Genomic DNA, 57,671 nt, shown 5'->3' on the forward strand with positions numbered 1-57,671 from the left:
GATGTGTTAGAGTAACAGGCTGGTGTAGTTGGGTCATAGACTCTTACAAAGATTTCCTGGTTTCCGGAAACAATATTGCAATAAGACGAAGGGTTAGGAATCGGGCTTCCTGATGTTGCTGTTTCAAAAAAATCAACTTGAACAGTTGGGTCACTTGTGATTTCAGTTATTTTAGTAGTTAAATCAAAATTACAATTGAGGGCATCATTATCCAGGCTGTCATCACAAACCACATAATCTGTTGGGGTATTAATTGATGGAGGATAGGTTATATTTACAACCACTGAACCAGACTCAGATTGCGTAGTTGTTCCTGCTGCAGTTGTAATGGTTACGCTAACCAAATTAAAGGTAGCCTGAAGCAGTAATGGAGGCGATATGAAAGTATTTGTTCCAGATGGGCCTAAAGGAATCTGGGCAGGATTGCCATTAAACGTATAATTGGCAGTTGCATTTGGAGTACCTGTAAAAGTAATGGTTGCTGAATCTCCGCTGCAAACTGCAACTGGACCCGAAATCGAAACATTAGGCAACGCCACAATAATTAACTGAAAACTGGTTACAGTAAAATTTGTTGGGTGGGCATTATCGGATAAAACGGCATAAATCCGTTGTGGACTTATCGTATTTTGAAAAGCAGTAATATTCGTTATCGGATTCGTTCCCGCGTTTGCATCGGCAAGCGTAGGATAGTAGGTAACCGTAAAATCGGATACCGGATTTGAACCATAAACAAACGCAGTCTGTGGCGTGAAATTAAATATTGAAACACCTGAATTGGGTGTAGTTTCATATTGAACCATATCTGGCGGTGTCCCAGGAATAGGTGGAACAATACATAAACTAAGGTCAATATGCAACGTAAATTGTGTCGTTTCGATACAGCCTGTAGCAAAATTTTCAACGCTTGCATATATTATCTCACCATCAGTTCCATTGTAATTACCGGCATTGCCAATAGCGCCAAATTGCTGCTGTGCATTTGCCAGAGTATGATGATAGGTTACCGGATTTGATACTCCATTTTGTATAACAGGAGTGTTTTGCATTAAATTGAAAGGAGCACTACATTGTGTCAAATCGTTTGGTGTTCCCAAGGCAAGCGATGGACGGTATTGAACAGTCATCGAATCGGTTTGTTGGCATCCACCCGGATAAGTTATCGTAACCCCATAAACGCCAGCCTGTGTAATAGTGTAGGTAAATGAATTGGTCCCAACCGGATTGCCATCCAATGTCCAGGCATAAGTTGCACCGGTTATTGGAGCAGAACCCGCTTCAACAACCAAACTGGCTGAACTACAAACAGAATTAAGACCTGTAAAATCTGTAAAGCCTCCAAATTCAGAGCCTGTACCTGCAATATTTGGGGTTCCAATATCAAAACTTCCTCCACCCAAAAATACGGCAGAATCAAATTGATTGTCATTTCGGTCGGCAATCACAAGTTTGATATGGTATACGTTATTTGGGATTACGTTAGAACTTGCCGTCATCAAAACAGTTTCTCCGTTAAAATTTGTTGCCGAGCCCGGAGCAGCAGCACCGCCATTGAAATTCCCAAAATACCCGGCATGGGATGAACCACAATTAACACCTCCACCTGAATAATAAGCGCCATCCCTAATGGTCACAACCGAAATCGGAACAGTAGTAGTTGGAATTAAGGCCAAATTTGTTGTTGGGGTTCCGGCTGTTAGATTGGTTAAGAAAAAGGCAAAAGCATCAGAATAATCACACTGATAAACACCATACTCTTCAGATGCAAAGAGAAAATCAAAACTCATCGTCGTGGTTAGCGGCGTAAAATCAAACTCCAAAATGGTAGCATCGTTATAATCCAGTAAATTAGGATCAATACCCAATCCATCCATATAATCAAAAAGATCCTGGTCACCAGGCCATTGAACATCTGCCGCATCACCAAGCTCATAATCGTTCGGTCCCGGAGTACCGGTTACATCACCGGTTGTCAGGATAACACCTGAAGATAATGGAAAGGCAGGATTTGAATTTGTAAAATAACCAATTCCGTTGTAAGAGCCATTAGTACCAGTGTTTCCGGTACTCCACGTAATGTTGCTGATGGTTCCCACACAGGAAGCACTACCGGTTGTAGGGGCGAATAAAACGTCCTGAACCAGTTGCGGAACAGTATAAGTTGTGGTACTAACAGTGATTGGTTGTGAAAAGGAATTAAACCCTGTTAAAAAAATGATTATTAAAAGTAAAATCCGTTTCATTAATATGGTGTTGTATCATACGTAAAACGTAACAATATGTTAATTATTATTTAATTGTCCCAAATATAGTTATTCACAGAAAATAACTTTGTTAAATTTGCAGAAAAATACACTTAACTAATGAAAATCAATATAAAAGAAACCCAAAATCCAACCATAATTAAATTCGAATTCCCGGAATTTATCACTCAAAATCAAAGTTTTGAATTCAAAAATATCGACGAAGCCAAAAATTCACCTTTGGCTCAACAATTATTTTACCTTCCATTCGTAAAAACGGTCTACATCTCAGGAAATTTTGTGGCTGTCGAAAGATTCAGCATCGTAGAATGGTCCGATGTACAGGAAGATGTTGCAGAACAGATTGAAAATTTCGTCAATAATGGTGGCGTTATCGTGTTGGCAAATGAAAATCCAATCAAAAAACAACCGGTGACTGTTTATGGCGAAACCACGCCAAATCCGGCTTCGCTCAAATTTGTGGTGAATAAGGCATTGACCAAAGTCGCAGCCGAATTCAAAAACATCGATGAGGCAAAACCATCGCCTTTGGCACAGGAATTATTCAAATTCCATTATGTAAAGGAAATCTTTATCGCCGAAAATTATGTTTCGGTTACCAAATACGACAGCATTTCTTGGGATGAAATCACAATGGAACTCCGCACATTCATCAAACAATTTATCGAAAATGGCGGAACTGTTATCGACGAAACCCAAATCGCGGCAACCGAAAAACAGGAAAAACAGCAAATCAAGAATTTTGACAATCTCGATACAACTTCAAAGCAAATCATCAACATCCTTGAGGAATACGTAAAACCAGCGGTTGCTGCCGATGGTGGAAACATCCTTTTTGATTCCTATGACGAAACCGACAAACGTGTAAAAGTGGTGCTTCAGGGTGCCTGCAACGGCTGTCCTTCCTCAACTTTCACACTAAAAAGCGGTATCGAAAACATGCTCAAGGACATGCTCAACGACAAGGACATTGTGGTTGAAGCCTTAAACGGATAATTCACAAAGCGTTTCTTCGGAGACGCTTTTTTTATGTAATTTTAGGAGCTAATCCGGCTTTCGCGAGTCGCTTTTTCTTGTTCTCGATACTTTTGTTTCGTCACTTCGAGTGTTCACGCCTTCGGCGGGAATGTATCGGGAAGCGAAACAAAAACTCGAACTGACGAAAAGAGCTCCAACAATCGCTCAATCCGGGCTAAAAAATCTGCAATGAACGAACTACACCTCGAAACCAGTCCCTATCTTCTACAACACGCCAACAATCCTGTGCATTGGAAAGCCTGGAATGCTCATTCTTTAGAACTTGCAAAAAAAGAAAACAAACTTATCATTGTCAGCATTGGATATTCCGCCTGTCATTGGTGCCACGTAATGGAACACGAAAGTTTTGAGGACGATGAAGTGGCTGCAACCATGAATGCCCATTTTGTTTCGATAAAAATCGACCGCGAAGAACGCCCCGACATTGATGCGGTGTATATGAAAGCTGTCCAAATCATGACCGGTCATGGCGGTTGGCCAATGAACGTGGTGACTCTGCCCGACGGAAGGCCCATTTGGGGCGGAACTTATTTCAGGAAAAATGAATGGATCAATTCTCTCGAAAGACTTCAGGAAATTTATACCGAACAACCACAAACCATTTTGGATTACGCCCAAAAACTGCATGACGGTTTAGCCTCGATAAGCGTCATTTCAAAATCGGAAACTGAAACGGATTTTAATTTTGCAGTACTTTCCGATTTGGTGGCAAAATGGGAGCGGAGCTTCGATTGGGATTTTGGCGGAATGGCACGTGCACCCAAATTCATGATGCCAACAAACTATGAATTTTTATTGCGCTACGCGCATCAAACCAAAAACCAAACGGTGATGGATTTTGTAAACCTCACGCTAACCAAAATGGCTTATGGAGGTTTATTCGATACACTTGATGGCGGCTTTTCGCGCTATTCCGTCGATATAAAATGGCATGTGCCGCATTTCGAAAAAATGCTTTACGACAACGGTCAATTGGTTTCGCTTTATGCAAACGCCTATAAATTGACAAAAAACAAACGCTACAAGGAAGTCATTGAAAAAACCCTGGATTTCGTAGAGAAAGAATGGTTGACCAAAGAAGGAAGTTTTTATTCAGCGCTTGATGCCGATAGTTTGAATGCTGCAAACCATCTTGAGGAAGGCGCATTTTATGTTTGGACAAAATCGGAATTGGAAAGCCTGCTTCAGGAGGATTTCGAATTGTTTTCGGTTGTTTTCAATATCAATGAATTTGGATTTTGGGAACATCAGAATTATGTATTAATCCAAAATCAATCGCTTGACGAAATAGCAAAACAGCAAAAAATCCCTTTGGAAATTTTGGAACAAAAGAAAAAACATTGGGAACAAATCCTTTATCACGAAAGGGAAAAACGCAGCAAACCAAGACTGGATGATAAATGCCTGACGTCGTGGAATGCCATTATGCTCAAAGGTTTTGTTGAAGCATACAAAGCGTTGGGTAACCAAAAATATTTAGAAATCGCTTTGCAAAATGCTGATTTTATTATCAAAAAAGTTTGGACTCCGGAAGGGAATCTAAACCACAGTTACAAGCAAGGAACTCGAGGCGAACCCGAACAGAGCGTGGCTAAAGCTACCATCAATGGTTTTCTTGAAGATTATGCACATGTAATCCAGGCTTTCATTTCGTTATACGAAATCAGCTTTGATGAAAAATGGTTGCAAAATGCAAAGCAGCTAACCGATTATGCTTTTGAAAATTTTTATGATGAAAAAGCGCAATTCTTCTCCTTCACTTCGCATAAGGACGAAGCCTTAATTACAAGCCATTTTGAAGTAGAGGACAATGTGATTCCGGCTTCAAACTCCGTGATGGCCGATGCGTTGTTCAAGCTGGGCATTTATTTCGAGAATGGCTATTATGAAAAAATCTGTCAACAAATGGTTCACAATATTATCCCAACAGTAACGTATCCTTCGGCATTTTCAAATTGGCTGAACGTACTTTTAAATTTTTCGGAACAGAACAAGGAATTGGCTGTTTGTGGCAATAAGGCATTGGAACATCTTCAAAAAATAAATCAAAATTATATGCCCAACATTATTTTAGCAGGAAGCACCACGGTTTCTGCGCTTCCGTTTTTGCAAAACCGCTTTTCGGAAAACGAAACACTGTTTTATTTATGCCAAAATAGAAGCTGCCAACAACCAACGGCCAGCTTTGAAGAAATCACCACGCAGATAGGGCTTTAGTCGGATAAAAATCGTAATATTGTTATTATTAATTAACTAAAAACTACAAACATGGGAATAGGAGGATTTTTTAAGAATTTATTTGGCGGAGCCAAGGGAACAACAAGCGGATTGGCTGATAAGGCAGAAGATTTTGCAGACAGCGCAATCGACAAGGCCAAAGACGCAGCAGCACCACTGGTAGATAAAGTTGAGGATTTCATTGATTCAACAAAGGAAAAAATAGAGGAGAAATTTCCGCAGGCGAAAGAAGCCATTGATAATTTTGCCGACACTATAAAAGAAAAAGCAGGTGAGTTTGCTGATAAAGCGGAGAATTTTGCCCATGAAACTGTTGATACTGTTAAGGAAAAAGTAAGTGCGTTTGCAGGTGATGCTTCCGAAGATGCAGAGGAAGTTAGGACAAAAGCAGAAGATGCCGTAAAAGCAGCGGATGAAAATGCGGATTAATTTTTAAAATTATTATTTTTGCATAACCAATTTATCCCGATTCGTCGGGATTTTTTTATCAAACCATGGAAAAGAAAGAGCTGCATTACATACATTCGTTTGCCGAATATGTAGATCAATTTATCAAGATGCTGATTGAATATTCGCCTAAGCTGATTACGGCTTTGGTAATTCTCTTCATAGGGTTGTATGTAATCCGTCTGATCAACCGTTTGGTAAGAAAGATTATGGAAAAACGGGAATTGGACCCAACCTTATCCCGATTTTTAGCAGACAGCCTGCTTTGGGCATTGCGGTTTTTGCTTTTTGTGACGTTTATTTCCAAACTCGGAATTGAAACTTCTTCGTTTGTGGCAATACTTGGTGCCATGGGTTTGGCAGTTGGTTTGTCGTTGCAGGGTTCCTTATCCAATTTGGCTGGAGGCGTTTTGATCATTTTATTCAAACCTTTTAAGGTTGGAGACGCCATTGAAGCACAGGGAGTTTCGGGAACGGTTAGCGAAATCCAGATATTTGTAACCAAATTAATTACCGGAAACAATCAGACTATTTTTGTGCCCAATGGCATTTTGTCCAATGGTGTGATTACCAATTTCTCCATTGGGAAAAACAGGAGAGCCAACCTGTTGTTCAATATTTCTTATGAAACCAATATTAAAACCGCAAAGGCAATTGTAATGCAGGTTTTGGAAAACCATCCTAAGGTATTGAAAACGCCTGCGCCGGCAGTTGTGGTGAACCTTTTAACCGATTCTGCAATTCAGCTTGCGATTCAACCTTGGGCAAAAAATTCAGATTTTGGGCAGATGTGTTCCGATGTTTTGGAGCAATGCAAGGAAGCTTTTGACGAAGCCGGAATTGTGATTCAGCCTTTTGTAAAGGAAAGTTCGAAGCAATAAGTTATTTGGCAATCAAGAAATCCTTCAGGTAAAAAGGCTCAAAATAGGCGACGTCCTCAAAGTCATTTTTAACGAATTTATCATAACTCAACGCACTCATTTCGTTTGCAGAAGGAAATACTATTTCGGAAAGAAAAGTAAAGTTGTCCTTGGTTAAAACCGTTTTGCATTTTTCCTGGCAGTCACCAATGAAATAAACGGGTTCGGTCATTTCGGCATAACTTTCCTCTGTTAGGATTTCTGCCTGGACTTCCATTATCCTGTGGAGTTTATGGTCAAAAACTGCACTGTAGACTTCCATTCGCCTCGCATCTATCATAGGAACGATTAAGCCTTTTTGTATGGAAACCTTGTTGGCCAAAACCTGCAACGTATCCACAGCTATAAGCGGAATTCCCAAGGCATAACACAATCCTTTAGCGGTTGAAACCCCAATGCGCAGGCCAGTGTAGGAACCCGGACCTTTGCTTACTGCGATTGCGCTTAATTCATTCGTATTTACATTGGTCTCTTTTAGGATTTCCTCAATAAATACGTGGAGTTTTTCGGCATGCGAATAACCCTGTTCTGCAATTTCCCTGCACAAAACGGTTTCTCCATTTTTCGCTAAGGAAACAGAGCAGTTTTTGGTTGCGGTTTCTATATTTAGAATGTAAGTCAAAGCGTTTATTTTTTCTCTTTTTCTTTGTTTTCAGAGTCTTTCTTAACAGTGACTTTGTCTCCCGAATTCAGGTCTTTGGTAACCGTTGTGTAGGGTCCAATAATTACAACATCGCCTTTCTGCAAACCGGAAGTAATCTCGATATTGGTGTCATCCTGTATTCCTGTTTTTACAATCCTGATTTTGGCTTTGTTTCCATCTTTTACAAAAACACACTCGAATTTTTTGTCATTTTTGGCAACGACTTTTTTGTCTTCGGGTTCGTCTTTTACTTCGTATTTTTTCACCGCTGCAGTGTCCGCTTTTACAACAACCGAACTAATTGGCACGCCAATTACTTTTTCCTTTCTTTTGGTAATGATATCAACTGTAGCAGTCATTCCTGGTCGGAATGGGGAATAAGTCACAGGTTTTCCTTCCAATAAATCCTGATAGGATTCTTTCAGGATTCTCACTTTTACCTTAAAATTCGTTACCTGATCGGCTGTTGTTGCAGTGCTCGCCGAATTGGAAATGCTGGTTACAATTCCCTTGAATTCCTTTTTCAGGTAAGCGTCAACCTGTATTTTGGTGCTGTCGCCAATGCTGATTTTTACGATGTCATTTTCATTTACATCCACTTCAACTTCCATATTGTTTAGGTTGGCAACTCGCAATAACTCAGTTCCGGTCATTTGCTGTGTTCCCAAAACACGTTCGCCCAATTCAACGCCAAGTGAAGAAATGGTTCCGTCTGCCGGAGCATAAATGGTTGTCCTTCCCAAGTTGTCTTTGGCTTCGGCGACAGTAGCATTGGCACTTTGTACGTTATAATAAGCCGACTCTTTATTGGCTTTGGCACTTTCAAACGCGGATACAGCTTTCTCCCAATCCGATTTTGAAATAATGCCTTTTTCATACAAGGTCTTGCTTCGGTCATAGCTCGCTTTTGCTTCCTTAAAAGAAGCATCAGCCTGGCTCAATCCGGCTTTGGAACCTGATAAATTGGATATGGTCCTGTTATAACCCGAAGTATACAAATCGGGATTTATCTTCACCAGTAAATCACCTTTTTTAACAACCTGGCCTTCCTTTACCGGAAGTGCAATGATTTCTCCCGAAACTTCAGAAGAGATTTTTACTTCAATTTCAGGTTGGATTTTTCCCGTTGCCGAAACCGTTTCTACGATAGTGATTTCGTCAGCTTTGGCAGTTTCAACTTCTTTCGAATCATCATTACCGCCAATAACCCCTTTTGATTTTAAGGTAATAAGCAATACGATTAATGCGATGACTACTCCAACAAGTATGTAAATTTTCTTTTTTGACATGGTTTATTGTTTTTGAATGATTGGGATTCCAAAATAAAGTTCGACTACTTTTGATTTAAAGATATAGTCATATTTAGCACGGATCAAATCCGATTGTGCGGTTACATATACGGTTTGTGACTGATTGAAATCAAAGGCATTCATCAGCCCAACTTCGAATTTTTCCTTGGCATAGTTAAAAGAACCTTCACGTGCTTCAACAGTGGCAAGTGCAGCTTCATAGGTTTTTAAAGCACCTTTGGCATCGGAGATGGCTTTGTATACATTGAGTTCCAAATCCAATTTTGCCTGGTCAAAGGCATTTTTGGTTTTCTCATAATTGACTTTGCTTCTTTCGACATTGCCTTTGGCAGAGAAACCATTAAAAATAGGAACCCTTAATTCCAAGCCAAAATTGTGTCCTTTGTTGGCGCTGAATTGATCAAAAACCGGAGCAGCCTTACTAAATACAGGCAGGTAATTTGGCTGGACAACATTTTGCCCGGTTCCTTCTACCTGTCCAATTATCGTTGTTGGATTTACCGGATCAAGTACAAATCCGGTGACCTGATCGGAATAACTTGCCCTTGTACTAAAACTGTAAAAACCAGTCAGACTTGGCATCAGGCCTCCTTTTGCAATTTTCACATTGCGCTCTGCGATGTCCAAATTGGCTTGTGCGATTTTAATTTCAACCCTGATTTCTTTTGCTTTTTCAACAATCGCTTCTGGGGTTTGGGCCATAACCGGACTTGGCGTTGGCTCAATATTTACATCGGCAACATCAAAATTCCTGAAATCGTCTAATTTTAATAATTGCGCCAAACTCAGCCTCGAAATCAAAAGCGCATTTTCCGCTGTGATTATTCGTTGATTGTCCGTTGCGATTGTCGCTTTCATGTCAAGCAGATCACCTCTTGGAATCGAACCGGCATTAACCAATTCCTGTGTTCGGTTTAATTGTTTTTCATCAAAAGCCAATTGTGCCTGTTGCACTTTTAGGTTTTCCTTATTGAAAAGAATGTCTAAATAAGCATTAGCCACATACAGTGAAATGTCTTCCTGCATTTTGGTAAGCTGGTATTGTGCGGCCAACTGCGCAATCTTGGCTTTCCGCCATTGGTTTTGATTTTGCAAACCGTTATAAATAGCGATGCTTGAATTGATGCTAGCAGAAGTATACTGTATGGTTTGATTTTCTAAAAGACCTGTTGTGATATTTTGGTTCAAACCAATATTCCAGGAGTGCGAAGCTCCGGCATTTAAGGTTGGAAGAAAACTACCAAGCGCAAGTTTTTTGTCGATATCCGTTGCTTTGGCATCCAGCTCCGATTGTTTTACCGATATGTTATTTTTCATAGCATATTCGATACATTCCTGAAGTGTCCAGTTTTTTACCTGAGCATTAGCGGAATAACTTAAAACCAAAATAAAAAGAATGGCTATTTTTTGTAAGCGGTATGTCATGGTTAAAATTGGATTGATGGCAATTTTATAAAAAACAAATATATGGTTTTTGTCTTTTATTTCCTTATTTAAAGAGTTACAAACTTAGACTTGTCTTTTTTGATATTGTTACAGCGTTATTACATTATTTACTTTTATTTTTGCAAAAAATTATTTGCAATGACGTCTTCAATAAAAGCCACTTTTTCAGTACTGTTCCTTTCGCTATTATTCAATGGCTGTTCCACAACCCAAAAGATAGAAGCCCTAAAGCCATTGCCTTCAGATGATGCGCCGATGGTTTATAATACCAAAACCTCTTTTGTAAGCATGCCGCTTGAAATCTCGCTGAAGGAAATAGAAAACCAATTGAACAAAACGCTGAACGGTGAAATCTACAACGATTCGAATCTTGAAGACGACAAAACCGAAATGAAAATCATTAAGACCGCGCCAATACGACTGGTGGAAAAGAATGGTAAAATACAAACGATACTGCCTTTGAAGATTTGGTCGCGATTCAAATACGGAACAGAATTCATGGGGTTGAATGATACCCGTGAAATTAACCTGAACGGAACCATTACACTGCTGAGCGATGTGAAATTATCGAATTGGAAATTGTCGACAACCTCTAAGATTGATGATTTTGAATGGTCGGAAAGCCCAACGATTTTAGTTGCCGGAAAATATGTGCCAATTACCTATATCATCAATCCGACGCTTTCGATTTTCAAATCGAAGATTGCCAAGAAAATTGACGAAGCCATCGAAAACTCCTGCGATTTTAAACCCTATGTCCTGGATGTTTTGGAAAAAATGAGTACGCCGTTTATAACCAGTGAGCAATACCAGGCTTGGTTTAAACTAATTCCGATTGAGGTTTATGTGACCGATGCGGTTTTGGGCAAAAAGGAAATCAAAATGGATTTGGGGCTGAAATGCAACATGCAGACGATGGTGGGCTCAAAACCAAAAACCGCTTTTGATAAAAAGGATATCCAGTTTAAGGCTGTAGCCAAAGTGCCTGAAAAACTCACCGCAAACATAGCCGCAATTTCCACTTATGAAAGCGCTTCCAAAATCATAACGAGCAATTTCCAGGGAAAGGAATTTGCATCCGGAAGCAGGAAAATTGTAGTGCAAAATGTAGCCATGTGGCAGAAAGAAGGCAAAATCATCATTGCACTGGACATGACCGGAAGCATCAACGGAACGATTTACCTTTCGGGAATTCCGAATTATAACGCAGTAACCAAGGAAATCTATTTTGACCAAATGGATTATGTTTTAAACACCAAAGGATTGCTGACGCGAACAGCCAACTGGTTACTACAGGGAGTTATCCTTAAAAAAATCCAGGAAAACTGCCGTTATTCCATCAGGGAAAACCTTGAAGAAGGAAAGAAAAGTTTGCTGCCTTACCTAAACAATTATTCTCCTATGAAAGGTGTTTTCGTAAATGGTACAACAAGTGATTTCGAGTTTGAAAAAGTGGAAGTAACCAACAAAGCCATCATTGCATTTATTACCACAACCGGTAAAATGAATGTAAAGATTGACGGAATGGATTAATCTAAATTATTGCCATTCAATAGGGAATATCCCATTTGCCGACATCCTTAAGTGCTCGGTGTATTTATTTGATATGGGGTCTTTCCTGTAAATGAAAAGCGTTTTTGAAAAAGCCTTTTTGACCAAACTATCGCCTTTTTGAATATCTGCCTTAAAGGAACTGAAATTCCCGAAGCCAAATTCAATTGTATCATTCCCGACCCGGACATGTTTGTTTATGTTTTCTTCGACATGGGTTATTGCAAAAGCATAATTAGTCCTGTTTTCCTTTCGCATACCATAATAACTGAAAGCGAGCATTGTTAAAAAGAATAACGGAAAGAAAAGCAATGCCTTTTTGAGAGGAAGCTGATTAAATGCCTGTCGGTACCACTTCATTTTTATTTCTTTTTGAAATACATCCTGTAAATAGCAAAACCAATCAACCCAACAATGACGTAGGGGACAGCCATCAAAAGAACGATGCCGTCATTTACGGCTTCAACTTTTGTTTTATTGCCTTCGCTTTCCAAAGAAGCACGGCACATCGCGCATTGCGCATAACTCGAAATTCCTAAAAGTAGAAAACAAGTGGTAAGGAATAATTTTGATGCCAGCTTAGTTTGCATAATAAGGTGAAATCATTAAATAAACCACAACACCGGTTACGGCAACATACAGCCAAAGCGGGAATGTGATTTTTGCTATTTTTCGGTGACGGTCAAACCGCATGGCTAAAGCTCTTACATAAGTTATCAATACCAAAGGGATAATTGCTACAGACAAAAAAATGTGCGTCAGCAAAATAAACAGATACACCGATCGCATTGGTCCGGCATTGGCTTTTTCAGTAGCATCCAAAATTTTATTCCCATCGATATCACCATAAACTGTTGAATCTGCAGTCATGTGATACGCTACATACATTACCAGGAAAATTATAGAACAGGCAATTGCGGTAGTCATCAACCGCTCGTGTATTTTTTGGTTCCCGTTTTTGATTGCCATTACACCCATTACCAGCAAAAGAGCGGTAATCCCATTTATCGAAGCATAAATTGGAGGCAAAAACGAAAGAGGTTCTACTTCAATTCCGAAATCCTTTAGTTTAACAGAGAATAAGACAGCCACTACAACTGGTATTACAATTGAAACTAAAATGATTGGTAATTTAAATCTTTGTTCTAAAGTTGGGTTTTCTGAGTTATTCATTTAAAAGTTTTTTTATGTCTTCCTTAATCGCTTTTACACCTTTTTTCTCCAATCCGTCATAGTATAGAATTGGATTTCCAAAATCGTCATTCCTGCATCGGATGTTGCCGTTTTTGTCAATCAGCGCAAACAACCCCGAATGTTCAAAACCGCCTTTTACATTTTTATTTTCACCCGCGTACAGATTGAATCCTTTGTTGGCAATGCCAAAAATATAATCCTTGTCTCCGGTCAGTAAATGCCAGTTGGATGATTTTACGCCAATTTCTTCAGCGTGTTCTTTCAATACCTTTGAAGTATCGTGTTCCGGATTGATGGAAATTGAAGCAATTCCAAAATTGGGATTCCCAAAGAAATCATTTTGGATTTCTACCATATTCCGGTTCATGATTGGGCAGATGGAAGGGCAGGTTGAAAAGAAAAATTCTACCAGATATACTTTGCCTTTATAGGTTTGGTTATTGATTTTTTCGCCGTTTTGGTCGGTCAGTTCAAATTTTGGAGCCGGGCCAATTTTGACCAAGCCAGTTTTGTCGGCATTTTTGTGATTTGAAACCGCATCCAATCGGTCGCCCTGAACAACCGTTCCTCCTTTTATTCTTTCAACGATTCTTGGGATAAAGATAATCCCGAAAATAAGTACTACGAAAGACAGTCCTATATATGAAAACTTTTTCATGGCAATAAATTATATTTCTCTTGACGCATTGTGGTTTTTCTTAAGCGCTGCGCGGTATTCGTAAATGATGATTTTCATGTCATCCATCATTTTGTTATAAAGGTCAGAAGCAAAAATGGTATTGTATCCTTCCTTGTATTCGGGAGTTCCTTTTTGATCCTGTCCTTTTCGGCCTCTCAGGTTTCTTTTTTTATCTACAATAAAAACATTTGGCGTTGCCAGGCTATTGTCTAATTGGCCAACCAGCTGAAGCTTTCCGTAAAATGTTTTAATCTCTTCCGGTGAAGCGAAAACAAAATGCCAGCCTTTGTAGGTTCCTAATTTCTTAATGTCTACTTTCAACAATTCCTGTACCTGGTTTTGGGTTCCGTCGGGAAGTACCATCACGACCTGGAAATCCTTAAAATCCTTGTACTTCGCATAAATGATTTCATACAGGTTAAAGAAGTTTCCTTTGTGTTTGGCAACATCGCTTCCGATGAATCCAAGTATGGTTATTTTGTTGGTTAAGGCAACTGGTTTGCTGTCCAATGTTTTCCAGGTAGTAACGTCCGGAATTTCTTTGGTGATTGTTGGCAGGGAAATAAAACTATTTACTCCTGACGCAAAGAAAAGATAGGCAACTATAGGCAGGATGAACAATACAAAAAGGACAATGTTTTTTTTCATTTCGAATGCGGAAAACGGATGTGCAAAAATAAAAAAATCCCGTCTGTTTCAATAGAATAGACGGGACTTTTTTTGAATTAATATAGTATTAAAAATTCCATTTAATAGTAGAATTTTTAAAAACCTCAAAGATATAATCAGCTTCAACCAAAAGGATGAATAATAAATATAGTGCAAGGAAAATTACGGTGGCAACAACTGCCCAACGCAAACTGCTTCTTTCACCTTCCATGTGCATGAAAGCCCAAACAATATAATATGCTTTGTAAAGTGTTAAGATGATGAAAACCCAATTCAGCAGGTTCATGCTGATAAAGTTATGCATGTACAGGAAGTCTGGTCTTGTGATACCTAAATACACCTCAACTGTAGTTACTACAGATAAAAGCGCAAATACCATCCAGATTCTTTTTGTATTTGATACGTGTTCGTGTGCGTGATCGTGTGCCATGATATAAATTTTCTAAAAAATTAAACTAAGTAGAAGAATGTAAATACAAATACCCAAACCAAATCGACAAAGTGCCAATAAAGTCCAACTTTTTCTACCATTTCATAAGTTCTTCTTTTTTCATAAGTTCCTAAAACTACGTTTAAGAAGATGATGAAGTTGATGATAACTCCAGAGAATACGTGGAATCCGTGGAATCCTGTAATGAAGAAGAAGAAATCGGCAAACAATTTACTTCCGTACTCATTGTGGTGCAGGTTAGCTCCTTCAACAACAATAGCACCATTGGATACCATTATTTCTGATTCTGCCCTTGTTAAGATTTCCCTATGTTTGTTTTTATTAAGACCTGGTTGTAGTTTTTTATTCTCACGGTCTTCTTTAGTATCCCTGTAGATTTTTTCAGTCCTAACCAATAATTCAGGATGTGCCTTGAATCCGGCTTGTACTTCAGCAACTGAATAGGTTGGCAGTGAACCTTCGCTCATAAACCATCTTCCATTGCTTCTTTTTAATTCTTCTCTTTCTTCCGGAAGCGTTACAGCAAAATCGGTTAATTTTACTCTTTCTCCTTCTGCATTTACGAATTGAATGATACTTCCACCTTTAGTTTCCATGGCTCCGTGCTCTCCTTTGATGAAGTTTTTCCACTCCCAAGCCTGAGAACCAACGAAGATCAAACCTCCAACAATCGTCAACAGCATATAAATAGCTACTTTCTTTTGTTTCATTTGATGACCCGCATCAACAGCTAATACCATCGTTACAGAAGAGAAAATCAGGATAAAGGTCATTAATGCCACATAATACATTGGTGCATCTACACCATGCATAAACGGAAAGTGCGTAAACACTTCGTCGGCAATAGGCCAGTTATCAATAAATTTAAATCTTGAAAAACCGTATGCAGCAAGGAATCCAGTGAAAGTCAAGGCATCTGATACGATGAAAAACCACATCATTAATTTGCCATAACTAGCGCCCATAGGCTCATTTCCGCCGCCCCAAACGTTTTCGGTATTATTTCCAGAAGTATCTTTAGCTCCCATAAATGTTATTAGTTAAAAAGTTCCCAAATTTAGATTTTTTTTCTTATTTAAAGAAATATAAAAATAAAAACAAACAAATCCATAAGAAATCAAGAAAGTGCCAGTACATTGCACCTAGTTCAATTCCAAGCAATTGTGTTGAATTGTATTTTTGTTTAAAATGATTATAAATTATGATTAAAAGCGAAATTATTCCTCCAGCAAGGTGTGCCAAGTGAAGCGAAGCAATTACGTATAAAAAAGTAGTGGTAATATTACTCTCCGCTCCGGTGAAATAATAACCGCCATCCATCAGTTGATGGAATCCCTTAAACTGGCAAAAAACGAAACCGATTCCCAAAGCCAAAGTCAGCAAAAGCAAACCTGTAGTCGCCTGCCTGTTGTCTTTTTGCATTGCTTTTTTAGCCAAATGAAAAGTCACGCTGCACAAAATAATGGCTATGGTACTAAAGTAAAAGGCTGTCGGGAATTCGAAATCCTTCATCCAGTCTTCCCTTGATTTGCTTACCACAAAAGCACTCACGATTCCGGCGAACATCATCGTCATGCTTCCCATGGCAAACAACAAGAGCAGTTTGTACGATCTTGCGGTTCTTTCCTTATGTTCCTGTGCGGTCATTGTCATACTCAGTCTATCTTAAAAATTTATCAATAATGTATACTAATTGCAGCAAAGATATGTAAGAAACGCTTACCAGCATTAATGTTCGGGCAGCTTTTGCAGTTCTTGACTGATATAACTTCACGGCATAAAAAATCATCCAAATCCCCAACAAGAATACCAATACTCCTGCAATTGGTGATAGGTATAATCTTCCGGTGTAACCCAAACAAGGAAGCAATGAAGCTACCAACAGCCAAACCGAATACAATATAGTCTGTAATGCAGTCGAAGTATCTTTTTTTCCTGTTGGAAGCATAAAGAATCCTGCTTTTTCATAATCTTCATACAGGAACCAGCCAATCGCCCAAAAATGCGGAAACTGCCAAAAGAACTGTATCAAAAAAAGCGTTCCGGCCTCAATGCCAAAATCGTTGGTTGCGGCAACCCAGCCCAACATAAAAGGAATCGCGCCCGGAAAGGCTCCCACAAAAACCGAAAGTGGTGTGTATTGTTTTAACGGCGTATAAACGCTGGTGTATAAAAATATCGAAATCGCACCAAACATAGCCGACTTCGGATTGATGAGGTACAACAATATCAAGCCAATAATGGTTAGTAAACTTGCAATAAAAAGCGCATGGTTTGGAGACATTCTCCCCGAAGCCACCGGACGGTTTTTCGTTCGGTCCATTTTGGCATCAAAATCCTTTTCGATAACCTGGTTAAACGCATTCGAAGCACCAACCATGCAATATCCGCCAATGGCAAGCATTAGTAAAGTTGTGATTTTTAAATCGTGGAAATCCAATACGCCAAGCAAATAACCGGCAATGGATGAAAACACTACGCTAACCGCCAAACCTGCCTTGGTGATTTCTTTGAAATCAAGGGCAATCTTTTTTATGGAAAATGAACTGGCTGTTGCGCTCAAGGGTAATTTTTTAGTGTTTCCTGAAAACTGGCGCAAAGGTACTTTATAGAAAACGATTTGACAAAAAACTAAGCAGAAAAGTTGAAGTGTTTTTTGAGTTTTTGGCAGCGGACGTTTTTGCCTTTCTTTCGCGCATCTTCCCGCTTTCTGCGTTACAAGGTAACTCGCTCCTGTCGGGGCTGGATGAGACGTTTTTTTTTGTTCAAACTTTGTCATTCCCGCGAAGGCGGGAATCCATTTAAATCCGTTGTGGATTCCCGCTTTCGCGGGAAAGACAGTAAAATAAAAAAGCGCTCAGATGAGCGCTTTTTTATTCTTTTATCGAATCGGCTGATTCAAAATCAAGTCGATGTATAAGTTAATCTTGTCTTTCAGTTCTTTTCTTGGCGCGATAAAATCAAGGAAACCATGGTCCAATACAAACTCTGCAGTCTGGAAACCTTCCGGCAGATCCTTTCCGGTTGTATCACGAACCACACGTGGACCTGCAAAACCAATCAAAGCACCAGGCTCAGAAATGTTCACATCACCAAGCATCGCATATGAAGCCGTGGTTCCACCTGTAGTAGGATCGGTACATAAAGAAATGTATGGGATTTTGGCTTCGGCCAATTGTGCCAGTTTCGCTGAGGTTTTTGCCAACTGCATCAAAGAGTAAGCTGCTTCCATCATACGTGCTCCACCCGATTTTGAAATCATCACAAACGGCACTTTATTTTTGATGGAATAATCAATTCCACGGGCAATTTTCTCACCTACAACAGCTCCCATTGAACCACCAATAAAGGCGAAATCCATACAGCAGACTACCAAGTCCTTTCCTTTTGATTTTCCAACACCGGTGCGAACAGCATCCTTCAATCCTGTTTTATCGATGGCATCTTTCAAACGATCGGAATATTTTTTGGTATCCACAAAATTCAAAGGATCTTTCGAAGTCATTTTGGCATCCAATTCCTTGAACTCATTGTTGTCAAACAAGATTTCAAAATATTCCTTACTTCCAATCCTTACATGGAAATCGTCTTCAGGGCTTACCCAAAGATTCCTTGCCAATTCATCCTGGTCAATGATTTTCCCCGTTGGCGATTTATACCAAAGTCCTTTAGGAACGTCTTTTTTATCTTCGGTTGCGGTAGTAATACCTTTTTCTGTTCTTTTAAACCAAGCCATAAGTTTCGTTATTATGAATTTTGAATTATAAATTTTAAATGAAAGAGAACAATTTAAAATTCAAAATTTAGAATTTAAAATAATTTTTAAAGTGTGTTTACGTTATTCAAATCGGCGAAAGCCTGTTCTAATCTTTTGTTGAAAGTCAATTCCCCTTCACGGATCCATTTTCTTGGATCGTAGTGTTTTTTGTTTGGAGAATCCGGTCCGTCAGGACTTCCAATCTGTGTTTTTAGGTAGTCGATATTTTTGATCATGTAGTCGCGGATTCCTTCGGTGAAGGCAAACTGCAGATCGGTATCGATATTCATTTTGATTACTCCATAGCTAATCGCTTCACGGATTTCCTCTAAGGTTGAACCCGAACCACCATGGAATACAAAATCAACCGGATTGTGTGCGGTGTTGAATTTATTCTGAACATAATCCTGTGAATTTTTAAGGATTTTTGGAGTCAGTTTTACATTTCCTGGTTTGTAAACGCCATGAACGTTTCCAAAAGCAGCAGCGATGGTAAATCTCGGAGAAATTTTCATCAGCTCTTCATAAGCATAAGCTACTTCGTCAGGCTGGGTGTATAATTTTGAGCTGTCAACATCCGAATTGTCAACACCATCTTCTTCACCACCGGTGATTCCCAATTCGATTTCCAACGTCATTCCCATTTTACTCATTCTTGCCAAATAGGCTTTGCAGATTTCCAAATTTTCATGCAATGGTTCTTCGGACAAATCAATCATGTGTGAAGAATATAAAGGCTTTCCTGTTTTGGTAAAATGTTTTTCAGAAGCTTCCAATAAACCATCAATCCAAGGGAGTAATTTTTTAGCGCAGTGATCGGTATGAAGGATTACGGTCGCACCATAAGCTTCGGCCAAAGTATGGATGTGTAATGCACCTGCAATTCCACCTGCAATCGCTGCCTTCTCATCAGCATTCGAAAGTCCTTTTCCTGCATTGTAAGCAGCTCCACCATTGGAAAACTGAATGATGACAGGTGCTTTTAACTTTGCCGCAGTTTCCAAAACACCATTAATAGTGCTTGAACCGATAACGTTTACCGCAGGAAGTGCAAATCCTTTAGCTTTAGCGTAAGCAAAAATTGCCTGAACTTCATCTCCGGTTGCAACTCCAGGTTTAATATTGTGAGACATCTTGTGTTAGTTTTAAGTTAAGTGTACAAAAATAATAATTTCTAATTTTAGAAAGGATAATTAATTCCAATATTTATGACCGATTTGTCAAAGCGCATTTCCTTAAGCCATTTATTGTTTTCAGCATTGGCCGGATTGTAGGTTTTGAAGCCTAAATCCAAACGTACGACAAAGAAATTAAAGTCATATCGGAACCCAAAACCAGATCCGACAGCAATATTCTTCAACGATTCCAAACCTGTAAATTTGGCTTCAGGAGTCTCCACAATATCACTGACATTCCAGATGTTTCCGGCATCCACAAAGAACGCTCCGTTCAACTGCCCAAAAATCCCAAAACGGAATTCGGTGCTGAAGAGCAGTTTCATATTCGCCTCATTAAAATCCTGTAAGGAACCCGTGCTTCCCGGTCCTAAATTATACGATTGCCAAGCCCTGATGTCGTTGGTTCCTCCTGCAAAATAACTTCGCGAAAACGGAATGCTGTTGGAGTTGCCATACGGAATTGCCACACCTGCAAATGCTTTGGCAGCCAGGACTTTTTTACGGGTCAGATCCCAATGCTTGATGTATTCAAATTCGGTTTTGATGTATTGCGAAAACTCTACGCCAAAGGCCTGCTTGTTGCCGTTTTGGCCCAATTGCGAAGCTGTGGTCAATAGCGAAATTAAGTTTCCTGCCGATTCCACTTTGGCCTTGATGGCGTAAAAAGTATTATCGGATAAATCTTTTTGCGAGGTTTTGGTAAAGGTTAGTGCTGTAGCAAATATCAGGTTGTCTTCAGTAAGTCGTTCGCGTTGCTCCACAATACTTTTGATTGCTTTTTCATCAGTAGCGGAAGGATTAATCACATCATTCTGAACATCCGACAGGAAATTGTCGACACCTTCATTAATCGTTAAAAATCCATCTTCAAAATAATTGGGATTGGCACCATAGTTAATCGCCAACTGATTCAGAACCTTATACGAAGAATTATAAACATTAAAATAATTACCCGGATTAATGTTGCGCACAAACTGCACATTGAACATGTCAAAACGATAGTTGGTTCCTTTTCTTGGTGTCCAATTGTATACCAATGAGCTGGTGAAATTCTGTTTGTCCAGTCCAATGTTCGTCTGTTTGGAATAACCGACATTGATGGTCGTAAACGGAATCATGTATTTCGGAATGATTTTATCCGTTTTGAAAGGCATGAAAATCCGCGGGAAGTTCAGCTTGGCATCGACACCGACTTCGGATATATTGAAAAAATTGTTGTTCGGATTGGCCAAATCTTTTGAGGCACCGATATTTCCACGGAATCCAATTTCAAAAGTTTCCGCGCCATTAAAGACATTCCGGATTCCCAAAAAGGTATTTCCCGAAATCCCGAAATCCTGGATGTTGGAATGCGTAAAATCGGTAGAAAAACCAAACGTATATTTCTTCCTCGGCGACAGGTAAATATTGGCAATGAGTCCATTTTTGTCTTTTGGATCCTGAATGTATTGGATTAACGGATAATTGAAAACCTTAAGATTACTAAGGTATTTCGAGGTAAGCGCCGTTCGGTTGTCTGAAAAATAATTGCCTTTGCTCACAAAAATACCATCAGTCAAAGCCTTTGGACGGTATTTCAATTTGTTTACACTATAGAGCGTAAAGTCTTTATAAGTGGTGCTGTCCTTTATCGGAAGGTTTTGATTCGCTGGACTGTGGTCGGTGTAAATGTTGACCTTATTGATTTTGTACAATTCAAAAGGAACGCTGTACAAACTGTCTTCCACACGAATGGATTCGTCTTCAATAACCAAATCAACATTCGCACGATGATCCGGATTCAGGCTGTCAATATCATAAGTCACATAGTTTTGCTGGAAACGGAATGCACCATTGTTCCTGAAATCTTCAGTAATCCTTGCTTTCTCAGCATCAAAATCACTGCTTTCAAAACGTTTTCCTTTTTTGATGAAGGAGCTTTTTTTCCTCAACTGATAAATCGAATCCAACGGCTTGCTCGAAATGTAACTGTTTATCGTGTCAATGATATAAGGCTTTCCGAGCGCAATGTTGTACTTCAGCTTTACTTTTTTTGGGCCAATAGAATCAATTTTATATTTGGTTGTTACGTCAAAATAACCACGGTTGAAATAATAGGATTTCAAACGGCGCAGCGATTTTTTGGTACTGATGGTATCAAGGATTACTGGTGGTTCTCCGGTCTTCCTGAGGAAATTATGAATCCCGGAATACCAAAAGGACTGACCCAATCTTTTGACCTGCTTTTTGGAAAGCCACTTGACTTTTCGGGCATATTTTTTAGGATTGTTTTTAAATTTCGCACGGTAAATGGAATCTGTTTTTTCCTTGGCGAGATTATAAAGGTTCAAACGCAGGTGATATCCAAGGATGTCACTGTTTTGCTTTTGGTACAACTGATTGAAAACATCCTCAACATTATTCTTTTTACCATCAACGTAAATGTTGTTTTTGGTTAAAAGGCTTTTTCCGTTCGGAACTTTTTTTGTGGTGTTACATCCAAAGATAATTACGCCAATTAGAATAAATAATGATATTTTTGTGAGACTCTTTTTCAAGTGGTGCGAAATATTTAATTCAAAAGTACATTATTTTATGGTTAGTAAAAACCAAATAAAACTAATTACAAGCCTTCAACTAAAAAAATACCGAAATGAGCATCAATTGTTCATTGCCGAAGGTGTAAAAGTAATACAGGAATTGTTACTATCAAATTTTGTACTCGATCATTTATTCGTAACCGATGCTATTTTTGACCAGGTTGGCGACACTCAAAAAACAGTGGTAAAGGAAGCCGATATGAAACGCATTTCTGTACTGAGCTCTCCAAGTTCGTGCCTGGCTGTTTTTCAAATCCCAAAGGAAAACAAAATCGAGGCAAAGGGTTTGATTGTAGCTTTGGATGACATTCGCGATCCGGGGAATTTGGGAACCATCATCAGGCTTTGTGATTGGTTTGGCGTCAAACAATTAGTGTGCTCTACAGAAACTGTGGATGTGTACAATCCGAAAGTGATACAGGCTACAATGGGTTCTATAACCAGGGTTAATGTCAATTATGTCGATTTGGGTCAATTTATTGCTGAAACCCAACTTCCTGTTTTTGGAACCTTTATGGATGGCAAAAATGTCTATAATGAAAATCTGCCCAAAGAAGCAATTCTAATATTGGGCAATGAAGCCAACGGAATTTCCGAAAGTTTGGAAAAAAGCATCAAAAACCGAATTGCGATTCCGCGTTTTGGCGATATCCAGCAAACGGAAAGCCTGAATGTAGCCACTGCAACCGCAATTTTCCTTAGCGAGTTCAGAAGATCTTAGTGGAAGGTAAAATTGATAAGCACCGCACGTGTTTTCAATGATTCGATATTTCCGGTCCACGGACTGTTGGGGTCTGCGTCGGGAATCAGTTCGTTTTTCAAACCAAAAACACCACGGATGGAAGGTGAGAATTTAAAGTATTCAAAATACAAATCAACACCAAAACCCATTGTATAATTGGTCGTCCACTGGTTTACCCTGAATTTCTGCAATTCATTCCCGTCTTTTGATTTGGCATTGCTCGAAAGGTTCAACGTTGTCGATAATCCGCCAAGAAGGTAAGGCCTTACGTTTCCGGTTCGCAACGATGAAAATTTCAAAATCAAAGGGAAATCAATATAGGTTGCCTTTACTTCACGTACGCCATCCCTTTCGTTATCCGGAAACTCCGAATAATTAATGGTTCGGCTGGCATAATATAATCCTGGTTCAAAACGCAGTTCGATATATTCCTGAAGACGGAGCACTCCAACCAAACCAACATTGAATCCGGTATGGCCTTTTACTTCAATATTGTGCATGGCATCAGGGTTGTTTTTCAAATCGGTCTTGAAATCAAAGCTGCTGAATCCTAAATAATAACCCCAATAAACCCGTTGTTTATCAAAATTCTCCAGATTAATGATAGGGTCTTTGGTAAACATGCTTTTACCCAATTGAGCTTTGGCGTGTATTGAAAATAGCAGGATTAGGACAACTATTTTTTTGGTAGGATTACTGAAAAACGTCAAATTCATTTCTTTGTTGCGGTGTAAATTGTAGCAACGCCAAATGTTTGTGGCATGGCTTTACATTCTATAAACGAAATTTTCCTCAAAATATTGTTCAAATTTTCGCCAAAGGGAAAATTCGCTGCCGATTCAGACAAATACCCATAAGCTTTATTGTCTTTGGAGAAAATTTTTCCAATGACCGGCAAAATGAATCTGGTGTAAAAAGCATAACCTTGTTTGAATGGGAATTTGGTAGGAACCGAAGTTTCCAAAATCACAAAAATTCCTCCGGGTTTCAAAACACGGTAAATCTCTGCCAAACCTTTTTCAAGGTCTTCAAAATTCCTAATTCCAAAGGAAACGGTAATTGCATCAAAATAATTATCGGGAAACTGTATGTTTTCGCTGTCGCCCAAAACCATTTCGATTCTATCGCTCAGGTTGGCCTTTTCGATTTTTTTCTTTCCCACTTCAAGCATTCCCGCCGAAATGTCGAGACCTACAATTCTTTTGGCTGCGGTTTTTGACATCAAAATAACCAAATCTCCGGTTCCGGTTGCAATATCCAAAATCGTTTCCGGATTTTTTTCGGCAACAAGCGCTACAACCTTATTCCTCCATTTTACATCAATACCCATAGAAATAACACGGTTGAGGCCGTCATAATTTCCCGAAATGTTATCAAACATCTGGGTAACCTGTTCCTTTTTACCTAATGATGAGTCTTTATATGGAGTGATTGTCTTTGGCATTCGCTAATTTTCGACAAATATAAGAGTTTCAAAGTTATTTTGGAGTTTCAAAGTTGCAGAGTTCCAAAGTTGCAGAGTTTTCAAAAAAATATAAAAATTGTATCGTCTTGAATCAAGCCAATTTAACTTTGCTACTTTGCTACTTTGCTACTTTGCTACTTTGCTACTTTGCTACTTTGCTACTTTGCTACTTTGCTACTTTGCTACTTTCTCAAATAAGTCTGAAAGCTAAAGCTGTAAAGATGTTTTTCATCTTTGTGGTGCAGTTCCGAATAAACCAAATCCCATTCATTGGACTCGATTTCCGGGAAAAAAGTATCGGCATCAAAGAGATGGTGCACTTTGGTGATGTCCAATTTGTCGGCAATTGCGATGGATTGTTGGTAAATTTCACCGCCGCCAATAATAAAGGTCTCTTCGTTTTTTGGGCAAACCGCTATTGCCTTTTCTAAGGAATCCACCACAATGCAGCCTTCAGGAGCATTGTATTTTTGGCGTGTTATGATTACGTGGACTCTGTTTGGCAAAGGTTTTGGAAAGCTTTCAAAGGTTTTCCGTCCCATAATGATATGGTGTCCGGTTGTTACGCTTTTGAATCTTTTGAAATCATCGGGTAAATGCCAAAGCAGTTGGTTGTCTTTGCCAAGGGCATTGTTTTCGGCAACAGCCGCAATAAGTGTAATCATTCTGCGGTTGGTTTTGAATTGTCCAGGTCGTTTTGCAGTTTTTCAATCTTTTTGGTTTGTTTCAGCATCAATTTGTCTATTTGGGCGCGTTCCCAATTCTTATTCATAAAACTATCGGTAACCAGGACCTTGATACTATGGAAAATAAAAAGACAGCTCCAAACAGCAACCACCCAAATCCACCAATTGGTTTCGTCATGGAAGTTCAGTAAGTGGTTGGCAGTGAATAAAAAAACACTCCCAATGACCAATACAATCAAGTGGATGAACAAACGTTTTTTTTGTTTGATCCGATTCCTTGCATATTCGTATAATTCATGTTGATTGTTCTCCATAAGACGAAATTTGTGCCTTAAAGGTAAAATTTATTTTTAAAACGGCGAAATCCGTTTTTAAGATATCGCCGTTCGAAATCGTTTTCTTAATCAAGGATATAAAATTTATGGACGTTTAAATTATATATCTTCTTCTTAATTGGCTTAGTTTTTAGCATATTCTCAAAAGTGATTTGGCTTGTAAATCGTATTGAACTATTGCTTTACTTTGCCTCAGTAATCTATAAATGAATTAGTTATGGCTATCAAGAAACAAGTTATAAAAACAAAACCGGTTGTTAAAGTTACCTTTTCAATCGAGGCAAAAGAAGCAAATGCAGCAGCAGTAGTTGGAGATTTCAATAACTGGAATCCATCAGAAGGAGCATTGTCAAAATTAAAAACAGGAACTTTCAAAGCTACTTTTGATTTACCAAAAGACAATTCTTTTGAGTTCAGGTATTTAGTTGATGGTGTTTACGTAAACGACCCGGAAGCTGACAGCTATGCTTATAATGAATTTGCCGGAGCAGAAAACAGTGTATTGGCACTGTAAATTTTGGTTAGGTTTATTGGTTAAATTTAGGGAAATCCATTCCGGTTTGGGATGGATTTTTTATTGGTATAAATTCATTTAAGGAGTATTTGCTGCAACCGTAGCCTTTTGTGCTTTTTTGTACAACGGCTCAAGCCAAAAGGTGCTGACTTCACCATTGATTTCATAGAAATAAGCTCTTTTTCCTTTTATGATTACCTTCTTGCTTCTGGGCATTCGTTCCTCATCAACTGACAGCATCACATTTACCTCTATATAATTTGCCATCGGATTCAACCTTGCCACTTCAACCGGTTTTACAAATCCGTATCCGTTTACACCAATCTTTTTAAAATCGCTTTTTGCAACCTTAAATGTATTGGTGGAATCTACAATTTTTTGATTCCTAATCCTCGGAGCAAACCCACAGGTTGTTTCCATTTTATGCCTCACCAGATGCGTGTAGTTTTTTCTTTTGCCAAAATATAAGGTAAGCATTTGAAAATCGGGAGTTTTGTTGCCTACTAATTTTTGGTCTTTGTAGAAATCAATTGAATAGTTTATTTTGAATGTTATCGAATCGTCTGAGGGTATCAATTTTTCGGTAATGTATACTTCGGGTTCCCTTCTTTCAAGTTCAGGGTTTAAGGTTACTTCATTCCCGTTGGCAATCCAATTTCCTATACAGGCAAAATCCTTGAAGGTCGCGGGGAATACATAGTCTGGGGTTCTTAAATAGAAAGTCCCATCAGGTTTAAGGTCTAATTCTGTTGTCAATGCTTTGCCGTTGTAAGGATTCCAGTCGCCGTAACTTCCCGTAAGTCCGGTTTGTGCCTTAATGCCTAACGTAGCAAAGAGTAGCAGTGTAACAATTCCTTTTTTTACCATTTTACAATAGTTTTATGTTGTAATAACCTTTATTCTGTCTTAGATTGAAAATAAATCTCGCGGATAAATAGAAATTTATAGCTCTTGCCCAGTAAATAAACGATTCCGTGGGTAAAAAAAACCGGAAGGAAATTAAACTTCTTCAGGTAACAATCGTACGTTTTGTTATGGTAATTGGTGATTAAAAAAGGGACAGAGTTTGAGGAAAGATAAACGTCCTTTACCCTTATTGGGTCTGTTAGATAGGTTGGTTCAATGTTTTTGAAAATCACTTTTCCGTTTTCTTTGAGGGTGTCAAAAAGTTCAAACACAGAAAGCGGAATGTTGCTGTCCTTCTTATAGAAAAAAATGCATTTGTAAGTATCAATCAAAATCCATTTACCCAAGTTTTTGCAATAAAACTCATTAAAGGAATGACCGCCTCTGATATGTTTATTTTTGGAAATGCTTTTGAATCCCCATTCTTTCACCTTTATGTTGTTGATCACGCATAAATTATTGAAAACCTGTGCAAAATCACTGCATACGCCACCTTTTTCCAAAGTCATTATTTTGATGGTATCTTCAGAAGGCAGTCCAAGGCCTCTTCCTCTTTTTATGTTATTGATCATCCAGCGCGCAATGGTTTCTGCCTTTTCCAAATCATTCAATTCGTTGGTTTGATTGGCAAAAATTTTGTTATTTATCTCAAAAAAATACTGTGGGATTTCTGAAATTGGATTGAGGACATTATAATACAATTCGCTTACGCTTTCCTTTGTTTCAAATTTCGACAATAGTTGAAAGCGCAGATGGTACAAAAAGGTAGGTCTTCTTATTATGTGTTTAAGCTTTTCTTTGACAGACATGATTCTTGAGGGTAAGAAATAAATAGTACTTAAACTAAGCATTGTAATTACAAATTAAAGAAAAATATTTTAAAATGCAATATTATTAATTTGGGGAAAGTAATGAGTGGGTAGTTGGGTGTTGCTGTTTACAATTCGGAAAGATCGAACTCATCAAAATCCTTGATTTTTGACAACTTGTAAGATTCTGTATTTTTTATTTTAGACCAGGTATCCTTGAATATTTCATCTCCATCTTCTTCACCATCACGGTTGACATTGACGCGTTCTAATTTCTTTTTGGTTAAGAAATTGATGCTCGTTTCACTCAACGTCATTGGGCCCATATTGTCGCTGGAATCATACCCAATCAAATCAAAATCGGGATACTTGTATCTAAAGGTGTACGTCCAATAGCCATACCTGCCATGGGCATAATGCACATAAAGATTTCCCTTTTCGGCATAAATGTCCAGCTCGGGTGGAAAATAAACACCCCCTTCTTCATTTTCAGAAGAAAAACAATCGTAGTTTTTTACAGCTAACTCGTATTGCTTGTTTTTATTGAAAAGGACTATGATGCCCCGACGGTTTCGGTCCAATTCCCCGCGGTATTCATGCTGGACAAATTTCTTTTTGTCGGTTCCTTTGATGATAAGGATGCAGTCATCCAATCCGTCCTTGTTCAAATCACCCGAGTTCTTTTCAAAAACGACATATCCTTTTGGTACAAAATCTTCAGGTTTGTTATGGGTTTCAGCGACTGTTTCAACAGGTTTTCTTTCAGATGCCTGCGCATTATCTGACGCATTTGCTCCAGCTTCAGATTGTCTGCATCCGATAAATGCAGGCACAATGAGCGCCATCAAAAACACCGATTTTTTCATAGTTGATTTTTAAACCGCTACAATTCCTTTAATATGCGGATGTGGGTCGTAATCCACTAAAGTAAAATCTTCAAATGTGAAGTCAAAGATATTTTTCACCTCAGGATTTAAAATCATTTTTGGAAGCGGTTTTGGTTCGCGTGACAACTGCAGTTCCAATTGTTCAAAATGATTGTTGTAAATGTGCGCATCGCCAAAAGTGTGGATGAATTCCCCAACCTGCAAATCACAAACCTGTGCAATCATCATCGTGAATAGGGCATAGGAAGCAATATTAAACGGAACACCAAGGAAAATGTCGGCACTTCTTTGGTACAATTGACAGGATAATTTTCCATCAGCTACATAAAACTGAAAGAAGGCATGGCATGGAGGCAGCGCTGCTTTTCCATTGGCAACATTTTCTGAAAAGGATTTTGAAGTATCGGGCAACACCGAAGGATTCCAAGCTGAAACCAACATGCGTCGGCTGTTTGGGTTTTTCTTCAAAGTGTCTATAAGTTCGGTAATCTGGTCGATTTCCTCGCTGTTCCAGTTACGCCATTGATGCCCATAAACCGGACCCAAATCGCCATTTTCATCTGCCCATTCGTCCCAAATCTTAACACCATTTTCTTTTAAATACTCAATGTTGGTATCGCCTTTCAGGAACCAAAGCAATTCATAGATAATCGATTTCAAATGCAGTTTTTTGGTTGTCACCATTGGGAAACCTTCATTCAAATCAAATCGCATCTGGTAACCAAAAACACTTTTTGTCCCGGTTCCGGTCCTGTCTCCTTTTTGGCAACCGTTTTCCAAAACGTGCCGCACTAAATCGTGATATTGCTTCATCTTTTATGTGGATGCGGTAATTCGTGGATTTGGTTATTAGAATCCAAATAACCGAATAAACAAATGACCAAATTAACTTTCTCTCTTGGATATTTCGTCTCTAATCTTTGCTGCCTTTTCGTAATCTTCATCCTGCACTGCTTTTTCCAAACCTTCGTGCAATTCTGAAAGGCTCATGCTTTTGTAAACATCGGTTGAGTCTTTACCTTCACTATCCAATCCAAATGTTTCCGGAGTGGAAAGTACCCCTTCATCATCGGGATTTGGGCTTTCTATCTCACCAGGATTGTTGAGGTAGATTCCGGCTTTGTCCAAAATATTCTTATAGGTAAAAATCGGTGCCGAAAAACGTAATGCCAAAGCAATCGCATCCGAAGTCCTGGCGTCAATTATTTCTTCAATTTTATCCCTTTCGCAAATAATGCTCGAATAAAAAACACCATCAACCAGTTTGTGTATGATTACCTGTTTTACTACAATATCAAAACGGTCGGCAAAACTTTTGAACAAATCGTGGGTTAAAGGACGTGGTGGTTTTATCTCTTTTTCTAATGCAATGGCAATCGATTGTGCTTCGAAGGCACCAATAACTATAGGTAATTTTCGCTCGCCATCCACTTCATTTAAAATCAAGGCGTAAGCGCCATTCTGCGTTTGACTATAGGAAATCCCTTTTATGGTTAGTTTTACTAAACTCATTATTTTTAGGTATAAAGCCAGTTTCGAATGTGTCCTGACTTTTAATTTATTGTAAATTATATGGACTGCAAAGTAACAAAAAGTTTTTGCTTCCAAAAGCGTAAAAATAAAAAAAAGAGCCGTCAATTTCTTGGCGGCTCTTTTAGCGAACTAATAAATTTGGTTTATGAGTTGTGAGCTTTGAACTCTTTTATTTTTTGGGTTAATCTTGGAAGGATTTCCAAGGCGTCACCTACGATTCCATAATCAGCAACTTTGAAGAATGGTGCATCCGCATCGGTGTTGATCACCACTTTTACTTTTGAGGAGTTGATCCCGGCAATGTGCTGGATGGCTCCAGAAATTCCAACAGCAACATATAAATTGGCCGCAACCGGTTTTCCGGTTTGTCCCACGTGCTCACTGTGAGGTCTCCACCCTAAATCAGAAACTGGTTTGGAACAGGCAGTTGCCGCACCAAGTGAAGCCGCTAAATCTTCCAGTAAATGCCAGTTTTCAGGGCCTTTCAATCCACGTCCACCCGAAACAACGATGTCAGCATCGGCGATGGTTACTTTTCCGGTTGTTTTCTCAACCGATTCTACTTTTACATTAAAGTCGGCATCGTTCAATGATGGCGAAAATGCCTCTTCCGCAAGTGAAGCTGCGTTTTCAACCAATCCGTAGGAGTTTTTAGCAAGGCTCAATACTTTTACATCGGTATTGATTTCAGTGATGTTGAAAGCCTTGTTTGAAAAAGCATTTCTTTTTACCTGGAAAGGCGAAGTGCTTACCGGCAAGCCAACAACATTCGATGCAAATCCGGCATCCAAACCAATGCTTACGATTGGAGCCAAATACAAACTATCGGTTGTTGAAGAAAGCAAAATCAATTTCGCGCTTTCTTTTTGAGCTGCCTGTTTTACAACATCGGCGTAAGCTTTTGCATTGAAGTTTTTCAATTTGTCATTCGAAACTTTCAAGACTTTTGAAACTCCGTATTTTGATAAATCGGAAACGTTATCAGCGTTTACAGTAACTGCAGTTACGTTGGTTCCTAATGAATCGGCCACTGTTTTTGCATAAGAAGCCAATTCGAAAGCTACTTTTTTAAATTTTCCGTCTGCTGATTCAGCGTATATTAATATTGACATGATATTTTTTATTTTTTGGGCGTTGCCTTCGGCCGGGCTTTCCGCAGTACATGGTACTTGCTCCAATCCCTAACGCAATTATTGATTATTAGATAACTTTTGCTTCGTTGTGTAATGCATTTACCAATCCGTCCAAATCGTCTGCAGCAAATAATTTCACTGCCGATTTTGGAGCTGGTTTTTCAAATTTTACCGCTTTGGTATTGTTGTTTGAAGCAACTGGCTCAAGAACAGTTAACACTTTAGTCCTTGCGGTCATGATACCTCTCATGTTTGGGATACGCAAATCCTTTTCTTCAACCAAACCTTTTTGACCACCGATTACCAATGGCAAAGCCGCTGAAATGGTTTCCTTTCCACCGTCGATTTCACGTGCCGCTTTTGCAGAAGAACCGTCAACAGTAAGTTCGGTGCAGGAATTTACAAAGTTGTAATCTAATAAGGAAGCCAGCATTCCCGGAACCATTCCACCATTGTAATCCAATGATTCCCTTCCGCAGATAATCAAATCATATCCGCCAGATTTTGCTACTTCAGCTAGTTGTTTTGCCACAAAAAAACCATCGGTTGGAGTGGCATTCACACGAATTGCTTCGTTAGCACCAATTGCCAATGCTTTTCTTAAAGTTGCTTCTGCATCTGCTCCGCCAACATTTACAACGGTAACATTAGCACCTTGTTGTTCCTGGAACCAAATGGCTCTTGTTAATCCAAATTCGTCATTCGGATTGATTACATATTGTACACCGTTGGTGTCAAATTCTGTATCGCCATTGACAAAATTAATTTTTGAAGTAGTATCAGGAACATGACTGATGCAAACTAATATTTTCATAAGTATTGAGTATTATGTTGAAAAATTTGAAGCACAAAATTAGAATAATATTTTGAATAATGTATTATGCGTGCATAATATTTTTGGGTATTACATCGATTTCGTAGGATTGTTTCCCGCTTAATATGGCATTATGGATTTTGCTCTAATAAACTAATCGGTGTAACCGAACCTTTTGTGTAGAAATCGAGCGTATGGTAAATCCAAATATCATTTTTTTTCTCCGCTTCGACATGGATAATTCCTTCTCCTTTTTTTCCTTTTATCGGAATATCCAATTGGGCACTGCCTGAATAACCGGATGTGTTAATGCTCCCTGATATCATTCCGTTATCTTCAAGAGGAGTTCCAATTTTTTCATTTACAGTTTTATTTTTCTTTGCTACGCTTATGCTGTGTTGATACACATCTGAATCTTTCATTACTGAAGTGATTCCTTTAAATAAGGCAATCCCAAAAAGTACAACCACAATAATCAGGCTTAAGCAGCCTGTTGGCACAAACCATTTCCAGTTTCGCTGAAACCAGTTTTTGGGAGGAACAGGGTAATAATCTTCCATAAGTGAATTATTTAAGGCAAATATATTAAAATCAATACGTTCAGATGTCAATTGTATAACACAAAAAATAATTCCTGTAAAGCGGGAAAAGTAGCTCTAAAGTACCTTTAGAAGATAATTTTATCAATCAACTTTAACACATCCAAAAATGAAAAAGATTTTGATAGCACTCGATTATGGACTTTCGGCTCAAAAGATTGCCGAACAGGGATATGAGTTGGCTAAAAGCATGAACGCCAAGGTGACTTTGCTGCATGTCGTTGCCGACGAAACCTATTACAGCAGCATTGATTCTGCTCCGTTTATGGGCTTTTATGGTTATGATTTTTTTAATATGGCCGATAGTGATAACCTGATTGATTCGTCCAATAAGTTCTTGGAACGGATAAAAAGCCATTTAAAAGACAAAGACATTGAAGTGGTTGCCGAGCAAGGCGATTTTGCCACCATCATTTTGGAAACAGCAGTAAAATATAACTCCAATATCATAGTGTTGGGGTCGCATAGCAAAAATTGGCTCGAAAGGGCAGTTATGGGAAGCGTTACCGAAAGCGTTTTGAAAAACGCAAAAATTCCCTTGTTTATTGTTCCGGTAAAAGAAAGTAAATAACGAAAAATACGATCATGAAAGTTTGAAATTAAAAGGAGGAAGCTCAGTGGGCTTCAGGTACCAGAGCTTTAGCTCGTAATTATATTTAAAACCTAGAAAACATGAAAGAGACCAAAGCACAAAAAGATAAGATTGAAAAAGTCATGCACGAGTTTAAGGAAGGCGAATTAAAATCGGGAAAAGATGGTGCAGGCGGAAAAGTGAAAACACGTCAACAGGCCGTGGCCATTGCTTTGAGCGAAGCAGGATTGAGTAAAAAAAGCAAGTCTAAGAAATAAGAGCTTATGGAATTATCGCAACAGCTATTCTATTTATTTGTTTTGGCAATACCAATCGCGTGCGTTGCCTGGACGGTAACACGCGAAGAGATTTTTAGGGAGCCAAGAGAATTCTGCATCGATAAATCAAAAAACTGTAAAACGATGTTGGAACGCAAATTCTTCTATTTGTTTACCTGCGAGTATTGTTTCAGCCATTATGTAACAGTCTTTTTTTTATGCATTACAAGATTTCAGCTGCTATACGAAGACTGGCGCGGTTACCTGATTTCAATCTTTGCACTGGTGTGGGTTGCCAATGTTTATATGAGCCTTTTTGGGTTTATAAGGGTTGGGATGAAAAAGGAAAAAATGGACGCCGACATTGAGGAATTGAAATTAAAACAAGAGAAGGAAAAATTAACTAAACATTAGAATATCATGGAAAATAAAGCCAAAATATCAAAAAGCACCACTATGGAAAATCCAAACAGGGCGTATCCTGCGAATGTAAATTATCCGCCAGGCGAAGACATATATAGTATGGGCAAAGAAACCGAAATCGATCCTGAAGACACTTCAAAAATAAAATCTCCGGTTGATAATGGAAAGTTCAATGAAAAAAACTTCAATCAGGACAAATCGGGCAGCGACTTGGATATTCCCGGTTCCGAATTGGACGACGAACAGGAAAACATTGGCAGTGAAGATGAGGAAAACAACGGATACAGCATCGGTAGCGATAACCACAATGACCTTGAAGAGGATGATTCTGAAAAGCAATAAATTGAAAACCTTAAAGCATAGAACTCATGGAAACACATAATCAGCAAACATTAGACATTATCGAAAGCCATAAAAGCGCAGCATTACAGCATCAGGAAGCAGCTAAAGCACATTTGGAAGCTATGAAATACCACGCTGGTGGAAAGGAACTTGAGGCCAATGAAAGTGCGAAAGCCGCAATCGAATTCAGTCAGAAAGCACAGGAATTTGACAATGAGGTTGCACAGCACCACGGATTGTAAACTACCTTAAACCGTTTACATCGTTTTCGTTTGAAATTTCAGTTAAACTGACCACAAAAAACCATAAAAAAAACCGTTTATCATTTTAAATTTTTACTTTTGCTATCCAAAATTGATACAAAGTAAATTTTATATGAGAACGATACAATTTAGAGAAGCAATAGCCGAAGCGATGAGTGAAGAAATGCGCCGTGATGAATCGGTGTATTTAATGGGTGAGGAAGTTGCCGAATATAATGGTGCTTACAAAGCTTCAAAAGGAATGCTTGACGAATTCGGACCAAAAAGAGTTATCGATACACCAATTGCAGAGCTTGGTTTTGCCGGAATTGCAGTAGGTTCAGCAATGAATGGGAATCGTCCGATTGTGGAGTATATGACTTTCAACTTTTCTTTGGTTGGAATCGATCAAATCATTAATAATGCTGCGAAAATGCGCCAGATGTCGGCTGGGCAATTTCCAATGCCGATGGTTTTCCGTGGTCCAACAGCTTCTGCAGGACAATTGGGAGCAACACACTCACAGGCTTTTGAAAACTGGTTTGCGAATACACCAGGACTGAAAGTTGTAGTTCCGTCAACACCTTACGATGCGAAAGGATTATTAAAATCTGCAATCCGTGACAACGATCCTGTAATTTTTATGGAGTCTGAGCAGATGTATGGCGACAAAGGAGAAATTCCTGAAGAGGAATACACAATTCCTTTAGGAGTTGCCGATATTAAAAGACAAGGTACTGATGTGACTATTGTTTCTTTCGGGAAAATCATTAAAGAGGCTTTTATCGCTGCAGACGAATTGGAAAAAGAAGGAATCTCATGTGAAATCATCGATTTGAGAACCGTTCGCCCAATGGATTATGATGCAATTATCAATTCGGTTAAAAAAACAAACAGATTGGTTGTTTTGGAAGAGGCTTGGCCATTTGCCAGCGTTGCTTCCGAAATTACGTATATGGTTCAGGAAAGAGCTTTCGATTATTTGGATGCTCCGGTACAAAGAATCACTACAGCTGATACGCCAGCGCCATATTCGCCAACACTTTTGAAGGAGTGGTTGCCAAATGCAGACGATGTTATTAAGGCTGTAAAAAAAGTAACATACAAATAATATAAATTTATCTATATTTGAAACTTCATCAGACAATCCTGATGGAGTTTTTTTTTGCCAAATGAAAAGAATTTACACGCTTCTAATCTTATTTTTCGCTTTCTCCTATATCAGCTTTGGGCAAACCAAAGTCAGCGGTGTCGTACTCGATAATTCCAAGCAGCCAATTCCGTATGCAAATATCGTATTCAAGGGTTCGAATACCGGAGTGGTTTCCAATGAGGATGGAAGGTTTTACATAGAATCTCCAGATAATTACACCGAGTTGGTGGTTTCATTTGTGGGTTTCCCGGATACAACTATCAAGTTACCGGAAAAGGTAAACTACGATTTTAAAGTGATTTTAAAAGAAGGAAATACACTGAAGGAAGTGAAAATCTATGCAGGGAAAACATCCAAAAAGAACAATCCGGCATTGGATATCCTTAGGAAAATATGGGAACGAAGAAGAAAGAACGGCCTCAAAATGTTCAAGCAGTACCAATACGAAAAATACGAAAAGGTAGAATTTGACATGAATACCATTGACAGTGCGTTTATGAAAAGCAAGATTTTCAAAGGGATGGAATTCGTCTTCAAAAACATCGATACTTCAAAAGTTACCGGAAAAACCTATCTGCCGATATTCATCAACGAATCGCTGTCTGATTATTATGGCGATAACGAAAATAAAAGGACAAAGGAAATCCTGAAAGCCAACAAAAATTCAGGTTTGGGAAGCGGCGACGGCGTGAATATGTTCATCAAGGATTTGTATAACGATTACGATATTTACGATAACTACCTGCAGTTGTTCGACAAGAGTTTTACAAGCCCGTTGTCACGAACAGGAATCGACGTTTATAACTATGTTTTGGCCGACACCGCGGTTATAGACAACAAATTATGTTACAATATTGTGTTTTATCCAAGACGTAAAAACGAGCTGACCTTTAAGGGGGATTTTTGGGTAAACGACACCACTTTTGCCATCAAGAAAATCAATATGGCAATTACCAAAAGTGCCAATATCAACTGGGTTAAGGATATTTACCTTGAGCAGGAATATGAGGTTTTGAACGACTCTGTGTTCCTTCCAACACGTGATTATATGATGTCGGATTTCGCTTTAAGGAAGAAAGAGGAATCCAAAGGGGTTTACGGAAAACGTACAACGCTTTACAGGAATTTTAAATTCAATGAAAAGAAGCCGGATAAATTCTATAAGCAGGAAGTCAATTATATTGACAACGAGGTTTATCAAAGGTCTAATGAATATTGGGACGAAAACCGATTTGAACACTTAAATAAGGACGAGCAGAAAATCTATAAAATGATTGATACGCTCAAAACGGTGAAGAAATTCAAACAGCTTTACAGTTTAGTGTCGATTTTGGGAAGTGGTTATATCGAAATCCCAAAATACCATTTGGACTACGGACCGATATTTTCAACCATTGGAAACAATGAAGTGGAAGGTTTGCGTCTGAGAGCCGGAGTACGGACTTATTTTGGCCCAAACGATCTTTGGCGTTTACAAGGTTATACCGCATATGGATTCAAGGACAACAAATTCAAATACGGAATGTCCGGAAAATGGATGATTAATAAGGAAAACAGGATTATCATTTCTGGAGGAAACAGGCGCGATGTCGAGCAGATTGGTGCCAGCCTTACTACAACGAATGATGTTTTGGGAAGAAGTTACGCTTCGTCGGGATTGTTTACAACAGGTTCGAATGGGAAACTGACCAACATCAACCTGACGACTTTGGCTGCAGAGATTGAGCCAATCAAAAATGTGACGTTCCAACTGGGATTCTCTTACCGTACTTTGGAATCGGCGTCAGATGTATTCAAACTGGATTATTACACCGATGCTACCCAGACTACAACCAAAAGCGAAGTGACCCAATCGGAATTGAACGTTCAAATCGAATTGACACCTAACAAAAAAACAATTGGTTATGGTGTCGAAAGACGTGAAGTTGACAATCCGTACAGCCGGATTTTTGTAAACTACAGTCAGGGATTCAAAGGATTCATCAACAGTGATTTTGATTACCAAAAAATCCAGTTGTACTACAAACAGCCAATCATCATTGGCCCTCTTGGACGTTCGAATGTTACAGTTGAGTTAGGAAAAACATTCGGACAGATTCCGCTTGGATTGATGAGTGTTGTTCCGGGTAACCAGACGCTTTTCATCATTGACAATACCTTCAGCAACCTGAATTTCTACGAATTCGTTGCAGATCAATATGCGACTTTGAAATGGGAGCACAACTTCCAGGGGAAAATCTTTGCAAGGATACCATTATTGAGGAAACTAAACCTTCGTGAAATTGTTGGGGTAAAAGGAGTATACGGAACCGTTTCCGATGAGAACAGGTTGATCAATGCTTCCGGGCTGATTTATCAGGCTCCGGAAAAACCATATTGGGAATACAATGCCGGAATCGGGAATATCTTCAAGGTGTTCCGTCTTGATTTTGCGTGGAGAGCCAATTACCGTGATATACCTCAAACCAACAACTTTACCATAAAAGGTTCATTCGGCTTTTATTTCTAAAATGCAGGAAGCAATTTTATTTCTGATTGAAAAAGATGCGGTTTTTAAAACCCTGCACCAACAATACGGAAGTTTTTTTATTCCGTCGCGTCCTGCAGGATTTGTGACGCTTTGCAAACTCATACTCGAGCAACAGGTATCTATTGATTCGGCGAAAGCCACCTATCTTAAAATTGAAAATCTTTTAGGGGAAGTCACTCCGGAGACTATCATTCAATGCTCTGATGAAGAGTTGAAAAGCTGCGGTGTAAGCCGCCAAAAAACCCTCTATTTAAAAACCTTAGCAAAAGCAGTTCAGGAAGAACTGGATTTGGATAGCTTTGTTTCAAAATCTTCCGATGAGGTTCGGAATGAATTGATTAAAATTAAGGGAATTGGGCATTGGACTATTGACGTGTACCTGATGTTTGCGCTGGAATCCCCAGATATCATTCCGCTTGGCGATATTGCAGTGGTTAACACGATTAAGGAACTTTACGATGTCCACACCAAAGAAGAAATGGAACAGCTTTCCCAAAATTGGAAGCCCTACCGAACGATGGCAACGTTTATGCTTTGGCATCATTATCTGGAGAAAAGGAATAGGAAACCTTTTGTTTAACCCTGTTCATTTTCTTTGCTTGCCCAAAGAAAACGAACCAAAAGAAAGGGCACTTTTACGAGGTGTTTGCTTCGCCAGTCGCTTTGCTCGAGCCCGATAAATCGGAACCGATTTTAAAATCCTAAAATTGTTACAGGGATTCACAATTTCTTTACGGATTTTAAAATCTACACTGGCGTAAAAGAAGCCTTCTAACAACTATTGTCTTAAGTTGCAGTCTTCTGGCATTAGAATCTGGCAGACGAGTGTCAATCAATTGAAGAATTCGTAAAAAGAAAAGCTGTCTGAGCGTAGCGAGTTCTTTTCTTTTAGGATTCGAAATTGTAATTGACCGTCGAAGATTCAAAGCCTTGAACTTTTGCTTCTTTTGTTTAGCTTCGCTCAGTTCGGCTTCGCCTCGGGTCAAGACAAAAGAAGGATAGGAATATTACCTGAAAATCCCATATCGCAATATGCAGTAAATCGCATGGAAACCGTCGCGCCAGCTTATTTTCTTACCTTCCTCAAAAGTCCTTCCATAATAACTAATCCCAACTTCATAAATCCTGATTTTCGGAATGCGTGCTATTTTTTGGGTCACTTCGGGTTCAAAGCCAAAGCGTTTTTCCTTTAGTTGTATCGATTTCAAAATTTCGGAACGGAACATTTTATAGCAGGTTTCCATATCCGTTAAGTTCAGGTTGGAAAACATATTGCTCAGAAAAGTCAGGAATTTATTCCCGATGCTGTGCCAAAAAAACAGGATGCGATGTGCATTTCCGCCCATAAAACGGCTTCCATAAACTACATCGGCAACTCCGTCAATCATTGGTTTCAGTAAAATATTATATTCCTGCGGATCGTATTCCAAATCGGCGTCCTGGATTACAATTGCTTCTCCTGTTGCCCTGTTTATTCCCGTGTGGATTGCCGCGCCTTTTCCTTGGTTTTTGTCGTGTTCCAGAAAAACTAGGGCTAAGTCCGGATTGTTTTCAATGTAACTTTTTATGCTTTGGGTAGTGTCATCAGTGCTGCAGTCATTGACGATGATGATTTCCTTTTCAATATCCTGAAGAAGGGAAACCGTCTTTATTTTGTCGAGGATTTTGTGAATGGTAGGTCCTTCATTGAAGCAAGGAATGATGATTGAAAGCTTTTTAATTTCCATTGAAATGATAAATATTTTCAAAAATAGTTTTTTTGCCTCAGTAAACAAGGGATTTGAACCAAATAAAATGAATGAAAATAAGGATTAAATCGCTGTTAAAACATTCGTGAATTTATTCTTTTTATTTGTTAAAGATTTGTTACTTTTGCGACCGATAAAATTTATAACAAAAATTATATTTATGGAATCATACATGATTTATTTGCCGATAGTTATGGCATTAATTGGATTGGCTTTTATGGCAATCAAAAGAGCTTGGGTTTTAAAACAAGACGCCGGAGACGGTAAGATGAAAGAAATTTCAGATTATATCTACGAAGGTGCATTGGCTTTCCTTAAAGCAGAATACAGATTATTGGCAATCTTCGTGGTTGTTGCGAGTTTGGTTTTAGCTGGGATTACTTTCTTACCTGGAGTTAAAACACATTTATTAATCGTTATTGCATTTATTTTTGGTGCGTTCTTTTCGGCTTTGGCTGGAAACATGGGAATGAAAATCGCTACCAAAACTAACGTAAGAACAACGCAGGCTGCCCGTTCTAGTTTGCCACAGGCATTGAAAGTTTCTTTCGGTGGTGGAACAGTAATGGGATTAGGAGTTGCTGGTTTGGCAGTTCTTGGTTTGACAGGGTTCTTCATTATATTATTCCAAAAATTCATGGGCGGTGTTTGGACTTCAACAGAAGACATGACCGTTGTTTTGGAAACTCTTGCCGGTTTCTCTCTTGGAGCTGAATCTATCGCATTGTTTGCACGTGTTGGAGGTGGTATTTATACAAAGGCTGCTGACGTTGGTGCTGACTTAGTAGGTAAGGTTGAAGCTGGAATCCCAGAGGATGATCCAAGAAACCCTGCTACAATTGCAGATAACGTTGGTGACAACGTTGGTGACGTAGCCGGAATGGGAGCTGACTTATTTGGTTCTTATGTTGCAACGGTTTTGGCTGCAATGGTATTGGGTAACTATGTTATCAAAGACATGGGCGGAAAAATTGAAGACGCTTTCAACGGTATCGGTCCAATCTTATTGCCAATGGCAATCGCTGGTTTCGGAATCTTATTTTCGATCATCGGAACCATGTTGGTAAAAATCACAAGTGATGAGGCTAAAGAAGCACAGGTTCAAAAAGCATTAAACATCGGAAACTGGGTTTCTATTGTTTTAACAGCAGTAGCTTGTTTCTTCCTGGTACAATATATGTTGCCGGAAACTATGAAAATGTCATTCTTTGGTGAAGGATTACAGGATATTTCTTCAATGAGGGTTTTCTATGCTTCGTTAATCGGATTATTTGTTGGTGGAGCTATTTCATCAGTAACAGAATATTACACAGGATTAGGAACTCCTCCGGTTTTAAAAATCGTACAAAAATCTTCAACAGGAGCTGGAACTAACGTTATTGCTGGTTTGGCAACAGGTATGATTTCTACTTTTCCAACAGTTATATTGTTTGCCGGTGCAATCTGGTCAACGTATGCTTTAGCTGGTTTCTACGGAGTTGCTTTAGCTGCATCAGCAATGATGGCTACTACAGCGATGCAGTTGGCAATCGACGCATTCGGACCAATCTCTGATAACGCTGGTGGTATCGCTGAGATGAGTGAATTACCAAAAGAAGTTAGAACAAGAACAGATATTTTAGATTCAGTTGGTAACACAACTGCTGCAACAGGAAAAGGTTTTGCTATCGCTTCTGCTGCGTTAACTTCGTTAGCATTATTTGCTGCTTATGTAACGTTTACAGGAATTGACGGTATCAACATCTTCAAAGCACCGGTATTGGCTATGTTATTCGTAGGAGGTATGATTCCGGTGGTGTTCTCTGCATTGGCAATGAACTCTGTAGGTAAAGCCGCAATGGACATGGTTTACGAAGTACGTCGTCAGTTCAAGGAAATTCCTGGAATCATGGAAGGTACAGGAAGACCGGAATATGGTAAATGTGTTGAGATTTCTACAAAAGCTGCTTTACGCGAAATGATGTTGCCTGGTGTATTGACTATTGGTTTCCCAATTGCAATTGTATTGATAGGTAAATTGGTTTACGGAGACAACAACCAATTAATCGCTGAAATGTTAGGTGGTTATATGGCCGGAGTTACCGTATCTGGAGTTCTTTGGGCTGTGTTCCAAAACAACGCTGGTGGTGCTTGGGATAACGCTAAGAAATCTTTCGAGGCTGGAGTTATGATTAATGGTGAAATGACATACAAAGGTTCTGATGCGCACAAAGCGGCTGTAACCGGAGATACTGTTGGAGATCCATTTAAGGATACTTCTGGTCCATCAATGAACATCTTGATCAAATTAACCTGTCTTATAGGATTGGTTATCGCTCCAATCTTAGGTGCGGGTCACGAAGGTGGTGCAAAAGAAATGAAGTGTGTTGAAATGAAAATGGAATGCAAGGAAGTTATCGGTAAATGTGACTTGAGCAAATGTGCTACAATGACTAAAGAAGAATGTGCAGCAATGTGCGATTCTTTAGGATGCAATCCAGCTGAAAAAGAAGCATGTCTTTCCCACTATGGCGCTGATGGAAAATTCATCGCTAAAAAAGACGACTGTTGTGCAGGAAAAGGTGCTCCAAAAGCAGCCGTTAACATGGAGAAAAACGTAAAAGTTGTCATTACCAATACCAACGGTAAAGCAAAAGCAACTGTTACTACTACAGTAAACGGAACTTCAGCTACTGAAACTTTTGAAGGAACAGAAGCAGAAGTAAAAGCTAAAGTGGATGCATTGAAATAATCATACGCTTATAGACAAAAAAAATGCCTCACGAAAGTGGGGCATTTTTTTTGTCTTTTTTTGTTTAAATTAGCTTCAACTAACACAACGCTTATGATACGCAAATTCTCTTTCGTTTTAGTATTGCTTTTCAATATCTGCTTTTCGCAAAATCCATTGCCATTAATCCCATACCCCGAATCTGTGGAAGTGGGAAGTGGTAATTTTACCCTAAACAACCAAACCATAATCCAGGCAGATGCCAATTATGTCGAAGCCCAATATCTTCAGCAAGTCCTAAAAGAGCGAACAGGATTTAACCTGAAGATAAGCGATAAGCCGGTTACTACCAACAAGATCAGTTTTTTTGACATCATCAGGGCTGATAATCAGACATCAAATGGAAAAGGTAAGTACATGCTTGAAATCAACAAGGATGAAGTAAGACTTGCACAATTGGATTCCATTGGGAATTTTTATGGGATTCAAACGCTTTTGCAGTTAATTCCAGCCGGAAAAAACAGCCAGTATAATCTGCCTTGTGTTAATATTATCGACCAGCCAAAATACAGCTGGCGCGGAATGCATCTCGATTGTGCACGGCATTTCTTTCCTGTGACTTTTGTTAAAAAGTATATCGATTATCTGGCAATGTACAAATTCAACACTTTTCATTGGCATTTAACCGATGACCAGGGTTGGCGCATCGAAATCAAAAAATACCCAAAGCTCACAGAAATAGGCGGATACCGGAATGGCTCGATGGTGGGCCATTATAACGACCAGAAATACGATGACAAACGCTACGGCGGATTTTATACGCAACAGGAAATAAAGGATGTTGTGGCTTATGCAGCATACCGTCATATTACTGTTGTTCCCGAAATCGAAATGCCCGGGCATGCAGTGGCGGCCTTGGCAGCTTATCCTGAATACTCCTGTACTGGTGGCCCGTTTGAGGTTGCCAAACAATGGGGCGTTTTAGACGATGTATTTTGCCCTAAAGAGGAAACCTTTACATTTCTTGAAAATATTTTAACCGAAGTTATGGCTTTATTCCCGTCAGAATACATTCATATTGGAGGAGACGAGTGCCCAAAAACCCGTTGGAAAGCCTGCCCACATTGTCAGGCTTTAATTAAGAAGAATGGCTTGAAGGACGAACACGGACTCCAAAGTTATTTTGTACAGCGAATTGAAAAATTTGTCAACAGCAAAGGCAGGAAAATTATTGGTTGGGATGAAATCCTCGAAGGTGGCTTGGCTCCAAACGCAGCCGTCATGAGCTGGCGCGGAACCGAAGGCGGAATTGCAGCCGCAAAAGAAAACCACTATGTGGTAATGACACCAGGCGATTATTGTTATTTTGACCATTATCAGGGTGACGCCAAAACCGAACCATTAGCAATCGGTGGATTTACAACGCTTCAAAAAGTGTATTCTTTTGATCCAATGCCGAAGGAACTGGCTCCGGAACAGCAAAAATACATCCTTGGAGCTCAAGCCAATCTGTGGTCGGAATACCTGGAAGACGAAAAGAAAGTAGAATATATGGTTTTCCCGAGGATTCTAGCATTATCAGAAGTACTTTGGGGAACATCAAATCCAGCAAAATACGATGATTTTAAAACCAGGGCAACCCAGCAGTTTCCTATTTTTGATGACAAGGGAATCAACTACAGCAAGGTTTTTTTGAATCAAACAGCAACTAAAGAATAAAATGTCCAACCGTAGAAATTTTATCAAAACCTCTGCAATGGCAACCGTTGCAGTCGCATTACAGTCTTTTCGCAGCAACGAGGAAGAAGAACCGATTATAACTTCTGGGAAAATAAATAAACCCATAGTGATTTCTACCTGGAATTTTGGGGTCAAAGCCAACGGTGCAGCCTGGGAAGTTTTAAAAAATAATGGCCGTGCATTGGATGCGGTCGAAGCCGGAGTAAAAATCCCCGAAGCCGATCCAAAGGAACGAAGTGTGGGTTATGGTGGAAGACCAGACAGAGATGGACGTGTAACCCTTGATGCCTGTATTATGGACGAGTTTTCGAATATTGGTTCGGTTGCCTGTCTGGAATACATCAAACATCCAATTTCAGTGGCACGTGCCGTGATGGAAAAAACACCCCACGTGATGCTTGTTGGCGATGGCGCACTACAGTTTGCCTTATCGCAGGGATTTCCCAAAGAAAATTTATTGCTTGAAGAATCTGAAAAAGAATGGAAGGAATGGCTCAAAAAAAGTGAATATTCCCCAAAGGCAAATATTGAAAACCACGATACCATCGGAATGATCGCTTTGGATAGTTTTGGAAATCTCTCCGGAGCCTGCACCACAAGTGGTATGGCTTTTAAAATGCACGGCCGTGTAGGCGATTCACCCATCATTGGCGCCGGATTGTATGTTGATAATGAAATCGGTGCGGCAACAGCAACCGGCCATGGCGAAGAAGTCATCCGGATTGCAGGCTGCCATTTGGTAGTAGAATTGATGCGTCAGGGGAAATCACCTCAAAAAGCCTGTGAGGAAGCGGTAAGCCGAATCGTGAAGCTGACTAAAAACCGAAATAAAAACCTCAAGGATATCCAGGTTGGATTCATCGCACTAAATAAAAAAGGAGAATATGGAGCCTATTGCGTTCAGGGCGGATTCAATTATGCCGTGAATGACAATTCGGGAAATAAATTAATTGACTCTGATTATTTTTTAAAGTAAAATGGCCCAACTCGAAATTGCTTGTTTTAATCTGGATTCTGCCATAATCGCCCAACGAAACGGAGCAAATAGAATCGAGCTTTGTGACGGATTTGAAGTTGGCGGCACAACACCTTCATTACAAACAGTTGTAAAAGCCAAAGAATTATTAACGATAGAATTCTACGTAATGATTCGGCCGCGAGGAGGAAATTTTCTTTATTCCGAAGAAGAGTTTGAGCAGATGAAAACCGAAATCCTGCAATTCCAAAAACTGAATGTCAGCGGATTTGTATTTGGAATCTTAAACCCAAACAACACCATTAACAAAATCCAAAATATTGAATTGGTGGAATTGGCAAAACCTTTTCCATGTACGTTTCACCGCGCTTTTGATGAAGTGGAAAATGTTTTCCAGGCTTTGGAAGATGTTATTGCATGCGGTTTTCAAACGATTCTAACTTCGGGTCAGGCCCAAAATGCCACCGAAGGAATGCAACGCATTGCTGAATTGGTTTCTAAATCCAATAACAGGATTGCAATCATGCCAGGTGGAGGTGTACGCTCATCCAATAGTGCCCTTATCCAACAACAAACAAAAGCCAGTTGGTTCCATTCTTCTGCCATTACGGACAACACTGTAACTGCAAACCCGAACGAAATCTTAGCCTTAAAATCCAGTTTGAAATGAAAATCAAAGTACTGAAATCCCTATTGTTACTTTTACTGCCGTTCGTTTTTTCGGCACAAAATTCCCAACGCAGTCTCAGTCTTGAAAAATGGGAATTCAAAAGTGTTACCAATGACAAGTATAAATGGCATCCGGCGAAAGTTCCGGGAACCGTGCACACCGATTTGCTGGCCAACAAATTAATCCCTGAACCTTTTTTTGGGACCAATGAGAAACAGCTGCAATGGATAGAAAATGAGGATTGGGAATACCAAAGCTCTTTTTCGGTTTCAAAGGATGAACTCAACAGCGAGCATAGTGTTTTAGTATTTGAAGGTTTGGATACTTATGCCGAAGTTTTCCTTAATGGTACTTCGATTTTGAAGGCTGACAATATGTTCCGAACCTGGAAGGTTGATGTCAAAAATCAATTGAAATATGGAAAAAATGAGTTGCGTATTGTTTTCGAATCTGCAGTTAAAAGAGGAAAGGAAGAAGCCAAAAAACTTTCTTATGTTTTGCCTGGTGACGAAAAGATTTTCACCCGAAAAGCGCAATACCAATACGGCTGGGATTGGGGTCCACGTTTTGTAACCGCCGGAATCTGGAAGGATATCCAATTGCATTTTTGGAATGCTGCTACGATTTCTAACCTGAAATACAATCAAAAAGCATTAAACGACGCTTTGGCCCAATTGGAATTTATCACAACTATTGAAACTTCACAAAGTGGAAAATTTCAATTAAAAATCAATGACAGGATTTCGGATGTCAATTTAAGAAAAGGGGAAAACACAGTGATGTTGTCCTATGCAATTCAAAAGCCAAAACGCTGGTGGCCTAACGGTTTGGGTGAAGCACATCTGTATCCTTTTGAAATTTCACTTATCGGCAACAGCCAAAGCATTGATAAAAAAAATCTGAATGTCGGACTTCGAACGATAGAGTTGGTACAGGAAAAAGATGAAATAGGCAAAAGCTTTTATTTCAAGGTCAACGGAATTCCGGTTTTTATGAAAGGCGCCAATTACATTCCGCCCGATAGTTTCCTGCCAAGGATTACCGATTCGGATTATAAAAACATCGTTAAGAATGCAGTAGATGCCAATATGAACATGCTTCGCGTTTGGGGCGGTGGCGTTTATGCAGATGATGCTTTTTATGATGAATGTGACCAACAGGGAATTTTGGTCTGGCAGGATTTTATGTTTGCCTGTGCCATGTATCCCGGTGATCCCACATTTTTGGACAGCGTGAAAAACGAAATAATTGATAATGTTTCCCGACTGCAAAACCACTCCTGCATTGCTTTATGGTGTGGCAATAATGAAGTAGACGAAGGCTGGCACAATTGGGGCTGGCAGAAACAATATAACTATTCAGCAGCGCAGGAAACCAGCATTTGGAACGATTACAGATCGCTTTTCCAGGAACTCATCCCACAAACATTGGATGGAATGCTCAATCGCGGCGAGAACAGGTATTGGCCGTCTTCTCCTTCAATTGGCTGGGGAAAGGAAGAAAGCCTGCTGGAAGGCGATTCCCATTATTGGGGCGTTTGGTGGGGAATGGAACCTTTTGAGGTGTATCAAAAAAAAGTTGGAAGATTCATGAGCGAATATGGTTTTCAGGGAATGCCCAATGTGGAAACGTTTACCTCATTTGCCCACAACAAGGATTTAAACCTGAATTCCGAAGCTGTAAAAAACCATCAAAAACATGCGTCAGGTTACCAGACGATCAATGAATACATGGCTCGTGATTATAAGGTTCCTGCAAAATTTGAGGATTACATCTATGTTTCGCAGTTGCTGCAGGCTAAAGGAATGCAAACCGCTATGGAAGCCCATAGAAGCGCAAAGCCTCATTGCATGGGAACTTTATATTGGCAGTTAAACGATTGCTGGCCGGTGACTTCCTGGAGTTCTGTTGATTATTTAGGAAATTGGAAAGCATTGCATTACCAGGCAAAAAAGAGTTATGAAAACCTTTTGATTGCTGTTCAGGAAGAGAAAGATGCTTATAGGATTCAAATTATCAATGATGATTTAAAACCGTATCAGGGAGAAATGGAGATGCAGTTGCTCAATTTTAACGGAAAGCGTCTGTGGAATTCAGAAGCGAATATAGCGGTTGCTGAAAATTCAAGTGCGGAGTATTATAAAATTTCTAAAGCAGATATTTCGGCTTTTGATTTAAAAAATGCAGTGCTTTCAATTGTTTTCAAAAGCAAAGACAAATCAACGAATACGCTTTTTTATTTTGCCAAACCAAAAGAGCTGCAGCTCACTAAACCGAAGATACAAATCAAAAGGATTGACGCTTTAACCATCGAAATCTCTTCTGATGTTTTGGCTAAGGATGTTTATCTTTTTTCATCACACGCTACTTTTTTTAGCGATAATTATTTTGATGTCCTGCCCAATCAAAAATTAAGGATCAGCCTTTCCAAAGCTGTTGAGGGCATTCAGGCAAAATCCTTGTTTGACACCATGGAATAAAAAAGGCTGCCATTTTTGGCAGCCTTTTTTATGGTGTAGAATTTATCTTTGCTTGATAATCTTGATGGTTTTTTCTTTGTCGCCAGCCTGCACTTTTATGAAATAGGTGGCTTCGGCTAATCTTGATAAATCCATTTGGACTTGAGTCGAATTGGTATTTTGAACTGTAATGATCTGCCCAAGCATATTCATTAAAGTCAGCTGTGTAATGTTTTCTGAATAGGAAATATTCACTACAGACGAAGTCGGATTTGGATAAAACACAAAATGTAAATTATCAAATCCACTATTGCCCAAATTAACGGTTACGGTTACACCAAATGGCACACTCGGACAAGTAGCTGAAAAAGCAACTGCATAATAAGTCGCACCGTTCGTTAATACCGTTGTCAACGATAATGGATTAGTTAAGCTTAGCGCATCAGCCAGTGAACCGTACCAGTTTACAGATGCCGGGCTCACAACAAGATCAGCTACGGTCGCATCATTTAAATCGGCAACATCAAAAGTCTGGAATGCATTTCCTGTTGGTGTAGCAGTTGTATGAACTGTGATGGTCATCGTTGCTGTTCCGGCGCATTGTCCTGAATCCGGAGTGAATGTATACGTTGTTGTAGTGGTATTATCCAAAGCTGGAGACCATGTTCCTGTAATTCCATTGATAGAAGTTGTTGGCAAAGCCAATAAAGGATCACCGTTACAAATGTTTCCAACCGGAGTGAAAGTTGGTGTCACAGGCTGATTCACCGTAATAGTCAATGAAGCTGATGTGGCACATTGTCCGGCAGTTGGAGTGAAAGTATAGGTCGTTGTCGCAGTGTTATTCAAAGCTGGTGACCAGGTTCCGTTAAATCCATTATTGGATGTCGTTGGCAATGCTGACAACGAATCACCATTACAAATCGGAGCCACAGCTGTAAATGTAGGAGCCACCTGCTGATTAACGGAAATCGTTAAAGTTGCTGTAGTTGCACATTGTCCTGCTGTTGGCGTAAAGGTATAAGTCGTTGTAGCGGTGTTATCCAAAGCTGGCGACCAGGTTCCACTATATCCATTGTTTGATATTGTTGGCAATGCCAATAAGGTTTCACCGTTGCAAATAGGAGCTACCGCATCAAAGCTTGGCGTAGTAGGATCAATTACCACAACAGTCAAAGATGTTGTAATGGCACATTCTCCGGAATTTGGTGTAAAGGTGTAGGTTGTCGTAGCGGCATTGTTTGCCAAAGGCGACCATGTTCCTGAAATTCCATTGGTGGATGTTGTTGGCAGATTAAATGTTGAATCACCATTACAAACAGGCCCAAGAGGGTTGAATGTTGGTGTCACAGGTTGATTTACCGTAACGGTTAAAGTCGTAACAACCCCACACTGGCCAGGATTTGGCGTAAAGGTGTAGGTTGTAGTGGCTGTATTGTCAACGGCTGGTGACCATGTTCCTGTAATTGCATTATTGGATGTTGTTGGTAATACCAAAGAATCACCATTACAAATCGGAGCTATTGCTGTAAAAGTCGGAACCGTTGTTGGTTGATTCACCGTAATCGTCAAAGTAGTGACTGCTGCACATTGTCCTGCATCTGGAGTAAAGGTGTACGTTGTTGTAGCAGTATTATCCAAACCAGGCGACCAGCTTCCGGTATAACCATTGTTTGAAGTTATTGGTAAAGCCGATAATGAACCGCCATTACAAATTGGCGTAACGGCATTGAACGTTGGTGTTACAGGCTGATTCACTGTAATGGTCAGCGTTGCTGTCGAAGCACATTGTCCGGCATCAGGTGTAAATGTATAGGTAGTCGTAATTGTATTATCTAAAGCAGGAGACCAACTTCCAGTATAGCCGTTATTGGATGTTGTTGGCAAAGCCGATAACGAATCACCATTACAAATTGGAGCGACCGCTGAAAAAACCGGAGCTATTGGCTGGTTAACCGTAACTGTTAATAATGCCGTTGTAGCACATTGTCCTGCAGTTGGGGTAAATGTATAAGTGGTTGTAGCAGCATTGTTTATTGCAGGCGACCATGTTCCCGTATATCCATTGTTGGATGTTGTTGGCAATGCCAATGAATCGCCATTACAAATCGGAGCGATAGTATTGAACGTTGGTGTTACTGGTTGATTCACAGTAACGGTCAACGAAGTTGTTATAGCACATTCTCCAACATTTGGTGTGAATGTATAAGTTGTTGTAGCTGTATTGTCAATTACTGGCGACCATGTTCCTGAAATTCCATTGTTGGATGTTGCAGGCAGTACCAATGAATCACCATTACAAATTGGCGCTATAGCTGAGAATGTTGGAGTCACAGGCTGATTCACCGTAACGGTTAAAGTCGTTACAACTCCGCATTGTCCAGGATCTGGAGTAAAGGTGTAAGTTGTGGTAGCCGTATTGTCAATTGCTGGTGACCAGGTTCCTGTAATTGCATTGTTGGATATTGTTGGTAATACCAAAGAATCTCCATTACAAATAGGAGCAATAGCCGTAAATGTTGGTATTGTCGTCGGTTGATTCACCGTGATTGTCAAAGTAGTAACTGCTGCGCACTGATTTGCATCAGGCGTAAAGGTATAGATTGTGGTCAAAGTATTGTCCAAAGCAGGAGACCAGCTTCCGGTATACCCATTGTTTGAAGTTGTTGGCAAAGCCGATAATGAGCCACCATTACAAATCGGAGCAACGGCATTGAATGTTGGTGTTACTGGCTGATTAACCGTAATCGTCAAAGTAGTAACTGCTGCGCACTGACCTGCATCCGGTGTAAAGGTATATACTGTCGTAATTGTATTATCCAAAACAGGTGACCAGCTTCCGGTATACCCATTGATTGAAGTCGTTGGCAAAGCCAATAACGAATCACCATTACAAATTGGGGCAACCGCTGCGAAAGTTGGTGTTATTGGCTGATTAACCGTAATGGTCAAAGAAGCTGTTGTTGCACATTGTCCCGCTGTTGGGGTAAAGGTGTAAGTTGTGGTCAAAGTATTATTCAAAGCAGGCGACCAGCTTCCGGTATAACCATTGATTGAGGTTGTTGGCAAAGCCGATAATGAATCTCCGTTACAAATTGGAGCAACTGCTGAAAATGTCGGAGTTATTGGTTGGTTTACCGTAATGGTCAAAGAAGCCGTTGTTGCACATTGCCCTGAATTTGGTGTAAATGTATAGGTTCCGGTTGCCGTATTGTCAAATGCCGGCGACCAGGTTCCAACAAATCCGTTTACAGAAGTTGTAGGCAAGGTTAAAGAATCTCCGTTGCAAATCGGAGCAATGGCATTAAATGTCGGCGTTACAGGCTGATTTACCGTAATGGTCAATGTTGCCGTTGTGGCGCATTGTCCTGCATTTGGTGTAAACGTATAGGTTCCGGTTGCCGTATTGTCAAATGCCGGCGACCAGGTTCCAACAAAACCGTTCACAGAAGTTGTAGGCAAGGTTAATGAATCTCCATTGCAAATTGGAGCAATTGCATTAAATGTTGGTGTCACAGGCTGATTAACTGTGATTGTCAATGAAGCCGTTCCTGCACATTGTCCGGCGTCCGGCGTAAAAGTATAGGTTGTTGTTGAAGTATTATCCAAAGCAGGAGACCAGCTTCCGGTGTAACCATTGATTGAAGTTGTAGGCAAAGCCGATAACGAATCTCCATTACAAATAGGAGCAACGGCAGTGAATGTTGGCGTTACTGGTTGATTTACCGTAATCGTTAGAGTAGTAACAGCAGCACATTGTCCGGCGTCCGGCGTAAAGGTATATGCTGTCGTAATTGTATTGTCCAAAGAAGGTGACCAGCTTCCGGTGTAGCCATTGATTGAAGTCGTAGGCAAAGCCGATAATGAATCACCATTACAAATCGGAGTCACAGCACTGAATGTTGGTGTTATTGGTTGATTCACTGTAATAGTTAAAGAAGCTGTCGTTGCACATTGTCCCGCTGTTGGAGTAAAGGTGTAAGTTGTGGTCAAAGTATTATTCAAAGCCGGTGACCAGCTTCCGGTGTAACCATTGATTGAAGTTGTAGGCAAAGCCGATAATGAATCTCCATTACAAATCGGAGCAACAGCACTGAATGTTGGTGTTATTGGCTGATTCACTGTAATGGTCAAAGAGGCTGTTGTTGCACATTGTCCCGCTGTTGGGGTAAAAGTGTAGGTCGTGGTTAAAGTATTATTCAACGCTGGAGACCAGGTTCCTGTATAACCATTGATGGAAGTTGTTGGCAAAGCCGACAATGAATCTCCATTACAAATCGGAGCAATGGCATTGAATGTTGGCGTTACAGGCTGATTCACCGTGATGGTCAAAGAAGCTGTGTTGGCACATTGTCCGGCATTTGGTGTAAAGATATAAGTTGTTGTTGACGTATTATCCAAAGAAGGTGACCAGGTTCCTGTATAACCATTGATTGAGGTCGTTGGCAAAGCCGATAATGAATCTCCATTACAAATCGGCGCAATGGCACTGAATGTTGGCGTCACAGGCTGATTTACCGTAATGGTCAAAGAAGCTGTGTTGGCACATTGTCCAGCCGTTGGTGTAAAAGTATAAGTCGTTGTAATTGTATTATTCAAAGCAGGAGACCAGCTTCCGGTGTAACCGTTGATGGAAGTTGTTGGCAAAGCCGATAAGGAATCTCCATTACAAATAGGAGCAACTGCTGCAAAAGTCGGAGTTATTGGCTGGTTAACCACAACGGTTAACGTTGCTGTTGTAGCACATTGACCAGGAGTTGGCGTAAAGGTATAAGTGGTTGTTGCAGTATTATTTATGGCAGGAGACCAGGTTCCAACATATCCATTGTTTGATGTCGTTTGCAGTGTGATGGAATCTCCATTACAAATCGGAGCAATCGTATTAAAAGTTGGAGTAATTGGCTGATTCACCGTAATGGTCAAAGAAGCCGTCGTAGCACATTGTCCGGCCGTTGGTGTAAACGTATAGGTCGTTGTCAGGGCATTATTCAATGCCGGTGACCATGTACCAGTATAACCATTATTGGAAATTGTTGGCAATGGAGATAAAGCATCACCGTTACAAATATCGGCAACAGGAGTAAAAGTTGGCGTAACCGGCTGATTGACATTTATGGTCAAAGTAGTTGTAGCCGCACATTGTCCCGCGTCAGGTGTAAAGGTATAAATCGTTGTAAGTGTATTGTTCAAGGCTGGAGACCAGCTTCCGGTGTAGCCATTGTTTGAAGTCGTTGGCAATGGCGATAAAGAACCTCCGCTACAAATATCAGCAACAGCTGTAAATGTTGGTATTGTTGGCTGAGTTACATTTATGGTTAAGGTAGCTTGTGAAGCACATATTCCAGGATCAGGTGTAAAGGTATAGGTTGTTGTAACGGTGTTGTCCAATGCCGGTGACCAGCTTCCTGTAATTCCATTATCAGAAGTTGTTGGCAAAGCTGCTAAAGGATCTCCATTACAAATACCTGCTACTGGCTGAAATGTTGGAGGAACCTGAGGTAATAATGTTTGTGTGATTTCCAATCCATAAGTTCCTTCTTCTTCACCCAAACCTGGATAACCTTCTACCATTACATAAACAACATCTTCTCCCGAGATATCTAAATCTGTTATCGAAGATTGTCTGGTAACACCACAATCATCATCGCTGTATCCTAATATTGTAGTTCCATCTTGCGCGTATACTGTTAGGATAGTGTCAAAATTAGAACCTGTACAGGTATTTAAACTCATAGATTGTGCACAGGCATCCAAATTAATTCTATACCAAACATCTGGAGTCGTTTCGCCGATTTCATCCGTAAAACAGTTTGTAGAAAGATTGTTGCCTGAGGTATTATAATTGGGTGTATTTACATCAATTGCTGTTGCAAAAGTATCTCCAGGAGGTGGAGTTGTATTGATAGTTAAATCCAATGTTTCGGTACTACAGCTTGTTGGATTTGCCGCAATGGCAAGGTCTTTCAGCCCCACATAATGATTCGGAACTGTAGTCGATGAACTCAGCACAATGCTACTAATAAAGTTATTGTCAAAATATCCAAAAGTATCTGAATTGGTGGTAACAGTCCTACTTTGCACATGCCCGTTAGAATAGGTAACAGTCACATTTCCTGAAATCACATTGTCGTTGATATCAGTTGTAAAATACTTGGCAGAAACACCATAAACAGGAGGAGTGAAGGTTATGGTTATGGGATTATTCGGATTGGTAGTTCCAAGAAAATCCGGACCAGAATACATTCCACCCGGAGCCGACGCATTAATAGTGGTTGTACCCATTGTAAAAATGGTTGGATTGGTAGCAGGAATACTGCTCACATCTGCCAAATGAACCGTTGAGTTAAATGAAAAGGCATGCTGTACCCAAGTATTGAAATCGTCAATTTCGGTTGTGTCTGTTATCGGAATTGTTGTGACATATTGGCCACTGCTCGTGTAAGTAACTCCTGTAATTGGCCAGGTATAACTGTTACAGGCACTCAAAGTTGTCGTGTTGGATACAATCGGATTTACGTTTATCGTCAGTGTTTTTGTTGTTGCACATTGCCCGCTATCCGGAGTAAATGTATAAGTTGTAGTATTGGTATTGTCTAAAGCCGGTGACCAGCTTCCCGGGATTCCATTGTTAGAAGTTGTTGGCAATGGCGATAATGCGTCTCCTACACAAATTGGATTTACCGGGGTGAAAGTTGGTACAGTCCTTGGGAATACTGTTAGGTCTAAGGTATCATCGGCAGCAGGATTGGTAGCAATGCTGATGTTGTTCAAAGAGATAAATCGGTTTGCTGTTGAAGTTGATAAAACTAAACTGGTCAAAGGCGTAGTCGAAAAATAACCAAAAGTTTCAGTATCCGAATTTACGGTTCTGCTATCTACAGCACCATCAGAATAGGTTGTCGTTACATTTCCACTAACCACATTATCTGAAATATTGGTCACAAAAAAATTACCAGCTAGCCCATAAATAGGAGGATTAAAAGTAATTGTTATCGATTCACTCGAATTATTTGTACCTATAAATGTACCATTCGTATACATTCCGCCAGGAGCACTTAAACTTAAGTTAGTCGTACCAATTGATATGTTAATGGTTGTCGCAGCCGGAATACCCGCCATATCATTGAAAGCAACAGTAGCGCCATTGGCTGCAGCCGAATTGTCCCAGGCTGTCCGATCATTAAATGCTTGCGTGATACCACCACCTGAAGTATAAATCCCAGTGAGATTATATGTTTGGCCATTGACCGGCCAGGTATAGCTGTCGCAGGCAATTACTGTTGTTGTAGCCTGAGTGGTTGGTGCAACCGGGCGGTTCAATACTGTTTTTTGAACTGAAGTCTTTTGTGTAAAAGGATTTTGTTGTGAATTCCTGCCGGTATTTCTTGATTGTGCAAAAGCAGTAAAATTAAATGTCAGCAGAACTAAAAGCACTAATAGGAATTTGGGATTGATTGGGTAGTTTTTCTCCATCTGGTAATTTTTTTGGGGTAATTATTTCGACCTTAACTTGATTAAATTTTAATAACTAATTCGATAAAAATAGATATTTAATTCAATTGCTGTGTAAATTAATCGTTGTCTTTGAGGTTATTACCGATGAACAAACAAAAAAGCCACGCAATTGCGTGGCTTTTTGTAAATTTCTGATATCTAAAACAGACCGTTTATTTCTGCATTTATCTTATTGATAATCGTTCCTAAATCTTCCGGATTATTTACAAAATCAATATTGTCAACATCAATGATGAGTAATTTTCCTTTGTCATAAGTCGTAATCCACGCTTCATAACGTTCATTAAGACGACTTAAGTAATCGATGGAAATCGTGTTTTCATAATCACGGCCTCTTTTATGGATTTGCGAAACCAGATTTGGAATCGAACTTCTAAGGTAAATCAACAAATCAGGCGCGCCAACCAAACCTTCCATCAACTGGAAAAGATCGGAATAATTTTCAAAATCACGGTTGGTCATCAATCCCATAGCGTGTAAGTTGGGAGCAAAAATGTGGGCATCTTCATAAATCGTTCGGTCCTGGATGATGTTCTTTCCACTCTCCCTAATTTGCAAAACCTGGCGAAAACGCGAATTCAGGAAATAAATCTGAAGATTGAAACTCCAGCGTTCCATCTGATGGTAAAAATCATCAAGGTATGGATTGTCAACTACGTCTTCAAAATGGGGTTCCCATTTGAATTGTTTGGCCAAAAATCGAGTCAACGTAGTCTTCCCAGCTCCGATGTTTCCTGCTACTGCTATGTGCATTATGGTAATTTTATTTTATAATTCTTAATTTGTTGGTTGGTAAAAATAGCCAAAATTTGGTCTTTGTAATAATAATTTTGAAACGATTTCTCAACAATTTCTATTTCGTAAACCGTTTTCGTTAGGTTATTCAGGCAATACAGAACGTTGTCACGTGAGAACAATAATTTCTCACTGTCGATAATCTGGATTTTTTCAAAAGGCGGAATATTGGCAAGCAAAGCCACTTTGCCAAAAATATCAATCGCGTACCAATTATTGACGTCATCAATCCAATAAAAATTATTGAAATCCGATTGGGTATACTGAATGTCACCCTGTATCGGATTGCCAATCTCCTTGGAGGTTTTTTTCAAATAATCAAACAACAATATCTGTTGGGTTAGCGAATTATAAATCCAAAACTGATTCTGTGAAGCCAAACCAATCTTCGACGCAAAAATGGTATTGTCAATGTCAAAAAGATTGAGTTTCTGGATTTCGTTAAGCTGGTTGTCGAGCGTGATGATTGTATTGAAATCTTCGTAAAAAACCACCAGCTGCAGCGGATTCACATAATCGACAGACGTGATTTTTCCAAGGGCTACATTCTTGTATTCCCATTTCTGGGTATCATTTTGTTTGATAAAAACATTGTCCTTGATGTAATAATTATTGCCCAAACCATCAAAACCGATAAAGGTTTTGTTTTCCAGTTCTGTCGTGTTCAATTCGGTGGTTTTCAGTTTTTTATTTTGGCCAAAAACTAGGGTAAAACCAAATAATAAAAAGAAA

Annotated in this window: 52 protein-coding genes (1 of these 52 running past the window's edge); 20 read left to right on the top strand and 32 right to left on the bottom strand. The window is 39.5% G+C overall.

Going from position 1 to position 57,671, the window contains the following annotated elements; translation table 11 throughout:
• A partial coding sequence (locus tag L1S31_RS13255; RefSeq protein ID WP_236465230.1) for a choice-of-anchor L domain-containing protein occupies window positions 1–2,243 on the bottom strand: 2,243 nt, incomplete at its 3' end.
• Between the two features lie 120 nt (window positions 2,244–2,363).
• Between L1S31_RS13255 and L1S31_RS13260 the strand changes: the two genes are divergently transcribed.
• The 4 genes from L1S31_RS13260 (at window position 2,364) to L1S31_RS13275 (ending at window position 6,868) form a co-directional block, all read left to right on the top strand.
• Window positions 2,364–3,260, top strand: a complete 897-nt coding sequence (locus L1S31_RS13260) for a NifU family protein (RefSeq protein WP_236465231.1) — start codon at window positions 2,364–2,366, stop codon at window positions 3,258–3,260.
• A 210-nt stretch (window positions 3,261–3,470) separates the two neighbouring features.
• Window positions 3,471–5,519, top strand: coding sequence for a thioredoxin domain-containing protein (locus L1S31_RS13265; RefSeq protein WP_236465232.1), 2,049 nt, complete (start codon window positions 3,471–3,473; stop codon window positions 5,517–5,519).
• A gap of 51 nt (window positions 5,520–5,570) precedes the next feature.
• Window positions 5,571–5,969 carry a hypothetical protein gene (locus L1S31_RS13270; RefSeq protein ID WP_236465233.1) on the top strand — a complete coding sequence of 133 codons (399 nt, stop codon included), beginning with the start codon at window positions 5,571–5,573 and terminating at the stop codon, window positions 5,967–5,969.
• A gap of 65 nt (window positions 5,970–6,034) precedes the next feature.
• Window positions 6,035–6,868, top strand: a complete 834-nt coding sequence (locus L1S31_RS13275; RefSeq protein WP_236465234.1) for a mechanosensitive ion channel family protein — start codon at window positions 6,035–6,037, stop codon at window positions 6,866–6,868.
• A gap of 1 nt (window position 6,869) precedes the next feature.
• Here L1S31_RS13275 and tsaB read toward each other — a convergent pair whose 3' ends face one another.
• The 3 genes from tsaB to L1S31_RS13290 are packed head-to-tail and all read right to left on the bottom strand — an operon-like array spanning window position 6,870 to window position 10,285.
• The gene (tsaB, locus tag L1S31_RS13280) at window positions 6,870–7,529 is read right to left on the bottom strand and encodes a tRNA (adenosine(37)-N6)-threonylcarbamoyltransferase complex dimerization subunit type 1 TsaB (RefSeq protein WP_236465235.1); all 660 of its coding nucleotides are present in this window, start codon (window positions 7,527–7,529) and stop codon (window positions 6,870–6,872) included.
• 5 nt (window positions 7,530–7,534) lie between these two features.
• Window positions 7,535–8,839, bottom strand: coding sequence for an efflux RND transporter periplasmic adaptor subunit (locus L1S31_RS13285; protein ID WP_236465236.1), 1,305 nt, complete (start codon window positions 8,837–8,839; stop codon window positions 7,535–7,537).
• A gap of 3 nt (window positions 8,840–8,842) precedes the next feature.
• The gene (locus L1S31_RS13290; protein WP_236465237.1) at window positions 8,843–10,285 is read right to left on the bottom strand and encodes a TolC family protein; all 1,443 of its coding nucleotides are present in this window, start codon (window positions 10,283–10,285) and stop codon (window positions 8,843–8,845) included.
• Between the two features lie 159 nt (window positions 10,286–10,444).
• Between L1S31_RS13290 and L1S31_RS13295 the strand changes: the two genes are divergently transcribed.
• On the top strand, window positions 10,445–11,839 hold the full coding sequence (locus L1S31_RS13295; protein ID WP_236465238.1) for a DUF4403 family protein: 1,395 nt from the start codon (window positions 10,445–10,447) through the stop codon (window positions 11,837–11,839).
• A gap of 6 nt (window positions 11,840–11,845) precedes the next feature.
• On the opposite strand, the gene L1S31_RS13300 is transcribed toward L1S31_RS13295, so the two are convergent.
• The 12 genes from L1S31_RS13300 to tamL form a co-directional block, all read right to left on the bottom strand.
• Entirely contained in the window at window positions 11,846–12,217 is a 372-nt protein-coding gene (locus tag L1S31_RS13300; RefSeq protein WP_236465239.1) for a hypothetical protein, read from the bottom strand.
• Window positions 12,218–12,219: 2 nt separating this feature from the next.
• A complete protein-coding gene (locus L1S31_RS13305; protein ID WP_236465240.1) occupies window positions 12,220–12,447 on the bottom strand; it encodes a CAMCR motif-containing small membrane protein in 228 nt (75 codons plus the stop codon).
• On the bottom strand, window positions 12,437–13,030 hold the full coding sequence (locus tag L1S31_RS13310; protein WP_236465242.1) for a DUF420 domain-containing protein: 594 nt from the start codon (window positions 13,028–13,030) through the stop codon (window positions 12,437–12,439). Before L1S31_RS13310 ends, L1S31_RS13305 begins: the two co-directional genes overlap by 11 nt.
• A complete protein-coding gene (locus L1S31_RS13315; protein ID WP_236465243.1) occupies window positions 13,023–13,709 on the bottom strand; it encodes an SCO family protein in 687 nt (228 codons plus the stop codon). The genes L1S31_RS13310 and L1S31_RS13315 overlap by 8 nt, the downstream gene beginning before the upstream one ends.
• 9 nt (window positions 13,710–13,718) lie before the next feature.
• Complete coding sequence (locus L1S31_RS13320) at window positions 13,719–14,378, bottom strand: hypothetical protein (RefSeq protein ID WP_236465244.1); 660 nt, start codon at window positions 14,376–14,378, stop codon at window positions 13,719–13,721.
• An 88-nt stretch (window positions 14,379–14,466) separates the two neighbouring features.
• On the bottom strand, window positions 14,467–14,829 hold the full coding sequence (locus tag L1S31_RS13325) for a cytochrome C oxidase subunit IV family protein (RefSeq protein ID WP_236465245.1): 363 nt from the start codon (window positions 14,827–14,829) through the stop codon (window positions 14,467–14,469).
• Between the two features lie 20 nt (window positions 14,830–14,849).
• On the bottom strand, window positions 14,850–15,878 hold the full coding sequence (locus L1S31_RS13330) for a cytochrome c oxidase subunit 3 (protein WP_236465246.1): 1,029 nt from the start codon (window positions 15,876–15,878) through the stop codon (window positions 14,850–14,852).
• Window positions 15,879–15,921: 43 nt separating this feature from the next.
• Window positions 15,922–16,509: a cytochrome c oxidase subunit 3 gene (locus L1S31_RS13335; RefSeq protein WP_370637881.1), complete on the bottom strand. Its 588-nt coding sequence runs from the start codon at window positions 16,507–16,509 to the stop codon at window positions 15,922–15,924.
• Between the two features lies 1 nt (window position 16,510).
• On the bottom strand, window positions 16,511–17,413 hold the full coding sequence (cyoE, locus tag L1S31_RS13340) for a heme o synthase (RefSeq protein WP_236465248.1): 903 nt from the start codon (window positions 17,411–17,413) through the stop codon (window positions 16,511–16,513).
• Between the two features lie 318 nt (window positions 17,414–17,731).
• Entirely contained in the window at window positions 17,732–18,586 is an 855-nt protein-coding gene (gene accD, locus L1S31_RS13345; protein ID WP_236465249.1) for an acetyl-CoA carboxylase, carboxyltransferase subunit beta, read from the bottom strand.
• 86 nt (window positions 18,587–18,672) lie between these two features.
• Window positions 18,673–19,740, bottom strand: coding sequence for a class II fructose-bisphosphate aldolase (fbaA, locus tag L1S31_RS13350; RefSeq protein WP_236465250.1), 1,068 nt, complete (start codon window positions 19,738–19,740; stop codon window positions 18,673–18,675).
• Window positions 19,741–19,787: 47 nt separating this feature from the next.
• Window positions 19,788–22,322, bottom strand: a complete 2,535-nt coding sequence (gene tamL / locus L1S31_RS13355; RefSeq protein WP_236465251.1) for a translocation and assembly module lipoprotein TamL — start codon at window positions 22,320–22,322, stop codon at window positions 19,788–19,790.
• 37 nt (window positions 22,323–22,359) lie between these two features.
• On the opposite strand from tamL, the gene L1S31_RS13360 reads away from it, so the two are divergent.
• Complete coding sequence (locus L1S31_RS13360) at window positions 22,360–23,085, top strand: TrmH family RNA methyltransferase (protein WP_236465252.1); 726 nt, start codon at window positions 22,360–22,362, stop codon at window positions 23,083–23,085.
• On the opposite strand, the gene porT is transcribed toward L1S31_RS13360, so the two are convergent.
• From porT to L1S31_RS13380, 4 genes are all read right to left on the bottom strand, one after another.
• Complete coding sequence (porT, locus tag L1S31_RS13365) at window positions 23,082–23,822, bottom strand: type IX secretion/gliding motility protein PorT/SprT (protein ID WP_236465253.1); 741 nt, start codon at window positions 23,820–23,822, stop codon at window positions 23,082–23,084. The genes L1S31_RS13360 and porT overlap by 4 nt on opposite strands.
• Window positions 23,819–24,550, bottom strand: coding sequence for a bifunctional demethylmenaquinone methyltransferase/2-methoxy-6-polyprenyl-1,4-benzoquinol methylase UbiE (gene ubiE, locus L1S31_RS13370; RefSeq protein ID WP_236465254.1), 732 nt, complete (start codon window positions 24,548–24,550; stop codon window positions 23,819–23,821). The genes porT and ubiE overlap by 4 nt, the downstream gene beginning before the upstream one ends.
• Before the next feature lie 203 nt (window positions 24,551–24,753).
• Entirely contained in the window at window positions 24,754–25,236 is a 483-nt protein-coding gene (locus tag L1S31_RS13375) for a dihydrofolate reductase (RefSeq protein ID WP_236465255.1), read from the bottom strand.
• Window positions 25,233–25,571, bottom strand: a complete 339-nt coding sequence (locus tag L1S31_RS13380) for a 2TM domain-containing protein (protein ID WP_236465256.1) — start codon at window positions 25,569–25,571, stop codon at window positions 25,233–25,235. The genes L1S31_RS13375 and L1S31_RS13380 overlap by 4 nt, the downstream gene beginning before the upstream one ends.
• A gap of 238 nt (window positions 25,572–25,809) precedes the next feature.
• On the opposite strand from L1S31_RS13380, the gene L1S31_RS13385 reads away from it, so the two are divergent.
• Window positions 25,810–26,106: an isoamylase early set domain-containing protein gene (locus tag L1S31_RS13385; protein WP_236465258.1), complete on the top strand. Its 297-nt coding sequence runs from the start codon at window positions 25,810–25,812 to the stop codon at window positions 26,104–26,106.
• Between the two features lie 78 nt (window positions 26,107–26,184).
• On the opposite strand, the gene L1S31_RS13390 is transcribed toward L1S31_RS13385, so the two are convergent.
• The 8 genes from L1S31_RS13390 to L1S31_RS13425 form a co-directional block, all read right to left on the bottom strand.
• Window positions 26,185–26,973, bottom strand: coding sequence for a hypothetical protein (locus tag L1S31_RS13390; RefSeq protein WP_236465259.1), 789 nt, complete (start codon window positions 26,971–26,973; stop codon window positions 26,185–26,187).
• A gap of 29 nt (window positions 26,974–27,002) precedes the next feature.
• Window positions 27,003–27,821, bottom strand: a complete 819-nt coding sequence (locus tag L1S31_RS13395; RefSeq protein WP_236465261.1) for a transglutaminase-like domain-containing protein — start codon at window positions 27,819–27,821, stop codon at window positions 27,003–27,005.
• Between the two features lie 128 nt (window positions 27,822–27,949).
• The gene (locus tag L1S31_RS13400; protein ID WP_236465262.1) at window positions 27,950–28,687 is read right to left on the bottom strand and encodes a hypothetical protein; all 738 of its coding nucleotides are present in this window, start codon (window positions 28,685–28,687) and stop codon (window positions 27,950–27,952) included.
• A gap of 9 nt (window positions 28,688–28,696) precedes the next feature.
• Window positions 28,697–29,521, bottom strand: a complete 825-nt coding sequence (locus L1S31_RS13405; protein ID WP_236465263.1) for a thymidylate synthase — start codon at window positions 29,519–29,521, stop codon at window positions 28,697–28,699.
• 72 nt (window positions 29,522–29,593) lie between these two features.
• Window positions 29,594–30,220, bottom strand: a complete 627-nt coding sequence (locus L1S31_RS13410) for a bifunctional nuclease family protein (RefSeq protein WP_236465265.1) — start codon at window positions 30,218–30,220, stop codon at window positions 29,594–29,596.
• 164 nt (window positions 30,221–30,384) lie between these two features.
• Window positions 30,385–31,353 (bottom strand): electron transfer flavoprotein subunit alpha/FixB family protein, encoded by a 969-nt coding sequence (locus L1S31_RS13415; RefSeq protein WP_236465266.1) that lies wholly within the window; start codon window positions 31,351–31,353, stop codon window positions 30,385–30,387.
• Window positions 31,354–31,441: 88 nt separating this feature from the next.
• On the bottom strand, window positions 31,442–32,188 hold the full coding sequence (locus L1S31_RS13420; protein WP_236465268.1) for an electron transfer flavoprotein subunit beta/FixA family protein: 747 nt from the start codon (window positions 32,186–32,188) through the stop codon (window positions 31,442–31,444).
• 131 nt (window positions 32,189–32,319) lie between these two features.
• On the bottom strand, window positions 32,320–32,748 hold the full coding sequence (locus tag L1S31_RS13425; RefSeq protein WP_236465269.1) for a cytochrome c oxidase assembly factor Coa1 family protein: 429 nt from the start codon (window positions 32,746–32,748) through the stop codon (window positions 32,320–32,322).
• Between the two features lie 148 nt (window positions 32,749–32,896).
• Here L1S31_RS13425 and L1S31_RS13430 point away from each other — a divergent pair, with 148 nt between their 5' ends.
• The 8 genes from L1S31_RS13430 to L1S31_RS13465 all read left to right on the top strand — a co-directional run bounded on the left by L1S31_RS13430 (window position 32,897) and on the right by L1S31_RS13465 (window position 38,906).
• On the top strand, window positions 32,897–33,358 hold the full coding sequence (locus L1S31_RS13430; protein ID WP_236465271.1) for a universal stress protein: 462 nt from the start codon (window positions 32,897–32,899) through the stop codon (window positions 33,356–33,358).
• Window positions 33,359–33,459: 101 nt separating this feature from the next.
• Window positions 33,460–33,636 carry a DUF6496 domain-containing protein gene (locus L1S31_RS13435; protein WP_236465272.1) on the top strand — a complete coding sequence of 59 codons (177 nt, stop codon included), beginning with the start codon at window positions 33,460–33,462 and terminating at the stop codon, window positions 33,634–33,636.
• Window positions 33,637–33,642: 6 nt separating this feature from the next.
• Window positions 33,643–34,050: a hypothetical protein gene (locus L1S31_RS13440; protein WP_236465273.1), complete on the top strand. Its 408-nt coding sequence runs from the start codon at window positions 33,643–33,645 to the stop codon at window positions 34,048–34,050.
• Between the two features lie 6 nt (window positions 34,051–34,056).
• Window positions 34,057–34,401 (top strand): hypothetical protein, encoded by a 345-nt coding sequence (locus L1S31_RS13445; RefSeq protein ID WP_236465274.1) that lies wholly within the window; start codon window positions 34,057–34,059, stop codon window positions 34,399–34,401.
• A gap of 26 nt (window positions 34,402–34,427) precedes the next feature.
• Entirely contained in the window at window positions 34,428–34,643 is a 216-nt protein-coding gene (locus L1S31_RS13450) for a hypothetical protein (RefSeq protein WP_236465275.1), read from the top strand.
• A 133-nt stretch (window positions 34,644–34,776) separates the two neighbouring features.
• Window positions 34,777–35,754, top strand: coding sequence for a pyruvate dehydrogenase complex E1 component subunit beta (locus L1S31_RS13455; RefSeq protein WP_236465276.1), 978 nt, complete (start codon window positions 34,777–34,779; stop codon window positions 35,752–35,754).
• A 61-nt stretch (window positions 35,755–35,815) separates the two neighbouring features.
• Window positions 35,816–38,305, top strand: coding sequence for a DUF5686 and carboxypeptidase-like regulatory domain-containing protein (locus L1S31_RS13460; RefSeq protein WP_236465277.1), 2,490 nt, complete (start codon window positions 35,816–35,818; stop codon window positions 38,303–38,305).
• Window position 38,306: 1 nt separating this feature from the next.
• A complete protein-coding gene (locus tag L1S31_RS13465) occupies window positions 38,307–38,906 on the top strand; it encodes a DNA-3-methyladenine glycosylase family protein (RefSeq protein ID WP_236465278.1) in 600 nt (199 codons plus the stop codon).
• A 427-nt stretch (window positions 38,907–39,333) separates the two neighbouring features.
• Here the strand turns inward: L1S31_RS13465 and L1S31_RS13470 are convergent, their stop codons facing one another.
• Entirely contained in the window at window positions 39,334–40,053 is a 720-nt protein-coding gene (locus tag L1S31_RS13470; protein WP_236465349.1) for a glycosyltransferase family 2 protein, read from the bottom strand.
• 181 nt (window positions 40,054–40,234) lie between these two features.
• Between L1S31_RS13470 and L1S31_RS13475 the strand changes: the two genes are divergently transcribed.
• The 5 genes from L1S31_RS13475 to L1S31_RS13495 all read left to right on the top strand — a co-directional run bounded on the left by L1S31_RS13475 (window position 40,235) and on the right by L1S31_RS13495 (window position 48,650).
• Window positions 40,235–42,805 carry a sodium-translocating pyrophosphatase gene (locus L1S31_RS13475; RefSeq protein ID WP_236465279.1) on the top strand — a complete coding sequence of 857 codons (2,571 nt, stop codon included), beginning with the start codon at window positions 40,235–40,237 and terminating at the stop codon, window positions 42,803–42,805.
• Window positions 42,806–42,898: 93 nt separating this feature from the next.
• The gene (locus L1S31_RS13480) at window positions 42,899–44,503 is read left to right on the top strand and encodes a beta-N-acetylhexosaminidase (RefSeq protein ID WP_236465280.1); all 1,605 of its coding nucleotides are present in this window, start codon (window positions 42,899–42,901) and stop codon (window positions 44,501–44,503) included.
• Window position 44,504: 1 nt separating this feature from the next.
• Window positions 44,505–45,500, top strand: a complete 996-nt coding sequence (locus L1S31_RS13485) for a glycosylasparaginase (protein WP_236465281.1) — start codon at window positions 44,505–44,507, stop codon at window positions 45,498–45,500.
• Between the two features lies 1 nt (window position 45,501).
• A complete protein-coding gene (locus L1S31_RS13490) occupies window positions 45,502–46,170 on the top strand; it encodes a copper homeostasis protein CutC (protein ID WP_236465282.1) in 669 nt (222 codons plus the stop codon).
• Window positions 46,167–48,650 carry a beta-mannosidase gene (locus L1S31_RS13495; RefSeq protein WP_236465283.1) on the top strand — a complete coding sequence of 828 codons (2,484 nt, stop codon included), beginning with the start codon at window positions 46,167–46,169 and terminating at the stop codon, window positions 48,648–48,650. The genes L1S31_RS13490 and L1S31_RS13495 overlap by 4 nt, the downstream gene beginning before the upstream one ends.
• Window positions 48,651–48,692: 42 nt before the next feature.
• Here L1S31_RS13495 and L1S31_RS13500 read toward each other — a convergent pair whose 3' ends face one another.
• The 3 genes from L1S31_RS13500 to L1S31_RS13510 all read right to left on the bottom strand — a co-directional run.
• Window positions 48,693–56,102, bottom strand: coding sequence for a T9SS type A sorting domain-containing protein (locus L1S31_RS13500; protein ID WP_236465284.1), 7,410 nt, complete (start codon window positions 56,100–56,102; stop codon window positions 48,693–48,695).
• Between the two features lie 180 nt (window positions 56,103–56,282).
• The gene (locus L1S31_RS13505) at window positions 56,283–56,897 is read right to left on the bottom strand and encodes a deoxynucleoside kinase (protein ID WP_236465285.1); all 615 of its coding nucleotides are present in this window, start codon (window positions 56,895–56,897) and stop codon (window positions 56,283–56,285) included.
• A protein-coding gene (locus L1S31_RS13510) for a hypothetical protein (RefSeq protein ID WP_236465287.1) crosses the window boundary here: on the bottom strand, window positions 56,897–57,671 show its 3' portion. 20 nt of this gene lie beyond the right edge of the window; only the last 775 of its 795 coding nucleotides appear in the window; its start codon lies beyond the right edge, outside the window; the stop codon is at window positions 56,897–56,899. The genes L1S31_RS13505 and L1S31_RS13510 overlap by 1 nt, the downstream gene beginning before the upstream one ends.

The organism is Flavobacterium wongokense, assembly GCF_021608265.1.
In the GTDB taxonomy this organism is placed as follows: domain Bacteria; phylum Bacteroidota; class Bacteroidia; order Flavobacteriales; family Flavobacteriaceae; genus Flavobacterium; species Flavobacterium wongokense.

Excerpts from the sequence above, each read along its gene's own strand:
- L1S31_RS13260 (WP_236465231.1), top strand. The coding sequence starts at position 2,364 with ATGAAAATCAATATAAAAGAAACCCAAAATCCAACCATAATTAAATTC.
- L1S31_RS13265 (WP_236465232.1), top strand. The coding sequence starts at position 3,471 with ATGAACGAACTACACCTCGAAACCAGTCCCTATCTTCTACAACACGCC.
- L1S31_RS13270 (WP_236465233.1), top strand. The coding sequence starts at position 5,571 with ATGGGAATAGGAGGATTTTTTAAGAATTTATTTGGCGGAGCCAAGGGA.
- L1S31_RS13275 (WP_236465234.1), top strand. The coding sequence starts at position 6,035 with ATGGAAAAGAAAGAGCTGCATTACATACATTCGTTTGCCGAATATGTA.
- L1S31_RS13285 (WP_236465236.1), bottom strand. The coding sequence starts at position 8,839 with ATGTCAAAAAAGAAAATTTACATACTTGTTGGAGTAGTCATCGCATTA.
- L1S31_RS13290 (WP_236465237.1), bottom strand. The coding sequence starts at position 10,285 with ATGACATACCGCTTACAAAAAATAGCCATTCTTTTTATTTTGGTTTTA.
- L1S31_RS13295 (WP_236465238.1), top strand. The coding sequence starts at position 10,445 with ATGACGTCTTCAATAAAAGCCACTTTTTCAGTACTGTTCCTTTCGCTA.
- L1S31_RS13300 (WP_236465239.1), bottom strand. The coding sequence starts at position 12,217 with ATGAAGTGGTACCGACAGGCATTTAATCAGCTTCCTCTCAAAAAGGCA.
- L1S31_RS13305 (WP_236465240.1), bottom strand. The coding sequence starts at position 12,447 with ATGCAAACTAAGCTGGCATCAAAATTATTCCTTACCACTTGTTTTCTA.
- L1S31_RS13310 (WP_236465242.1), bottom strand. The coding sequence starts at position 13,030 with ATGAATAACTCAGAAAACCCAACTTTAGAACAAAGATTTAAATTACCA.
- L1S31_RS13315 (WP_236465243.1), bottom strand. The coding sequence starts at position 13,709 with ATGAAAAAGTTTTCATATATAGGACTGTCTTTCGTAGTACTTATTTTC.
- L1S31_RS13320 (WP_236465244.1), bottom strand. The coding sequence starts at position 14,378 with ATGAAAAAAAACATTGTCCTTTTTGTATTGTTCATCCTGCCTATAGTT.
- L1S31_RS13325 (WP_236465245.1), bottom strand. The coding sequence starts at position 14,829 with ATGGCACACGATCACGCACACGAACACGTATCAAATACAAAAAGAATC.
- L1S31_RS13330 (WP_236465246.1), bottom strand. The coding sequence starts at position 15,878 with ATGGGAGCTAAAGATACTTCTGGAAATAATACCGAAAACGTTTGGGGC.
- accD (WP_236465249.1), bottom strand. The coding sequence starts at position 18,586 with ATGGCTTGGTTTAAAAGAACAGAAAAAGGTATTACTACCGCAACCGAA.
- fbaA (WP_236465250.1), bottom strand. The coding sequence starts at position 19,740 with ATGTCTCACAATATTAAACCTGGAGTTGCAACCGGAGATGAAGTTCAG.
- L1S31_RS13360 (WP_236465252.1), top strand. The coding sequence starts at position 22,360 with ATGGTTAGTAAAAACCAAATAAAACTAATTACAAGCCTTCAACTAAAA.
- porT (WP_236465253.1), bottom strand. The coding sequence starts at position 23,822 with ATGAATTTGACGTTTTTCAGTAATCCTACCAAAAAAATAGTTGTCCTA.
- ubiE (WP_236465254.1), bottom strand. The coding sequence starts at position 24,550 with ATGCCAAAGACAATCACTCCATATAAAGACTCATCATTAGGTAAAAAG.
- L1S31_RS13375 (WP_236465255.1), bottom strand. The coding sequence starts at position 25,236 with ATGATTACACTTATTGCGGCTGTTGCCGAAAACAATGCCCTTGGCAAA.
- L1S31_RS13380 (WP_236465256.1), bottom strand. The coding sequence starts at position 25,571 with ATGGAGAACAATCAACATGAATTATACGAATATGCAAGGAATCGGATC.
- L1S31_RS13385 (WP_236465258.1), top strand. The coding sequence starts at position 25,810 with ATGGCTATCAAGAAACAAGTTATAAAAACAAAACCGGTTGTTAAAGTT.
- L1S31_RS13390 (WP_236465259.1), bottom strand. The coding sequence starts at position 26,973 with ATGGTAAAAAAAGGAATTGTTACACTGCTACTCTTTGCTACGTTAGGC.
- L1S31_RS13395 (WP_236465261.1), bottom strand. The coding sequence starts at position 27,821 with ATGTCTGTCAAAGAAAAGCTTAAACACATAATAAGAAGACCTACCTTT.
- L1S31_RS13400 (WP_236465262.1), bottom strand. The coding sequence starts at position 28,687 with ATGAAAAAATCGGTGTTTTTGATGGCGCTCATTGTGCCTGCATTTATC.
- L1S31_RS13405 (WP_236465263.1), bottom strand. The coding sequence starts at position 29,521 with ATGAAGCAATATCACGATTTAGTGCGGCACGTTTTGGAAAACGGTTGC.
- L1S31_RS13410 (WP_236465265.1), bottom strand. The coding sequence starts at position 30,220 with ATGAGTTTAGTAAAACTAACCATAAAAGGGATTTCCTATAGTCAAACG.
- L1S31_RS13415 (WP_236465266.1), bottom strand. The coding sequence starts at position 31,353 with ATGTCAATATTAATATACGCTGAATCAGCAGACGGAAAATTTAAAAAA.
- L1S31_RS13420 (WP_236465268.1), bottom strand. The coding sequence starts at position 32,188 with ATGAAAATATTAGTTTGCATCAGTCATGTTCCTGATACTACTTCAAAA.
- L1S31_RS13425 (WP_236465269.1), bottom strand. The coding sequence starts at position 32,748 with ATGGAAGATTATTACCCTGTTCCTCCCAAAAACTGGTTTCAGCGAAAC.
- L1S31_RS13430 (WP_236465271.1), top strand. The coding sequence starts at position 32,897 with ATGAAAAAGATTTTGATAGCACTCGATTATGGACTTTCGGCTCAAAAG.
- L1S31_RS13435 (WP_236465272.1), top strand. The coding sequence starts at position 33,460 with ATGAAAGAGACCAAAGCACAAAAAGATAAGATTGAAAAAGTCATGCAC.
- L1S31_RS13440 (WP_236465273.1), top strand. The coding sequence starts at position 33,643 with ATGGAATTATCGCAACAGCTATTCTATTTATTTGTTTTGGCAATACCA.
- L1S31_RS13445 (WP_236465274.1), top strand. The coding sequence starts at position 34,057 with ATGGAAAATAAAGCCAAAATATCAAAAAGCACCACTATGGAAAATCCA.
- L1S31_RS13450 (WP_236465275.1), top strand. The coding sequence starts at position 34,428 with ATGGAAACACATAATCAGCAAACATTAGACATTATCGAAAGCCATAAA.
- L1S31_RS13455 (WP_236465276.1), top strand. The coding sequence starts at position 34,777 with ATGAGAACGATACAATTTAGAGAAGCAATAGCCGAAGCGATGAGTGAA.
- L1S31_RS13460 (WP_236465277.1), top strand. The coding sequence starts at position 35,816 with ATGAAAAGAATTTACACGCTTCTAATCTTATTTTTCGCTTTCTCCTAT.
- L1S31_RS13465 (WP_236465278.1), top strand. The coding sequence starts at position 38,307 with ATGCAGGAAGCAATTTTATTTCTGATTGAAAAAGATGCGGTTTTTAAA.
- L1S31_RS13470 (WP_236465349.1), bottom strand. The coding sequence starts at position 40,053 with ATGGAAATTAAAAAGCTTTCAATCATCATTCCTTGCTTCAATGAAGGA.
- L1S31_RS13475 (WP_236465279.1), top strand. The coding sequence starts at position 40,235 with ATGGAATCATACATGATTTATTTGCCGATAGTTATGGCATTAATTGGA.
- L1S31_RS13480 (WP_236465280.1), top strand. The coding sequence starts at position 42,899 with ATGATACGCAAATTCTCTTTCGTTTTAGTATTGCTTTTCAATATCTGC.
- L1S31_RS13485 (WP_236465281.1), top strand. The coding sequence starts at position 44,505 with ATGTCCAACCGTAGAAATTTTATCAAAACCTCTGCAATGGCAACCGTT.
- L1S31_RS13490 (WP_236465282.1), top strand. The coding sequence starts at position 45,502 with ATGGCCCAACTCGAAATTGCTTGTTTTAATCTGGATTCTGCCATAATC.
- L1S31_RS13495 (WP_236465283.1), top strand. The coding sequence starts at position 46,167 with ATGAAAATCAAAGTACTGAAATCCCTATTGTTACTTTTACTGCCGTTC.
- L1S31_RS13500 (WP_236465284.1), bottom strand. The coding sequence starts at position 56,102 with ATGGAGAAAAACTACCCAATCAATCCCAAATTCCTATTAGTGCTTTTA.
- L1S31_RS13505 (WP_236465285.1), bottom strand. The coding sequence starts at position 56,897 with ATGCACATAGCAGTAGCAGGAAACATCGGAGCTGGGAAGACTACGTTG.